This window comes from Janthinobacterium sp. RA13, from assembly GCF_000745325.1.
Taxonomy (GTDB): Bacteria; Pseudomonadota; Gammaproteobacteria; order Burkholderiales; family Burkholderiaceae_D; genus Janthinobacterium; species Janthinobacterium rivuli.
Genome location: NZ_JQNP01000001.1, coordinates 4232363 through 4289224, shown reverse-complemented (window position 1 = coordinate 4289224; position 56862 = coordinate 4232363). Strand labels below are relative to the sequence as shown.

Annotated in this window: 50 protein-coding genes and 1 pseudogene (2 of these 51 only partly in view); 25 read left to right on the top strand and 26 right to left on the bottom strand. The window is 64.3% G+C overall.

All coding sequences use genetic code 11. From position 1 onward, the window contains the following. Window positions 1-1048: the 3' portion of an NAD+ synthase gene (locus tag FG13_RS18925; protein ID WP_035823365.1), read on the top strand. It extends 668 nt beyond the left edge of the window; 1048 of the gene's 1716 nt are visible here — the last part of the coding sequence; its start codon lies beyond the left edge, outside the window; its stop codon occupies window positions 1046-1048. Further along, on the top strand, window positions 1045-2100 hold the full coding sequence (locus FG13_RS18920; protein ID WP_035823363.1) for a bifunctional nicotinamide-nucleotide adenylyltransferase/Nudix hydroxylase: 1056 nt from the start codon (window positions 1045-1047) through the stop codon (window positions 2098-2100). The genes FG13_RS18925 and FG13_RS18920 overlap by 4 nt, the downstream gene beginning before the upstream one ends. A gap of 19 nt (window positions 2101-2119) precedes the next feature. Here the strand turns inward: FG13_RS18920 and FG13_RS18915 are convergent, their stop codons facing one another. Both FG13_RS18915 and FG13_RS18910 read right to left on the bottom strand, forming a co-directional pair. After that, window positions 2120-2941: a hypothetical protein gene (locus FG13_RS18915; RefSeq protein WP_035823361.1), complete on the bottom strand. Its 822-nt coding sequence runs from the start codon at window positions 2939-2941 to the stop codon at window positions 2120-2122. 115 nt (window positions 2942-3056) lie between these two features. Continuing rightward, a complete protein-coding gene (locus tag FG13_RS18910) occupies window positions 3057-3959 on the bottom strand; it encodes a LysR family transcriptional regulator (protein ID WP_035823359.1) in 903 nt (300 codons plus the stop codon). A 127-nt stretch (window positions 3960-4086) separates the two neighbouring features. Between FG13_RS18910 and FG13_RS18905 the strand changes: the two genes are divergently transcribed. Together FG13_RS18905 and FG13_RS18900 are read left to right on the top strand one after the other, a co-directional pair. Beyond that, on the top strand, window positions 4087-5508 hold the full coding sequence (locus tag FG13_RS18905; RefSeq protein WP_035823356.1) for an MFS transporter: 1422 nt from the start codon (window positions 4087-4089) through the stop codon (window positions 5506-5508). Then, window positions 5505-5912 carry a DUF4440 domain-containing protein gene (locus FG13_RS18900; protein ID WP_035823352.1) on the top strand — a complete coding sequence of 136 codons (408 nt, stop codon included), beginning with the start codon at window positions 5505-5507 and terminating at the stop codon, window positions 5910-5912. Before FG13_RS18905 ends, FG13_RS18900 begins: the two co-directional genes overlap by 4 nt. Window positions 5913-5968: 56 nt before the next feature. Here the strand turns inward: FG13_RS18900 and FG13_RS18895 are convergent, their stop codons facing one another. Both FG13_RS18895 and FG13_RS18890 read right to left on the bottom strand, forming a co-directional pair. Continuing rightward, on the bottom strand, window positions 5969-6433 hold the full coding sequence (locus tag FG13_RS18895) for a DUF2269 family protein (protein WP_035823349.1): 465 nt from the start codon (window positions 6431-6433) through the stop codon (window positions 5969-5971). Then, window positions 6433-7731, bottom strand: coding sequence for an SDR family oxidoreductase (locus tag FG13_RS18890; protein WP_035823347.1), 1299 nt, complete (start codon window positions 7729-7731; stop codon window positions 6433-6435). The genes FG13_RS18895 and FG13_RS18890 overlap by 1 nt, the downstream gene beginning before the upstream one ends. A 78-nt stretch (window positions 7732-7809) precedes the next feature. Between FG13_RS18890 and FG13_RS18885 the strand changes: the two genes are divergently transcribed. The 4 genes from FG13_RS18885 to FG13_RS18870 all read left to right on the top strand — a co-directional run bounded on the left by FG13_RS18885 (window position 7810) and on the right by FG13_RS18870 (window position 10624). After that, window positions 7810-8277, top strand: coding sequence for a hypothetical protein (locus FG13_RS18885; RefSeq protein ID WP_035823345.1), 468 nt, complete (start codon window positions 7810-7812; stop codon window positions 8275-8277). Window positions 8278-8384: 107 nt separating this feature from the next. Further along, window positions 8385-8741: a hypothetical protein gene (locus FG13_RS18880; RefSeq protein ID WP_035823344.1), complete on the top strand. Its 357-nt coding sequence runs from the start codon at window positions 8385-8387 to the stop codon at window positions 8739-8741. A 29-nt stretch (window positions 8742-8770) separates the two neighbouring features. Continuing rightward, window positions 8771-9679, top strand: a complete 909-nt coding sequence (locus tag FG13_RS18875; RefSeq protein ID WP_035823343.1) for a manganese catalase family protein — start codon at window positions 8771-8773, stop codon at window positions 9677-9679. 120 nt (window positions 9680-9799) lie between these two features. Continuing rightward, window positions 9800-10624, top strand: a complete 825-nt coding sequence (locus FG13_RS18870) for a ZIP family metal transporter (protein WP_235211772.1) — start codon at window positions 9800-9802, stop codon at window positions 10622-10624. An 18-nt stretch (window positions 10625-10642) separates the two neighbouring features. On the opposite strand, the gene FG13_RS18865 is transcribed toward FG13_RS18870, so the two are convergent. Genes FG13_RS18865 through FG13_RS18845 form a run of 5 tightly spaced genes read right to left on the bottom strand, consistent with a single transcriptional unit; the run spans window position 10643 to window position 17377 of the window. After that, entirely contained in the window at window positions 10643-11218 is a 576-nt protein-coding gene (locus FG13_RS18865) for a DUF1349 domain-containing protein (RefSeq protein WP_035823341.1), read from the bottom strand. A 25-nt stretch (window positions 11219-11243) separates the two neighbouring features. Further along, the gene (locus tag FG13_RS18860) at window positions 11244-12632 is read right to left on the bottom strand and encodes an efflux transporter outer membrane subunit (protein ID WP_035823339.1); all 1389 of its coding nucleotides are present in this window, start codon (window positions 12630-12632) and stop codon (window positions 11244-11246) included. Continuing rightward, window positions 12629-15721: a MexW/MexI family multidrug efflux RND transporter permease subunit gene (locus FG13_RS18855; RefSeq protein WP_035823337.1), complete on the bottom strand. Its 3093-nt coding sequence runs from the start codon at window positions 15719-15721 to the stop codon at window positions 12629-12631. Before FG13_RS18855 ends, FG13_RS18860 begins: the two co-directional genes overlap by 4 nt. A 15-nt stretch (window positions 15722-15736) precedes the next feature. After that, a complete protein-coding gene (locus FG13_RS18850; RefSeq protein ID WP_035823335.1) occupies window positions 15737-16846 on the bottom strand; it encodes an efflux RND transporter periplasmic adaptor subunit in 1110 nt (369 codons plus the stop codon). Window positions 16847-16894: 48 nt separating this feature from the next. Further along, window positions 16895-17377, bottom strand: coding sequence for a DUF2165 family protein (locus FG13_RS18845; RefSeq protein ID WP_035823333.1), 483 nt, complete (start codon window positions 17375-17377; stop codon window positions 16895-16897). A gap of 124 nt (window positions 17378-17501) precedes the next feature. Between FG13_RS18845 and FG13_RS18840 the strand changes: the two genes are divergently transcribed. Then, entirely contained in the window at window positions 17502-18161 is a 660-nt protein-coding gene (locus FG13_RS18840) for a helix-turn-helix transcriptional regulator (protein ID WP_035828463.1), read from the top strand. Here the strand turns inward: FG13_RS18840 and FG13_RS18835 are convergent. Beyond that, window positions 18158-19411, bottom strand: coding sequence for an MFS transporter (locus FG13_RS18835; protein ID WP_035823331.1), 1254 nt, complete (start codon window positions 19409-19411; stop codon window positions 18158-18160). The two genes, FG13_RS18840 and FG13_RS18835, sit on opposite strands and share 4 nt — an antisense overlap. Before the next feature lie 112 nt (window positions 19412-19523). Here FG13_RS18835 and FG13_RS18830 point away from each other — a divergent pair, with 112 nt between their 5' ends. Further along, the gene (locus FG13_RS18830) at window positions 19524-20423 is read left to right on the top strand and encodes a LysR substrate-binding domain-containing protein (protein WP_035823329.1); all 900 of its coding nucleotides are present in this window, start codon (window positions 19524-19526) and stop codon (window positions 20421-20423) included. Between the two features lie 12 nt (window positions 20424-20435). Here the strand turns inward: FG13_RS18830 and FG13_RS18825 are convergent, their stop codons facing one another. Then, complete coding sequence (locus FG13_RS18825; protein WP_035823327.1) at window positions 20436-21473, bottom strand: methyltransferase domain-containing protein; 1038 nt, start codon at window positions 21471-21473, stop codon at window positions 20436-20438. Between the two features lie 127 nt (window positions 21474-21600). Between FG13_RS18825 and FG13_RS18820 the strand changes: the two genes are divergently transcribed. Together FG13_RS18820 and FG13_RS18815 are read left to right on the top strand one after the other, a co-directional pair. Then, complete coding sequence (locus FG13_RS18820) at window positions 21601-22497, top strand: helix-turn-helix transcriptional regulator (RefSeq protein ID WP_035823325.1); 897 nt, start codon at window positions 21601-21603, stop codon at window positions 22495-22497. A gap of 57 nt (window positions 22498-22554) precedes the next feature. Beyond that, window positions 22555-22959: a VOC family protein gene (locus FG13_RS18815; protein ID WP_035823324.1), complete on the top strand. Its 405-nt coding sequence runs from the start codon at window positions 22555-22557 to the stop codon at window positions 22957-22959. 118 nt (window positions 22960-23077) lie between these two features. Here FG13_RS18815 and FG13_RS18810 read toward each other — a convergent pair whose 3' ends face one another. After that, window positions 23078-25948, bottom strand: a complete 2871-nt coding sequence (locus FG13_RS18810; RefSeq protein ID WP_035823323.1) for an insulinase family protein — start codon at window positions 25946-25948, stop codon at window positions 23078-23080. Between the two features lie 307 nt (window positions 25949-26255). Here FG13_RS18810 and FG13_RS18805 point away from each other — a divergent pair, with 307 nt between their 5' ends. The 5 genes from FG13_RS18805 to FG13_RS18785 all read left to right on the top strand — a co-directional run bounded on the left by FG13_RS18805 (window position 26256) and on the right by FG13_RS18785 (window position 31425). Next, a complete protein-coding gene (locus tag FG13_RS18805) occupies window positions 26256-27668 on the top strand; it encodes a HAMP domain-containing sensor histidine kinase (protein WP_081922638.1) in 1413 nt (470 codons plus the stop codon). After that, entirely contained in the window at window positions 27665-28207 is a 543-nt protein-coding gene (locus tag FG13_RS18800; RefSeq protein WP_235211771.1) for a hypothetical protein, read from the top strand. Before FG13_RS18805 ends, FG13_RS18800 begins: the two co-directional genes overlap by 4 nt. After that, window positions 28204-29571 carry a sigma 54-interacting transcriptional regulator gene (locus tag FG13_RS18795; RefSeq protein WP_035823322.1) on the top strand — a complete coding sequence of 456 codons (1368 nt, stop codon included), beginning with the start codon at window positions 28204-28206 and terminating at the stop codon, window positions 29569-29571. Before FG13_RS18800 ends, FG13_RS18795 begins: the two co-directional genes overlap by 4 nt. 267 nt (window positions 29572-29838) lie before the next feature. Then, window positions 29839-30201, top strand: a complete 363-nt coding sequence (locus FG13_RS18790) for a BON domain-containing protein (RefSeq protein WP_034752546.1) — start codon at window positions 29839-29841, stop codon at window positions 30199-30201. A gap of 219 nt (window positions 30202-30420) precedes the next feature. After that, window positions 30421-31425: a bile acid:sodium symporter family protein gene (locus FG13_RS18785; protein ID WP_051959233.1), complete on the top strand. Its 1005-nt coding sequence runs from the start codon at window positions 30421-30423 to the stop codon at window positions 31423-31425. Between the two features lie 3 nt (window positions 31426-31428). Here the strand turns inward: FG13_RS18785 and FG13_RS18780 are convergent, their stop codons facing one another. Continuing rightward, window positions 31429-32118: a sterol desaturase family protein gene (locus FG13_RS18780; protein WP_200880294.1), complete on the bottom strand. Its 690-nt coding sequence runs from the start codon at window positions 32116-32118 to the stop codon at window positions 31429-31431. 193 nt (window positions 32119-32311) lie between these two features. On the opposite strand from FG13_RS18780, the gene modA reads away from it, so the two are divergent. From modA to FG13_RS18760, 4 genes are read left to right on the top strand one after another with little or no spacing between them, the layout of a single operon-like run. Continuing rightward, window positions 32312-33070, top strand: coding sequence for a molybdate ABC transporter substrate-binding protein (modA, locus tag FG13_RS18775; RefSeq protein WP_035823320.1), 759 nt, complete (start codon window positions 32312-32314; stop codon window positions 33068-33070). Between the two features lie 15 nt (window positions 33071-33085). Next, on the top strand, window positions 33086-33757 hold the full coding sequence (gene modB / locus FG13_RS18770) for a molybdate ABC transporter permease subunit (RefSeq protein WP_035823318.1): 672 nt from the start codon (window positions 33086-33088) through the stop codon (window positions 33755-33757). Between the two features lie 5 nt (window positions 33758-33762). After that, window positions 33763-34464 (top strand): ABC transporter ATP-binding protein, encoded by a 702-nt coding sequence (locus tag FG13_RS18765; protein WP_035823317.1) that lies wholly within the window; start codon window positions 33763-33765, stop codon window positions 34462-34464. Between the two features lie 40 nt (window positions 34465-34504). Continuing rightward, a complete protein-coding gene (locus FG13_RS18760; RefSeq protein WP_051959231.1) occupies window positions 34505-35272 on the top strand; it encodes a TOBE domain-containing protein in 768 nt (255 codons plus the stop codon). A 98-nt stretch (window positions 35273-35370) separates the two neighbouring features. Here the strand turns inward: FG13_RS18760 and FG13_RS18755 are convergent, their stop codons facing one another. Then, complete coding sequence (locus FG13_RS18755; RefSeq protein ID WP_035823315.1) at window positions 35371-38451, bottom strand: response regulator; 3081 nt, start codon at window positions 38449-38451, stop codon at window positions 35371-35373. Between the two features lie 239 nt (window positions 38452-38690). On the opposite strand from FG13_RS18755, the gene fnr reads away from it, so the two are divergent. Beyond that, a complete protein-coding gene (gene fnr / locus FG13_RS18750; RefSeq protein WP_035823313.1) occupies window positions 38691-39449 on the top strand; it encodes a fumarate/nitrate reduction transcriptional regulator Fnr in 759 nt (252 codons plus the stop codon). A 3-nt stretch (window positions 39450-39452) separates the two neighbouring features. On the opposite strand, the gene FG13_RS18745 is transcribed toward fnr, so the two are convergent. Genes FG13_RS18745 through ccoN form a run of 6 tightly spaced genes read right to left on the bottom strand, consistent with a single transcriptional unit; the run spans window position 39453 to window position 44592 of the window. Continuing rightward, entirely contained in the window at window positions 39453-39977 is a 525-nt protein-coding gene (locus tag FG13_RS18745) for a FixH family protein (protein ID WP_035823311.1), read from the bottom strand. Between the two features lie 54 nt (window positions 39978-40031). Further along, on the bottom strand, window positions 40032-41414 hold the full coding sequence (gene ccoG / locus FG13_RS18740; RefSeq protein ID WP_035823309.1) for a cytochrome c oxidase accessory protein CcoG: 1383 nt from the start codon (window positions 41412-41414) through the stop codon (window positions 40032-40034). Window positions 41415-41416: 2 nt separating this feature from the next. Then, window positions 41417-42337: a cytochrome-c oxidase, cbb3-type subunit III gene (ccoP, locus tag FG13_RS18735; protein WP_035823307.1), complete on the bottom strand. Its 921-nt coding sequence runs from the start codon at window positions 42335-42337 to the stop codon at window positions 41417-41419. Beyond that, the gene (locus FG13_RS18730) at window positions 42330-42533 is read right to left on the bottom strand and encodes a cbb3-type cytochrome oxidase subunit 3 (RefSeq protein WP_035823305.1); all 204 of its coding nucleotides are present in this window, start codon (window positions 42531-42533) and stop codon (window positions 42330-42332) included. Before FG13_RS18730 ends, ccoP begins: the two co-directional genes overlap by 8 nt. 1 nt (window position 42534) lies before the next feature. Further along, a complete protein-coding gene (ccoO, locus tag FG13_RS18725) occupies window positions 42535-43149 on the bottom strand; it encodes a cytochrome-c oxidase, cbb3-type subunit II (protein WP_035823296.1) in 615 nt (204 codons plus the stop codon). A 15-nt stretch (window positions 43150-43164) separates the two neighbouring features. After that, window positions 43165-44592, bottom strand: coding sequence for a cytochrome-c oxidase, cbb3-type subunit I (ccoN, locus tag FG13_RS18720; protein ID WP_035823294.1), 1428 nt, complete (start codon window positions 44590-44592; stop codon window positions 43165-43167). 245 nt (window positions 44593-44837) lie between these two features. Between ccoN and FG13_RS29095 the strand changes: the two are divergent. The 3 genes and pseudogenes from FG13_RS29095 to FG13_RS18710 form a co-directional block, all read left to right on the top strand. Continuing rightward, a pseudogene (locus FG13_RS29095) lies at window positions 44838-45794 on the top strand (T6SS effector phospholipase Tle3 domain-containing protein); the annotation flags it as partial. 178 nt (window positions 45795-45972) lie between these two features. Next, window positions 45973-46647 carry an effector protein Tle3 domain-containing protein gene (locus FG13_RS29090; protein WP_161784191.1) on the top strand — a complete coding sequence of 225 codons (675 nt, stop codon included), beginning with the start codon at window positions 45973-45975 and terminating at the stop codon, window positions 46645-46647. Then, window positions 46647-48119: a hypothetical protein gene (locus tag FG13_RS18710; RefSeq protein ID WP_035823292.1), complete on the top strand. Its 1473-nt coding sequence runs from the start codon at window positions 46647-46649 to the stop codon at window positions 48117-48119. Before FG13_RS29090 ends, FG13_RS18710 begins: the two co-directional genes overlap by 1 nt. On the opposite strand, the gene ccoS is transcribed toward FG13_RS18710, so the two are convergent. The 6 genes from ccoS to FG13_RS18680 form a co-directional block, all read right to left on the bottom strand. After that, the gene (ccoS, locus tag FG13_RS18705; RefSeq protein ID WP_035823290.1) at window positions 48107-48283 is read right to left on the bottom strand and encodes a cbb3-type cytochrome oxidase assembly protein CcoS; all 177 of its coding nucleotides are present in this window, start codon (window positions 48281-48283) and stop codon (window positions 48107-48109) included. The genes FG13_RS18710 and ccoS overlap by 13 nt on opposite strands. Window positions 48284-48285: 2 nt before the next feature. Continuing rightward, complete coding sequence (locus FG13_RS18700; protein WP_035823288.1) at window positions 48286-50715, bottom strand: heavy metal translocating P-type ATPase; 2430 nt, start codon at window positions 50713-50715, stop codon at window positions 48286-48288. Between the two features lie 22 nt (window positions 50716-50737). Beyond that, entirely contained in the window at window positions 50738-51505 is a 768-nt protein-coding gene (locus tag FG13_RS18695; protein WP_035823286.1) for a sulfite exporter TauE/SafE family protein, read from the bottom strand. 9 nt (window positions 51506-51514) lie between these two features. Then, window positions 51515-52963: an oxygen-independent coproporphyrinogen III oxidase gene (gene hemN / locus FG13_RS18690; protein WP_035823283.1), complete on the bottom strand. Its 1449-nt coding sequence runs from the start codon at window positions 52961-52963 to the stop codon at window positions 51515-51517. Window positions 52964-52987: 24 nt separating this feature from the next. Next, window positions 52988-54655: a methyl-accepting chemotaxis protein gene (locus FG13_RS18685; protein WP_035823281.1), complete on the bottom strand. Its 1668-nt coding sequence runs from the start codon at window positions 54653-54655 to the stop codon at window positions 52988-52990. A gap of 195 nt (window positions 54656-54850) precedes the next feature. Then, window positions 54851-56862, bottom strand: the 3' portion of a protein-coding gene (locus FG13_RS18680; RefSeq protein ID WP_035823279.1) for an EAL domain-containing protein. It continues 97 nt past the right edge of the window; the window shows 2012 of its 2109 coding nt (coding positions 98-2109); its start codon lies beyond the right edge, outside the window; it ends in the stop codon at window positions 54851-54853.

Sequence of the window (56862 nt, the reverse complement as noted above, 5' to 3'; positions counted from 1 at the left end):
GTTCGACGGCGCCTCGTTCGCCATGTCACCGAGCCAGGGTGTGCAATTCGAGGCGGCCCGCTTTGTCGAGGATTTCCCATTGCTGCGTTTTGCCGGCGGCCGTTTTACGCGGCCCGATGGTCAGCCTTTCCCCGTGCCCGACCCGGACGGCATCCCCGCCGTGGAGTTTGCGCGGCGCCAGATCGTGCTGGGGTTACGCGACTACGCGCGCCGCTGCCGCTTTACGCAAGTCGTCGTCGGCTGCTCGGGCGGCATCGATTCCGCGCTGACCCTGGCCCTGGCCGTCGAAGCGTTGGGCGCCGACAACGTCGTGGGCATCACCATGCCATCCGTGTTTTCCAGCGCCGGCTCCGTCACCGATTCCGTCGCCCTGTGCGCCAACCTGGGCATCGCCCTCTACACGCATCCGATCCGCGACATCGTGGCGCAATATGAAATCGGGTACGCGCAAGCCTTCGACGGCAAGCTGCAGGGGCTGCCGCTGGAAAACCTGCAGGCGCGTGTGCGCGGCACGATATTGATGGAGTACTCGAACGCGTTTGGCGCCCTGCTGCTCACCACCGGCAACAAGAGCGAAATCTCGGTGGGCTACTGCACCTTGTATGGCGACACGAACGGGGGCCTGGGACTGCTCGGCGACCTGTATAAAACGGAGGTCTTCGCCCTGTCGCGCCACCTCAACGCCAGCGCCGGGCGCGAACTGATCCCCGTCGCCGTGCTCGATAAACCGCCGTCGGCGGAACTGGCGCCGGGCCAGCGCGACACGGACAGCTTGCCGCCGTATCCCGTGCTCGATGAGATTCTCAAATGGCATATCGAGGGACGCCGCCTGCCGGCGCAAGAAAGCGCGCAAGCACTGACCCTGGTCGACCAGCTGCGCGAGACGGACGAGGGACGGATTCTCGTCACGCGCATCCTCGGCATGGTCGCTCGCAATGAATACAAACGGCGCCAGGCGGCGCCCATCATCCGCGTGCGTTCGCGCGCCTTTGGCAGCGGGCGTCAATTGCCGATCGCCGCCCACTACCCCACCGGAGACGACGCATGACCTTATCCTATTCCGCCGACGCGGCCATCCTGATCGGCCGCTTCCAGCCTTTTCACAATGGCCATGCGGGCTTGCTGCAAAAGGCGCTGGCGACGGCCGCGCAAGTGGTGGTGGTGCTCGGCTCGGCCTTCCATGCGCGCAGCCCGAAGAACCCGTTTACGTGGCAGGAACGGGCCGCCATGATCGCCGCGACCTTACCCGAGGCGCAGCGCGCGCGCGTGCATTATGTGGCCGTGCGCGATTACTACGACGATGGCCTGTGGGCCGATGCCGTGCGGCGTGCCGTGGCGGGCGCCGTGCCCAAGGCCCAGCGCGTCACCCTGGTGGCCTGCTTCAAGGACGCCACCAGTTACTACCTGCACCATTTCCCGCACTGGCAGTTACTCAATCTGGAGATCGATCCCGGTGCCCCCATCGGCGCGACGGCGATTCGCAACGTGCTGTTCGAGGCGGAAGATGTGGACGTGTCGCTGAGCGTCGTGGCGCAGCTGCTGCCGGCCGCCATCGGCCAGTATGTCAAAGCGTGGACCTTGCTGCCATGGTACGCGCCGCTGGTGCAGGAATACCGCGCCATCGAAGCCTATAAAGCGCGCTGGCGCGCGGCGCCGTATCCGCCCATCTTCACCACCGTCGACGCGCTGGTGCAGACGGGCGGCCACGTGCTGCTCGTGCGCCGCGGCGGCTATCCGGGCAAGGATTTGTGGGCGCTGCCCGGCGGCTTCCTGGAGCCGCGCGAACGCCTGCTGCAAGGCGCCTTGCGCGAGCTGGCGGAGGAAACCCAGCTGGGCGTGCTGGCGCCCACCCTCGTCGAGGCGCTGGTCGGCGTGGCCGTGTTCGACCACCCGGACCGCAGCCAGCGCGGGCGCACCATCACGCATGCACATTACTTTGACTTGAAGACGCGCCAGTTGCCGGAAGTGACGGCGGCCGACGATGCGGCGCTGGCGCAGTGGGTGCCCGTGGCGTCGCTGCCGGCCATGGAAGAGCAATTCTTCGAAGACCATTTCCACATCCTGAACCACTTCCTCAAGCTCACGCACGAGGGGCGCTGAGGGGACGCAGTTCCCGGCTTCAGGACGTGATGCGTTCCCAGCCGTGCCGGACGGCCGCCTTGAAGTTGTCCCACGCCGATTGCGGATACGTGTGCTCCCACGTGGAACGCAGATCCGCTTCCACGTCGTCCCACGGGCGGCCCCGGTAGCTGTCGCTGCTGGCCATCGAATGGCCATAGCGGTAGGCGGGATCGTAGTCCTCGAAGCGCGCGCCGGTGGCGATATAGGTGGCGCTCCAGTGGCTGCGGTAGTACTGCTCGTCGTCGTAACTGGTGCCGGGCAGGTTGTCGGCGCCGGGATAGCGGCGCGCGTTGGCGCCCGCGTTGGACGGCAGTGGTGGCGACGCCATGTCGCTGGCAAATTGCTGCGACCCTGGCGACTCGTTCATGCTGCCCTGCTGCGATGGCGCATCCGACTGCATGCTGGCGCCCTGGCGCCGTGCGCTGTCGTCCTGCGGCGCGCCCTGCCAGCCGCAGGCGCGCCAGTGCTCGGCGTGCGCATCGATGTCGAGCGGCGCGTAGCGCTCGACGATGTCGGTGGCGCGCTGGATATCGGCGTCGCTCGCGCCTTCCAGGGTCAGCACGACATGTCCGCGCCGCACGGCTTCCGCATAGATGTGGCGGTCGGCGTGGTTGCCGAACAGGTCCGTAAAGAAATGTTTGATATTGTCGAGCAGGCTGTCGCTGTCGTCGCGGCGGATGTTTTCCGTGGCGGAAGTATCGTCACTGCCCGCATCGTGCAGGCGGATGCTGGCGCCGGAAAAGCCCGCCGTGATCAGGTCGTGCCGGGCGCGCTCGGCCATGTCGCGCAGGGCGAAAACTGCTGCCAATGTATGTGCCATGATGGTCTCCAATCGGTGAACAACGTCCTGTCAGTGTAGGCCGTGCAAAACGAAAGGGGCGCCCGTTTGCCCCTTGGAAACCGTTGTAGTGATCAAATATTGACGAAGTGAAATTTCAATCCGGCGTGCCCACGAAGGCGCGCACAAAGTCGATAAAGGCGCGCACCTTTTCCGCGATATGCTGGGTGTTCGGATACACGGCATACACGCCCTGCTGCGGAAAGACGACGTCGGGCAGCAGGCGGCGCAGGCGTCCCGCGCGCACTTCCGCCTCCACCTGCCATTGCGGCAGCAGGGCCACGCCGCAGCCGCCCAGGGCAAAGCCCAGCAGGGCCGAGGCGGAGTCGGAATGGATGGCGGCGTCGTCCTGCGCCGTGAAGGCGGCGGCACCGTCCGGTGTCTGCACGTCCCAGCGCAGCGGCGCGGCCAGGCGGCTGTGCGCCAGCCAGCGCGCGCGCTGCAGTTCGTCCAAGGTGGCGATGCCCTTGGCAGGCAGGCTGGCCAGGTAGGCGGGCGAGGCGACGGGCCAGATCGCATACGGCTCGATCAGCGCGGCGCGGTAGCTCGAATCGTTGAGGGAACCCATGCGGATGGCCAGGTCGTAGCGGCCCGAGATCAGGTCTTCATGCGAGGACGACGAGGAATGCTGGATCTGCAGTTGCGGGTGGGCGGCGGCAAAGGCGATCAGCGCGGGGATCACCGTGCGGCTGCCGTATTCGACGGTGGTGGTCAGGCGCAGGGTGCCGCGCAAGCCCTGGTGGCCCTGGCGCGCCGTTTCGATGGCGCCTTGCGCTTCGCTCAGCACGCGCTGGCAATCCTCATAAAAGCGTCGCCCCACGTCGGTCAGCGCCAGGCTGCGCGTGCTGCGCGTCAGCAGCGACACGCCCAGCTCCGCCTCCAGCTGTTTCAAATTAAAACTGACGACGGCCTTGCTCTGGCCTAGCACGGCGGCGGCCGCCGTCAGCGAACCGGCATCGACGATGGCGATAAAAATACCCAAACGGTCAAGACTGATCATAAATAAGGATGAGGAGGCATGCGGGTTGTAGAGGTTTGTCAAAATCTATTTGACAGTGTAATCGGGGCTGGCCCGTTACGCAAATGGCGATGGACGCTTAAGCTGGCCGTTTGCCATTCGGAGCACCATGGACTATCGCAAAAAAGTCGCGGCCATCTATCTGCTGGGGTTTTTCGTTGACCTGATCAACATGTTCATCACCAGCGTCGCCTATCCCGACATCGGCCATGCCCTGCACGCCTCGGTGGCGCAGCTGGCCTGGATCAGCACCGCCTACATCCTCGGCCTGACCATCGTCATCCCCGCCAGCGCCTGGCTGGCTGCCTATTATGGCAGCAAAACCGTGTTCATGGCATCGTTGCTAACTTTTTTATGCGCCAGCATCGGCGCCGGCCTGGCGCCATCGATTGAAGCGCTGATCGCCTGGCGCTGCGTGCAGGGCCTCGGTGGCGGCTTGCTGATCCCGCTGGGGCAAAGCATGACCTACCAGCTGTACCAGCCTGCCGAGCGTCCGGGCCTGTCCTCCGTCATCATGCTGGTGGGCTTGCTGGCGCCCGCCCTGTCGCCCGCGCTGGGCGGCGTCATCGTCGACAGCCTGTCGTGGCGCTGGATTTTCTATTTGAACGTGCCGTTTGCCGCGCTGGCGCTGCTGCTGGCCGCCAGCTGGCTGCGTCCTGACCCACCGCGCGCGCAAGTGCCCCGGCTCGACGTGAGCGGCCTGCTGGCGGGCAGCACAGCCATCCTTTTGCTGTTGCTGGGCCTGACGATGCTGGGCACGCCGGACGAGCTGCTGGCCGGCGCCGGCGTGCTGGCGCTCGGTGTTGTCTGCGCCTGGGCTTACGTGCGCGGCGCTTTGAGAAAATCGACGCCGCTGCTGAACCTGCGCCTGGCCAGTGAGCCGCTGCTGCGCATCGCCATGCTGATGTATCTGCTGGTGCCGGGCGTCTTCATGGGCGTGAGCCTGCTGGCCATGCTGTACCTGCAGGGCGTGCTGGGCATGTCGGCATCGACGGCCGGTGCGCTGATGCTGCCGTGGGCGCTGGCCTCGTTTGCGGCCATTTCGCTGACCGGCAAAAGCTACCGCCGCGTGGGTCCGCAACCGCTGTTCATCGCGGGCGCCCTGCTGCAGGCGGCCGGCATGCTGATGCTGCTGCGCGTGGAGGCGGCCGATCAGCTGTTCTGGCTGGCCGGTGCGTATGCCGTGATGGGCTTTGGCGGCGGCTTGTGCAGCAGCACGGCGCAAAGCACGGCCTTTTTGCGTACGCCGGATGGGCAGCTGAGCCAGGCCAGCGCCGTGTGGAATATCAACCGCCAGCTGGGCTTTTGCCTGGGTGTCGCGCTGCTCAGCGTACTGCTCAATGGCTTGCTGGCGGCGCAGGGCATCGCATCGCTGGACGACCCCGCCCAGCACCTGCGTGCGGCGCAGGTTTTCCACTGGTGCTTTGCGCTGGCCGCAGCGTCGTGCGTACTGCCCCTGGCACTGTGCCTGCGTATCGACAACCGCGCCGTTCTCGACCTTTTACATCACCATGGAGTAGCAAAAAAATGACTGCAACGAATCCCTATTTTGACGACGTTTTATCCACGCATGTGCTGATCCGCGGCTGGCTTTCTGGCGAGGCGATGGCAGCGGAAAACTGCGCCGATTTACTCGCGCGTTTTTCGCCCGGTTTTACGATGGTGGCGCCGGGCGGGATGCGCCTCGACCACGCCGGATTGACCGGGTTTTTCCAGGGCGCCGGCGGCAGCCGACCGGGCCTCGCCATGCGCATCACGGACTTGCAGCTGATCCAGGAAAGCGCCACCGGCGCCACCGTCTCCTACCGCGAATTCCAGTCGCTGCCGGGCGCGGAAAACACCGAGCGCTGGTCCACCGTCGTGTATGAGAAAACGCCCGATGGCGCCTTGCTGTGGCGCCACCTGCATGAAACGTGGGCGGCGCGGGCGGATTGATCCTGCAGCGTGGCGGCAAGAAGCAGGGCCGCAAACACTGAAAGGCGCCGGCGCGCTCAGGCCGGCTTGGCCGTCATCAGGTAAAACACGACGATGAGGGCGAAGAAGGCGGGCACGCCCAGCGCCGTCCAGATGCGCAGGTAGCGCCAGTACAGCGCGGGCAAGGCGACGCCGTCGCGCGCGCTGGCCTGCGCCATGTCGCGCATGCGCATCTGCAGCCACACGACGGGCAGCCAGCAGGCGCCGGCCACCAGGTACAGCACCACGGACCAGACGATCCAGCGGCTGTTCAAGGGATATCCGGCCAGGTGGGCCAGGTAAAAGCCGCTCAGGGGCTGGAACACCACCGTGGTGGCCGTAAACAGCCAGTCGGCGCGCACCACGTGGCGGCTGACGACGGCGATGGCGCGCACGTCGCGGCTCAGGCTCGTGAACAGCATGTAGAAGGCCGAGCCGATGCCGGTGCCGAACAGCAGGGTCGACGAGACGATGTGCAGCCATTTGACGAGCAGGTATTCCATTATTTTTCCTCCAGTTGATACAGCAGCCACAGGGCCGCCAGCATGGGCAGGTTTTTCGTCAGGGGCCCGTAGGGGTGCCACAGGAATTCCGGCAAGAACACGGCGATCCAGACGGTGTAGAACACGATGAGCATGGCTTGCAGCGGCCATAGCCAGCGCCGCCACGGCGGGCGCAGCGCCAGGGTGGCCATGCCCAGCAGCAGGTCGAACAGGCAGGCGCCGGCCAGCAGCGGCGGCGCCCAATCCGGCGGCACGCCGCTGCGCTCAAGCAGGCCGATACTGTCTTCGAGCGGATAGACGCCGGCCGAGACGATGGCCGTGGCGATCCACACGATGGCCATCGACAGGCGCAGCACGGGCAGCAGCCAGTCCAGCTGGGCGCGCACGGCCGCGCCGCGCGCGTCGCTGATGAACTGCGCCACGGGCCGCGGCGCGCGCCCCAGCAAACGTCGCGTGAGCCCCGCATCGGCGGCATTGCCGCGATCAAGCATGCCCAGGGTGGCGCGGTCGGGCATGGCAAAGCCCTGCAGCCTGGCCAGCAGCAGCATGGGCGGCAGCAGTAGCCGCGGTAGCGGCGCGACGCGCAGCCGTCCCAGCCCCATGGCCGCGCGCAGGGCCGCCAGGTAGGCCGCAAACGGCAGCGCCTGCGGCCCCACGACGGGCACGCGGCGCGTTTTCTGGCCGCCCAGCGCGCCCGCGCCGCGCACCAGCGCCACGATGACATCGGTCAGGTCGTCGATATGCACCGGCTGCACCAGCTGCGGCGCGCGGCCGAAGCGGGGATACACGGGCAGGCTGGCCAGCATGCGGAACAGGCGCGCACTTTCGCCGTCGTCGCCATACACGAGCGAAGGCTGCACGATGACGGCGCGCAGCGGCAGGCTGGCGAGAAAATCGTCGGCCGCCTTCTTGCTCAGGTGGTAAGGCGAGACGGCGCCTGCGTCCGCGCCCAGGGCCGACAGCTGTATCACCAGCTGCACCTCGCTCTCGGCGCAGGCGGCGAACAGGGCGCGCGGCGCCTGCGTGTGCAGGGCCGCGAACGTCTGCGCGCCATGCTCGGCGATGATGCCGACGCAGTTGATGACGACGTCGATGCCGTCCAGGCGCGGCAGCCATGCGGCCTTGGCCGTGTCGCGCGCAAAATCGGCTTCGATCAGGCGCACGCGCTGCTCCTTGCCGCCGCGCGCATGCGGCGGCGCGCGGCGCGTCGTGCACGCGAGCTGGAAACCTTCGGCCAGCAGCGCGGTCGAAACATGTGTTCCGATGAAACCGCTCGCTCCCGTCAGCAGTATGCGCATGCATGCCTCCTCTTGACGGGATTGGATAGGTCTTTTGCGTTTCAGTTCACTGTGCGATCACACCACTGGAGAAAAACCATGCCCGCCCTGCCCCCTTCCATGCGTCATGGCGCCCTGTCGGGTAGCCTCGCCTCCATCCTGTCCGCCGCCGCCCTGGCCCTGTGTGGCCGGCGCGAAACGGGCAGCGTGTTCGCCGCCGTCAACGCCGTCAGCCACTGGCTGTGGGGCGACCAGGCGGCGCGCCGCGATGATGCCTCGCTCAGGCACACCCTGGTCGGCTATGTCATCCACCATTGCAGCGCCATGTTCTGGGGCGTGCTGTTCGAGCGCTATGCGGCCCACATCCTCGACCGGCGCCGCGTGGCGTCCACCGTGGCGGCGGCGGCCGGCGCCACGGCCGTGGCCTGTTTCACGGATTACCAGCTGACCCCGCACCGCCTGCAGCCCGGCTACGAGATGCGCCTGTCGCGCCCCTCGCTGCTGCTGGTGTACGGCGCCTTCGGCGTCGGCCTGGCCGCCGGCGCGCTGTGGCTGCGGCGGCGCTGAGGCGCTGCGCGAGTCACTTTCCTACACGCCGGCCCGCCGCGCGCCTATCTTGCCGGCCGTTGCGTGCCAGTAGCATGGACCTTCATCCACCAACCGAGGAGAAGCGCATGCAGGACGAACATGGCAACACCCCGCAGCATCCTGCCGACCAGGGGCGCAACACGCGCATGGACAAGACCGATGCCGACAAGGCGCAGGGCGATCCCTACGCCAACCAGGGCGGCGGCAAGCTGGCCAGCGGCAATGCCAACAGCGGCCACTGGGCCAACGACGTCATCACGCCGCAGGGCGGGCCCGACCCGGTGGAGCAGGAAAACCTGCCCACCCTGACGCAATCTGACGACAACGCCCACGTCAAGGGCGCGGCGCAGCGGCCGCAAAGCGAAGCGGGCAAGCTGGCCGATGACCGGCCGGGCCGCAACGAGTCGAAAGACATCCACAGATCACTGAATCAGCACGAGTAGACCGGCGTGCTGCGAACGAGGAGAGCACCATGTTTGCACACAACAAGCGACTGCAATACACGGTCAGGGTGGAGCAGCCCAATCCCGGGCTGGCCAACCTGATGCTGGAACAATTCGGCGGCCCGCAGGGCGAGCTGGCCGCCGCCTGCCGTTACTTCACGCAAGCCTTGTCGGAGGACGATCCGGGCCGCAAGGACATGCTGTTCGATATCGCCACGGAAGAACTGAGCCACCTGGAAGTGATCGGCAATATCGTCGTCATGCTCAACAAGGGCGCCAAGGGCCGGCTGGCCGAGGGCGTCGACCAGGCGGCGGAGCTGTACCGCAACATCACGGGCGCGGGCAACGACAGCCACGTGACGCAAGTGCTGTACGGCGGCGGCGCCCCGCTGGTCAATTCGGCCGGCGTGCCGTGGACGGCCGCCTACATCGACACCATCGGCGAACCGACGGCCGACCTGCGCTCGAACATCGCCGCCGAGGCGCGCGCCAAGATCGTCTACGAGCGCCTGATCAACCTGACGGACGACCCGGGCGTGAAGGAAGCGCTGGGTTTCCTGATGACGCGCGAAGTGGCGCACCAGAAGTCGTTTGAAAAAGCCCTATATTCTATCGAGCCGAATTTCCCGCCGGGCAAACTGGCGGGCGACCCGCAGTACGCGGACGTGTATTTCAATATGTCGCAGGGGCCGGGCGAGGAGCGGGGGCCGTGGAACCAGGGCGGCAAGTGGCAGTATATTTCCGACCCGCGCCAGCAGATGGCCGTCGATGGCGGCACGGGCGAGGCGGAAGTGACATTGCCGCAGGACGAACTGGCCACCGTGCAGCAGATGGCCGCGCGCACGGCCTCGAATCTGGACGCTGACCCGCTGACGGGCGCGGAACTGGGCATGCGGCCCAATGGCCGCGATGGCGGCACCCCGTCCATGCCCTTGTAGCGCAACAGGCCGGGCTTCACCAGCGTGAACACGCCGCGTGCGCTGCAAACCTTGGCCAGATACTGGTCCTGGTCTTGGTCTTGGCCTCATGCACTGGGCTTTGCCCTGTGCGGCGGCGCATTGCTGCTCCTGTTGCTGTGCTTGCTGTACGCGCTATCGGCCCAGCTGGCGCTGCGCCATGCGAGCCTGGCGCCGGCCCTGATCGGCGGCGGCATGGCCGCTGCCGTCACGGCGCTGGGGACCGTGCCGGTGCTGCTGTCGCACAAATTTTCGCAGCGCAGCTACGACTGCTTCCTCGGTTTTGGCGCCGGCGTGATGCTGGCGGCCACCGCGTTTTCTCTGGTGCTGCCGGCGCTGGCGGCGGCCAGGCAGCGCGTGGCAACGCCCATGCACGCGAGCCTGCTGGTGGCCTTTGCCATGGGCCTGGGCATGCTGCTGATCGTCGCGCTCAACCTGGTGGTGCGCGAACGCGTGCGGCACGGCGCGTCCGTCGCCGCCAGCAGCCTGAAAAGGGTGTGGATTTTTGTGCTGGCCGTCACCTTGCACAACTTGCCCGAGGGGCTGGCGATCGGCGTCGGCTATGCGGGCGTGGCGCTGGAACGCGCCAATGCGCTGGCGGCCGGCATCGCCATCCAGGACGTGCCGGAAGGGCTGGTGGTGGCGCTGGCGCTGCGCAGCGTGGGTTACGGCCGGCGTCTGTCGGTGGCCATGGGCGCCGCCTCCGGCCTGGTCGAACCGGTGGCGGCGCTCGCCGGTCTGGCCCTGATCGGCCTCTCGTCCGCCCTGCTGCCGTGGGGCCTGGCGGCAGCCGCCGGCGCCATGCTGTTCGTCATCGTGCACGACGCCATTCCCGAGGCGCAGCGCAGCGGTAATGGCGGTTTTGCCAGTATCGCGCTGGTGTCCGGTTTTCTGCTGATGATGGTGCTCGATACGGCGCTCAGCTAAGCAAGGCGCAGTGGCGTTCTAAGTGAGATCGTGCAAGTCCTTTTGCAGCGCCGGGCCGGTGGAAAACCGCGAAAACACGATTTCAAGTTCAGCGCGTTCCGGGGTGCAGCACATGGGGCCGACGAGGTAGCGCGATGCCGTGGGAAACGGCGCCAGGCGCAGCAGCGGCCACAGCTTGCCATCGGTCGAATACTGCACGCGGATCACGCCGTTTGCCACCGTCACGCGCAGCCAGAAACCGTCCGGCATGGCGGGTGCGATGCTGACGGCCCAATCGGAGGTATCGACCGTCAGCACGGTGCTCAATAGCAGCTGGCCGTCGGAAAATTCGACGCCGCATTTGATCCAGTTTTCCGCATCGATACGCACCATCATGCCCGCCTGGTCGTACAGCGCCGCATACTGCGCCGATACGTGCACTTGCGCCGTAAAATCGCCGTCGACCTCAGTGCCGAAAAAGTGGCCGCTGTCGCGGATAAAACCGTATGACGTCTTGCGCCAGAAATCCGTGTTGGCGTCCGTCGTCACGCGCAATTGCACGCCGTCGTCGGACCAGTTTTCCGGTGCATTGAGCCAGCTGCCTTGCTTGAACATCGCATCTCCTCATGAGCAAAAAATGCTACATAGTTTGCCCCCATCCCAGTGCCTTGTACAGGGCAATCGCATCGATGTAGGACGCCGTTTCCGCCAGCAGCGCTTCGCGCCGGATATCGAACAAGGCGCGCTGGTTTTCCAGCACCGCCTGGTAGCTGCCGGAACCACCCTGATAGCGCGTGCTGGCGACGCCGAGGGCTGCGTTGCCATGGCGTGCCGACTGCAGCAATGACGCCAATCGCGTCTGGTTTTCCGCCAGTTGCGTGACGGCGTTTTCCACGTCTTCCTGCGCCATCAGTATCGTTTGTTCATAGCGCGCCAGCGCGCCCTGCGCTTCGGCTTGCGTGCCGCGCAAACGTGCCTTGACGCTGCCCAGGCGGAAGGCAGGATAGCTGACCGATGGCGCCACCTCGAAGGCGCGCGCGCCGCCGTCGAACACGCCGCTGCCGCGCAACGCGAAGAAGCCGAGGAAACCGCCGAGGCTCAGGCGCGGATACAGGTCCGCCGTGGCGGCCCCCACGTCTTCGCTGGAGGCGGCCAGCAGGCGATCGGCGCGCACCACGTCGGGACGCTGCTTGATCAGGCGGTTCACGTCGCCCAAGGGAAGCTGGCCCGCCAGCGGCGCCTGTTGGCGCGGCGTGGTGGCCAGCGCGATGGCGCCTGGCGCTTGTCCGCTCAAGACATCGAGCCGGTACTGCGCCTGACGCAGTCCCGCTTGCAACGGCGGCAGCATTGCCTCGCTGCGCGCCAGGTTGGCCAGCGCGTTGTGGCGCTCTTCCGGCAAGCCGCCGCCGACGCGGATGCGCGCATCGATCAGGGCGACGGTATCGCGCCAGCTGTGCACCTGCGCCTGCGTCAGCGCCAGGTTGTGCTGGTGGCCCAGCGCCTCGTAGTAATTGCGCGCCACCTCGGCGGCGATCGTCAGCTGCACCTGCCGCAAGTCCGCCTGCGCCGCGTCGGCGCGCGCCTGCGCCGAACGGCTGATATGCGCCAGGCGGCCAAACAGATCGATCTCCCATTGCGCATCGAAACCCACGCGCGTGCTGGCGCTGGCGGCGCGGCTATCAGGTGTGTCTTGCTGCACCTGGCGCTGCCATCCCGCCTGGCCCGTGACGGTGGGCAGTTCATCTAGCCGGCGTTCGTCGAAGACGGCGCGCGCGGCCAGCAGGTTCGCCTGCGCCTGGACGATATCGAGGTTGTGTTCAAGCGCGCTGGCGATCAGCTGCGACAGGCGCGCATCGTCGAAGAACGTCCACCAGGCGGCTTCGCTGACGGCGCTGCTAGCGGGTGCGAATTGCGCCTGCTGTGGGCTGGCCAAATGGATGGCGGGCGTGCCCGGCGTGACGTAGGCGGGGCTGACGGCGCAGCCGGCCAGCACGGGGAAAAGAGAGACAAGATAGCGGTAGTTTTTCATGGGGTTTCCTTCAGCGCCTGCGACAGATCGCGTGCGCGCGGCGTGGCATGGCCGGCCGTGTGGCGGCGGGCCAGAAAGGTGTACACGGTGGGCAGCACGAACAGCGTAAAGAAGGTGCCGATCAACATGCCCGAGACGATCACCACACCGAGGCCGAAGCGGCTGTTGGCGCCCGCGCCGGAAGCGAACAGCAGCGGCACCAGGCCCACCACCATGGCGGCCGTCGTCATCAAAATCGGGCGCAAGCGGATCTGCGCCGCCTTGCGGATGGCCGTGATGCGGTCGAGCCCTTCATGCACCTGCAATTCGTTGGCAAATTCCACCATCAAAATGCCATGCTTGCTGATCAAGCCGATCAGGGTCACGAGACCGATCTGCGTATAGATGTTGACGGTGGCGTAGCCGAGGGCCAGCGGAATCAGCGCGCCGCAGATCGACAGGGGCACGGTGATCAAAATGATCAACGGGTCCGTCAGGCTTTCATACTGCGCCGCCAGCACCAGGTAGATGACGACGACGGCCGCCAGGAACGCCAGCAGCAGCGCATTGCCTTCCGTGGCGAACTGGCGCGCATCGGACTGCCAGTCGTAGCTGAAGCCCGGTGGCAGGGTCTTGGCCACGCCATCGAGGAAGGCCACGGCGTCGCCCAGGGTCACGCCCGGCGCCGGCACGCCCTGGAAGGTGGCCGCATTTTGCTGGTTGAACTGGGTCAGCATGTTCGGTTCGATCTGTTCCGTCACCGACACGACGGCGGACAGGGGCAGCAGGCTGCCGTCGTCGGCGCGCACGTACTGCTGCGTCAGGGCTTGCGCCGTGAGTCGCTGTTCGCGCGGGCTTTGCGCGATGACGTCATAGGCGCGGCCATCCATGCCGAAGCGGTTCAGATAATTTTCACCCACCAGCACGGCCAGCGATTCGCCGATGTCCTGCATGCGGATGCCCAGGCTATTGGCTTTTGAACGATCCACGCGCACTTTGACCACCGGGTTGTTGTAATCGAGGTCGCTGTCGACGACGGCAAACAGGCCGCTATCGCGTGCGCGCTGCTTGACGTCTTCCATGGTGCGGAACAGGGTGGCGTAATCCTGCGCGCTGCGCAGCACCATCTGTACGGGCAAGCCGCCGCTCGATCCCGGCAAGGGCGCCAGCTGGAAGGCGAAGATGCTCGTGCCTTCCACGTCGCCTACGGCGTGTTGCAATTCGGCCTGGATGACGGCCGCATTGCGCGCGCGTTCGGCCCACGGCGTCAGGTTGATGCCGCCGATGCTCGATGCCGGTCCTTCGCCGCCGTTGATGATCCAGCGCGAGTCCGTTTCCGGGATATTTTTATAGATATCATCGAGCTTGTACGAAAAGCGCTCGACGTAATCGAGGTTGGCGTGCTGCGGCGCCTTGATCGCCGTCAGCACGCTGGCCTGGTCTTCCGCCGGCGCCAGCTCGCGCTGCGGCAGCAGGTACAAAAACGGCAAACTGACCATCACCAGCGCGGCGAAACCGGCACTCAGCCAGCGGTGGTGCAGGGAGCGGTCCAGCAGGCGCGCATAGCGGCTGGTCAAGCCTTCGAAGAAATGCTCGGCGGCGCGCGCCATGCGGCCTTCCGATTGTTTCGGCTGCAGCAGCAAGGAGCTCATCACGGGAGACAAGGTCAGCGCCACCACGCCCGAGACCACCACGGCGCCGGCCAGGGTCAGCGCGAATTCCTTGAACAGCGCGCCCGTGAGTCCCCCCATCATGCCGATCGGTGCATACACGGCGGCCAGGGTGATCGTCATGGCGATCACGGGGCCGGCCACTTCGCGCGCACCGACCAGAGCGGCCGCCACGGGCGTCTTGCCTTCCTCGATATGCCGGTGCACGTTTTCCACCACGACGATGGCGTCATCGACCACCAGGCCCACGGCCAGCACCATCGCCAGCAAGGTCAATAAATTGATGCTGAAGCCGAAGGCCAGCATCAGCGCCGCCGCACCCAGCATCGACAGGGGGATGGTCACGACGAGAATCAGCACGGAGCGCAAGGAACCCATGCACAGGTAGATGACAATGACGACGATCAGCAGCGCTTCGAGCAGGGTATGCGCCACCTCGTCGATGGACGACTGGATAAAGCGCGCCGTCTCGAACGCCAGTTCGACTTTCACGCCCGGCGGCAGGGTTTTCTGGATCTCGGGCAGCAGCTTTTTGATGCCGTCGACGATCACCAGCGGGTTGCCGCCCGGTGTGGGCGACAGGCCCAGGTACACGGCCGGCACGCCGTCCATGATGCCGCTCGTCTCCGTGGCGGCCGCTCCCAGCTCCACCGTGCCCACATCCTTCAAACGCACGAGCGACGCGCTGTCATCGCCGCCCTTGCGTATGACCATGTCGCGGAACTCCGCCACGCTGGTCAGATCCGTGTTGACGCTGATGTTAGACACGACGAACTGTCCTTTGACTTTGCCGGGCGCCGCCTGGTAGTTATTGCGCCGCACGGCATCGGCCACGTCGGCGGCAGTCAGGCCCCGCGCCGCCAGTTTTGCCGGGTCTATCCACAAACGCATGGCCAGCTGCTGGCCGCCATACACGTCGACTTTCGCCACGCCGTCGATGGTGGCGAACATCGGCTGCACCACGCGCGCCAGGTAATCCGTCAGCGCGGGCGCGGACACGCTCTCGCTGGCAAAGCCCACATAGGCGACGGCCGAGGAGTCGCCAGCCGAGCGCTCGATGACGGGGTCAAACGCGCCTTCGGGCAGCTTGTAGCGCACCTGGTTGACCTTGGCCATGACTTCCGTCAGCGCCTGCGTGGAATCGCGGTTCAATTCCATGCGCACGGTGACCGTGCTGCTGCCCTGCACCGACGACGAGGTGAGGTAGTCGATGCCTTCCACCGACGACACGGCTTGCGCAATCGGCTGCGTGACAAAGCCCTGCATCAGTTCCGCCGAGGCGCCCGGATACGTGGTTTTCACCGTGATGGTGGACGATTCGAGCATCGGATACTGGCGGATCGGCAGCTGCAGCATGGCGATCACGCCCAGCATCAGAATCAAGGTGCTGATCACCAGCGCCAGCACGGGGCGGCGTACGAATAAATCGGTAAATTTCATGGTGATGTCTTTCGTTTACGAGCCGGCCTTGGGCGCGGCGCGTTTTACTTCGTCCAGGGTGTTGGCGACGGCTTGCACAGCCATGCCGTCGGCCAGTTTCAGCTGGCCCGAAGCGACCACGCGCTGGCCTTCGCGCAAACCGTCGATAATGGCCACGCGGCCCCCTGCCCGCTCGCCCAGTTTCACGCCCACGCGCTTGACGGTGAGCGGCTGCTTGCCCTCCTGCTGCGCGACGAAGACCGTGTCGCCATACGCGCTGTAGGTCACGGCCGTTTCCGGCACCGTCAGTTGTTGTCCTGCTTCGCGCGCCACGCGCACGTTCGCGTACATTCCCGCCTTGAGCGCACCGCGCGGATTGGTCAGCGCCGCCTGCACCTGCACCATGCGCGAGCGGGCGACCAGCGGATCGATGGCGTTGATCTTCGCCGTGAAAACGTCGCCGGGATACGCGTCCACCAGCACTTGCACGGCCTGGCCGGGCGCCAGCTTCGCGCTGCTCTGTTCATCGAGGGCAAAGTTCACCAGCAGCGCCTTCGTGTCGATCAGGCTGGCCACCGTATCGGCCGCGTTCAGGTACTGGCCCGCGTGCACCTTGCGGATGCCCAGCTGGCCGGCGAACGGCGCGCGGATGGTCTTTTGCGCGATCAGCGCCTGCGTCTGGCGCACGTCGCCCAGGGCCGCGTCGCGCGCGGCCAGGGCGCTATCGAGCTGCTCCTGCGTGGCCGCTTTTTCTTTCACCATCTGCACCGTGCGGGCATGGCTGCTTTCCGCGTTTTTCAGTTGCGCGCGCTGGCGCAGCAGCATTGCCTGTTCTTGGGCGTCATTCAGTTGTACCAGCACGGCGCCAGCTGCTACCTGCTGGCCCGATGCGAAACGGATCTGCGTGATGCGCCCGCCCGTCTCGGCCGCCACCTGCACCTGGCGCGCCGCTTCCAGTTCACCCACGCCGGCAAAGTAGCGTTCCTGCGTGCCCCGCACGACGGGCACCAGCGCCACCTTGGTGGCGGCAGTGGCGGCAGTGGCGGCGGCATCGGCCGCATGGGAGTCCGCGCGCGGATACAGCGCGGCGCCGGCGACGGCAAGGGTGATGGCCAGCGCGGAAGCGCCGACGAGTTTCGTATGCATGATGAAGTCCTTTTTACAGCGGGGAAGAAGAGGCGCAGCGGAGGCTGATCAGGTCCGCTGCGCGTTGAAAAGTACAAACAGCGCGATGGTCCACAGCAGCAGCACCAGGTGCGTCGTCTGCAAGCCTTCCTGCGCGATCCAGTAGCCGAACCACAGGCCGCCCAGGTGCATCAGCAGCAAAAAGGCGGCCATGGCGCACAAGGCCAGGTTCAGCCAGGGCAAGCCGGCGGCCAGGCCGCCGCCGAGAAACAGTGTCACGCCGGTCCAGGCGGCGATGGCCGCCAGCAGCTGCAAGGCCAGCACCACGCCCAGCGACAGCCGGTGCAAGGTCAAGGACGTGAGCGCGCGGCGCAGCAGCGGCGTCTGGATGGTCGGGTCCTGGCGCAATGGATCCATGCGCATGGTGTTGCCGATGGCCCAGACGGCGCCGTGGAAGGCGTGCAGATTATTGAGGGAGGCCAGGGTCAGCCAGGTGGCCAGGCCGGTGGCGAGGATGGCGTGAAACAGCCAGATGGAGTGCTGCAGCTGCATAAGAAATCCAGTCCAAAGAGTGTCTTGCCGGCACGCGGACGTGGAAACTCCTCGACAGCGGGGAGCTACCGGCCTATTATGCAAGCAATTAGTTGGTTAACTGGCCCCATGATAGTTGAGCGAAATGAATTACACAAGTAAACGTTTGGATAATAGCGAAGCACCGCAAACGACGGAGCGCATCCTGTATTTCATCAAGACCAAGGGACCCGTCTCCACGGCGACCCTGGCCAAGACCTTGGACATGACGGGCGAGGCGGCGCGCCAGCAAGTGCAAAAGCTGGTGGCGGCAGGCTTGATTGAAGGGCGCCAGGAGGCGCAGGCGGGCGCCGGCCGGCCGCGTCAGAACTGGGTCTTGACGGAAGCGGGCAATGCGCGCTTTCCCGACACGCATGCGCAGCTGACGATCAAGCTGATCGGTTCCGTGCGCCAGCTGTTTGGCGAGGCGGGACTGGATAAACTCATCACGCAGCGCGAAGAGGAAAGCCGCAGTGCGTATGCGCTGGCGTGCTCGGCGCCGGATTTGCCCACGCGCTTGCAGCAACTGGCGGCCGTGCGCGATGAAGAGGGCTATATGGCGCGCGTGGAAGCGGACGGCGACGACTGGCTGCTGATCGAAGACCATTGCCCCATCTGCGCCGCCGCACGCACTTGCCAGGGCTTTTGCCGCTCCGAAATGCAGCTGTTCCAGGAAGTGGTGGGACCGCACGCCAGCATCGTGCGCGAGCAGCATGTGCTGGCCAACGCCATGCGCTGCGTGTACCGGATCAGGGTGCTGCCCTAGTCTTTCGGAAACAGGGGGCGGGTAGCAAGCGCCACCAGCCCCGCCAGCCACCACACGACGGACCAGTTGCTGGCCGCCAGCAAATGCGGGATGGCGATCGGTGTGAGGAACAGGCCCGCATATACGGCTGTGTTCGCCATGCCCAGGGCCGTGCCCGCGTTGGCGCCCCCCGCTTCCGTGGCCAGTTCCGTGTAGGCCACGCCATGCCAGGCGGACACGGCGATGCCGGCGAGCACCACGGCGGCCATCAACAGCCAGCCCGGCGCCTTCAGCCAGGAGATGCATCCGAGCAAAATGAACGCGGCCAGCGCTACCAGGGCCGAGCCGCGCAGGTAAGCGGGCCGGTTCGCGTGGCGGTCCGTATGGCGCCCGCTCCAGATGCGCATCACCATGGCGCCCGCCTGCAGGGCCACCATCACGGCCGTTATGGCGGCCAGGCCCAGGTGGCCATGGTCGTGCAGGAACACGGTGGCGTAGCTGAGCACGGCAAACTGCGGCACGCACAGCAAGCCGATGGCGGCCACCATGCGCCAGACTTTGCGGTTCTGCAGGGGCGGCTTCACTGCAGATAGGCCCGTGGACGCGTTGTGCGGGCCCGTGGCGGCCTCGGCAGAGAAATCGGGCTCATGCATCCAGCGCCACGTAAAAAACGCCGACAGGCCGCATACGAGGGCCAGGGCGCCAAACACGGGCATGAAGCCGTAGCGCGATGCAAGGCTGGGCAGGACGAGGGCGCCGAGGCCGCCGCCCATGGGCACGGCCGTCTGGCGGATGCTCATGGCGAAACCGCGTTCGCCGGCGCCGAACCAGCGCATCACGGCGCGGCCGCTGGCGCCATTCACGCTGCCGCCCAGCACGCCGACCAGCGCCAGCCCGGCCGCCAGCGCCCACAGGGGCGGCACGGCGCCGTCCGCCGGCGTGATCCACAGCAGCAAGGTCAACAGCGCGAGCATGGTGCCCAGCAAGCCGGTCAGCAGCACGGGCCGGTCGCCCCAGCGGTCGGTAGCCATGCCCCATGGCAATTCGGTCAGGGCCACACCCAGGCCCATGGCGCCCAGCGCCACCCCCAGTTGCGTATTGCTCAGGTGATAGCCGCTGCGCAGCCAGATGGCCGTGGTGGGCATGCCGTTGGCGGCGGCGGAAAAGCTGGCGTTGGCTGCCACGCCGACGGCCAGCACTTTCCAGCGGTGGGCATTGCCCAAGGCGGGCGTGGTGACGGGAAGGGAAACGGCAGGGCAGCTGGAGTTCATGGCAGGAAGGGAAAAGTGGTTGACCCTGACAGTGTTGCGCAGTACGATCGTTCTGAATATCAGATAATTTACTAGTAACCATCCCACAAAACCGGACGATTGTATTGATGCCATGAGCCTGCTGAATTTTGACATCGCCTTTTTGCGCAGCTATGTGGCTGGCATCGAACTGGGCAGCTTTGCCCGCGCGGCCGACAAGGTGGGCCGTTCCACCTCGGCCGTCAGCGCGCAGCTGAAAAAACTCGAGGAGCAGGCCGGCATGCCCCTGTTCCGCAAGGATGGCCGGGGGCTGGCGCTGACGCCGGCCGGCGAAGTCCTGCTCGGCTATGCGCGCCGTTTGCTGGAACTCAACGACGAGGCGGCCGTCGCCTTGCGCGGCGCGGAACTGGAAGGCTGGATCCGGCTCGGCTTGCAGGAGGATTTTGGCGAAGCCTTGCTGCCCGACGTGCTGGGACGCTTTGCCCGCGCGCATCCGAAAGTGCGCATCGAGGCGCACGTGGCGCGCAACACGGCCTTGATGCAAGGGCTGGCCATGGGGCAGCTGGACCTGGCCCTGCTGTGGGGCGGTGCGTGCATCGCCGACGTGGCCGAGTATCCGCCGCAGCAGCGCCAGCATATTGCCGAACCGGCCATGCGCTGGATCGCCTCGTCCAGCCTGGCCTGGCGGCCCGAATCGGGCGAACCGCTGCCGCTCATTACGTTCGACCGCGACTGCCTGTTCCAGCGCTGCGCCACGCAGGCGCTGGACCATGCCGGCATCGCCTGGCGCACGGCGTTTACCAGCCCCAGCTTGGCGGGACTGTGGGCGGCGGCCGCCGCCGGGCTGGGCGTGACGGTGCGCACCGGCCTGGGCTTGCCCTCAACCGTGTGCGCGCTCGATCACGTGGCGGCCGGTTTGCCCGCCCTGCCCCCGTTGTCGCTGGAACTGCTGCGCGCGTCCAGCGTGTCCAGGCCGCCCGTCGAGCGCCTGGCCGGCCTGATCATCGAATCGCTGCAGCAAGATGCGGCGTAAAACGCCTGCCATTCACGTGCGCGCAATCAGCACTTGCATGGGCGCCATGGGAAAATCGCTGGCGCCGTACTGCTCCACTTGCGGCCAGCCCGTGTCGCGCAGCAATTGCGCCAATTCCCCCTGGCGCGTTACCGTGCGGCCCAGCATGCGCATCGGCAAGTAATACGGCAGCACGCGCGCCGCGTCAACGGCTGCCGGAGCGATTTCCGCCTGCACGCAAACGAAGACGCCGCCGGGTTTCAAGGCCGCATGGATCTTGCGCAAGGCCGCCGCCATGTCGGGCACGAAGTGCAGCACGGACGAGCACCAGATCAGATCGTAACCGTTGCCGATATCGTCGCCGTCCAGGTCGCCGCCCACCGTCTCCAGACGGTCAGAGAGTTGCGCATGGGCGATGTTGGCGGCGGCCACCGCCACCGTTTCCGGCCAGTCGAAAACGCAGCCGTGCAAACCCGCATGGGCTTGCGCCAGCGCAATGGCAACCCAGCCCGGACCGCCGCCCAGGTCGAGCAGGCGCAGCGGCGTGTTGCCGCCGGCAAACGGGGCGATCCGTTGCATCACGGACAGGGCCGCGCGCATGGTGACGGCGCGTTGTTCCTGGCCGATCTGCTGCTGTGCGGCAACGGCCCAGTTGACCCCATTTGCCGTGCTGTAGGGCGCGGCCTTGCCCCCCTGGCGCACCAGCGTACCGAGCTGGGTGGCGAAGTGGCGCAGCGCATGCAGCCGGTACAGCCAGGCGTCGCCGCAAAAGGCCACCGAGTTGCGGCAGAAATACTGCAAGGTGGCGGCCGTGCAGCGGTAGCGCTGTGTGTCTGCCTCGGCATCGGCCGTATCGCGTTCCAGCACCTGCATGCTCCAGAGCAGTTCCAGCAACAGGGCCGTGTGCGGCGCGTGCAGCGACAGGGTGTCGGCCAGCTGCGCCGGCGTGTGCGGCGTGGCCAGCACCTCGAAAATACCCAGTTCCAGGGCGGCGGCCAGCCCGTCCGCCTGCACGGGCGCGACGGCCAGGTCCCAGTACGGTTGCAAGGCATGTTGCGTGGTAAACGGCATGGCATTTCCTTTCGGCGAGGTGGGCAAGAACGCCTATTTTATGCAACAATGAGAATAATTATCATTTGCATTTGTATGCGGCACGGCGCATTTTGTATGCGCGACGGCGCGGAAAACAGGGGGAGCGATGAGGGAACAGGACAGGGAAGCGGCAGGCTGGACGCGGCGCCAGCTGGATCCCGGAATGGGTGCGTGCCGCGCGGACCAGCGCCAGGTCGACCAGGGCTTGCTGCTCGTGCATTCCGATTACCGCCCGCGCCTTGCCCTCGTCGAGCCATCGCAGCATGACGACGCGGGCGGCATGGTCATTACCATCGGCCTGGAAGGCGCGTCCGGCTACACGACGCGCGATGGCGGGCAATTGCGTTTCCTGGGCGGCCATACGACGGTGACGGCGTTTCACCACGTCAGCGGCGAACGCCGTTTCGAGGCGCATCAACGGGCGGCGCAATTGCGCGTGCTGGTCGGCGAAGACGCGCTGGCGCGCTACTGGCCGGAAGGCCTGACTTCATTGTTACCGAACGGTGGTGCGCGCCAGCTGGCGCATGCGGCCACGACGCACAGCAGCGCCCTGCACGCGCGCGCGCTGCTGCGCGCGACGGATCCGTTGGCCGTGCATATCGGCGTGCTCAGTATCCTGGCGGAACAGTTGCGGGCGCTGCGGCCGGCGCCCGCACCCGCTGCCTTGCCGCGCTGGTCCGAGGCCGATATCGCCAAACTGGAACGCGTCCATGCACTGATGCAGGAACAGATGGCGCAGGAACTCACGCTCGATTACCTGTGCGCGCAAGCGGGACTGAGCTTGTTCAAACTCAAGCAGGGATGGCGCTACCGCTACAACGACAGTCCGCAGCGCACCCTGCTGGCGCTGCGCATGCAGCGGGCAAAGTTACTGCTGGAAAATGGGTGTCAGGTGGCGCAGGCAGGCTGGCAAACGGGTTATCGCCATCCGGCCAATTTCAGCACCGCGTTCAGCCGTTATTTCGGCTACGCGCCGAAGACCGTGGGACGCGCTGGCACGTAAAAAGCCGGTGTAGAATCGGCGGGCAGCACATACTCATACGACCCACAAGGAGACATGATGGCCCGCAAAATATTTGTCAATCTGCCCGTCCAGTCGCTGGAACGCTCCGTCGCGTTTTTCACGGCGCTGGGCTTCAGTTTCAATGCCCATTTCACCGATGAAACGGCGACGTGCATGATCGTTGCCGACGACATTTTCGTGATGCTGTTGACGCACGACAAATTCAAGCAATTTACCCCGAAGCAGCTGTGCGACACCACCGTGGCGACGGAAGTGCTCGTGTGCCTGTCGGCCGAGAGCCGCGGCGAAGTCGATGCGCTGGTGGCGAAGGCCGTCCAGGCGGGCGGCAGCATCTACAAGGAGCCGATGGATTTCGGCTTCATGTATGGACATAGTTTCCAGGATCCTGATGGGCACCAGTGGGAGTTAATGTACATGGAACCGAGCGCCGTACCTGGCTGATACGTGGCGGTGTCGGATTACGCTGCGCTAATCCGACCTACGCAATTTGGCACGTTCGTCGCGTAGGTCGGATTAGCGGCGGCACGCCGCGTAATCCGACACGATTCGCTTGGCCAGCTCAGGAAGCCAGCGCCAGCAAATCGACCACTTCCAGCCCCGCCAGGTCCTGCGTCGTGTTGCCCGCAAACGCGGCGCGGCTAGGCTGGCCGTTTTTCAGCCAGGTGCGCGTGACTTCCTTGATCTGCGCCAGGGTGCAAGTTAATACGCCGGTGCGGAATTGCTGGCGCACGGCTTCCGTCGTGCCGCGCTGCTGCATATTCCACGCCGTCAGCGCTTCCGCATACGGCGAGTGCGGCTTGTCGAGGCCCTTGATGACGCAGATGATGGCTTCTTCCACTTGTTCCTGCGAGAAATCGCCGTCGAGGATTTGATCCAGCGTCGTGCCGAAGTCGGCGAACGTGCCGGCCAGGCGCGGGTCGCGGTACGAACTCAGGGTGAACGTGCCGGCGCCGGCCGCGTAGCTGGCGCTGCCGCCATACGCGCCGCCTTTTTCGCGCAGGGCCGTATGCAGCACCTGGTTGGTCATCAGTTCAGCGGCGACGGCCAGGGCGGAAGCGTCCGGATTGTGCACGCCGGGCACGGCCCAGGAAACGAAGCAATGGTTGATCTGGCTCGTCGCATGCAGGGCCGTGTTGGCCAGCGGCAAAGCGGCAGCTGCGGCGGCAACGGCTGGCGCGTCCGCGTCCGTGCTGGCTGCCGGCAACTCGAGCAAGCGGGCCAGGGTGATGCCATCCTGCTCCAGGCCGGCGCACAGCACGGTTGGCTGCTGCGCGATGATGTGTGCGTGCAGGGTGTCGAGCTCGCGCGCGATTTCCTGCAAGCCTGCCGACGTTTTGCTCAGCTGCTGCAAGCGGCGATAGAACGGCAAGGCAGCCGGGCCGCCGACGATGTCGTCGAAGCGGCGCGTGGGCGACAGTGGCGCTGCCGAGGCCAGCATGGCGTAGCGGTTGCCCGATTCGGCCAGGCTGGAGAGTTTGTCTTGCACCAGGCTTTCGATCAGGAAGGCCAGGCGCTCTTCTTCATCGAAGCGGGGCTTGGCGATCCAGGCCGACAGCACGGCGGCAATCGCCGCGTGTTCTTCGCGCAAGCCGCTGGCCGAGAACGACAATTCCACGCGCATCGCCTGTTGTGGGCGGGGAATGGCTTCCAGGCCGATGTGGAACGAGGGCACCATGCTCTGGCGCCAGGCGCTGGCGTCGTCGAACGACATGTCGCCCACGCCCAGTTCCGGCGCCAGGTCCGTGTACAGGCGCAGCCATGGCCACGACGCCTCCGGCAGGTTCGACACGTCGTACAGCACGTTGGCATAGCTGATGCCGTTCGAGGCGATGCTGAACGCCACGGCGCCGTCGACGGCGGCTGGAATCGGCAAGGCCGGGCGTGGCAAGGCGCTGACATCGCCAGGGCGGATGCGCGGCAAGACTTCGGAATTCGATGGCAGTTGCTGATGCGCTTCCAGCGCGGCGGACTCGGCCACGATGTGCTCGCGTTCGGCATCCGTCAGCGTCGCTTGCAGGGCCGCCAGCTTGGCGTCTTCCTGGGCGGCGCGGGCCGTGAAGTAGGCGCTGTCGGGTACCACGTGCGTCGTCAAGCGGGTCGGGTTGGCGATCAGCTCACGCACCAGCTGCTTGAAGAATGCCGGATCGTCGATTTGCTGTTCCAGCGTTTCCAGGATGGCCGCATTGTCGAACGCATCCATCACGTCGCCGCCATACATGGCCAGCGGCAAGGCGTGCAGCAAGCGTCCCAGGCCGTAAGGCATGCGGCCGCTGCTGATTTCGCGCTGGCTGTATTTGATGTCGCGCAAGGCGGCGTGCAGCACGGCGGCGGGAATGCCCTCTTCCGCCGTTTCTTCCAGCGCCGTCCAGATGCGCTGGTGCGCATCGGCGATCTGTTCTTTGGTTAAACCTTCCATGCCGATGTGGAACACCATCTGGCGGATGCCCGCGTCGCGGCCATTCATGTCCGATGGGCGGCCATAGCCGGCCGATTCCATGGCGCGCATGACGGGCGCCGACGATTCGCCGAGCAAGCCGTGCGACAGCAGATGCGCGTGGTAGTAGGCGATGGGGTCGCTCGATTCGCCCATCAGCCAGGCAAATTGCAGGCCGAATTCATCGTCGCGCGCTTCCTGCGAAGGAATTTTCACGATGTTTTCCTGCGGCGTCGTCCATGCTGGCGCCAGCTGCGGCAGGCGGCGTTCGGAGAAACCGCTGAGTTTGGACAGCACGCGCTCGGCGACTTGTTGCTGCACGGCCGACGCTTCGATATTGCCGGCGGTCATGATCACGGCTTGCGACGGGTGATAGTGGCTGGCGTGGAATTCTTTCAGCATGTCATGCGTCAGTTCGGGGATATTCAGCGGATCGCCGCCCGATTCGACTTCATACGTCGTGCCTTTGAGCAAGGCGCTGGCGATGCCGCTGTCGAGCGCGCGCATGGGACTGTTGAAAGCGCCCTTCATTTCATTGAAGACGATGCCCTGGTACACGAGCTTGTCGCCTTCGAACGCGTGGCGCCAGCCTTCCTGGCGGAAATTCAGGTAATCGAGGTTGGGGAAGAAGGCCGCGTCCAGGTAGACGTCAAGCAGGTTGAAGAAATCCTTGCGGTCGGTGCTGGCGAACGGGTACACGGTGCGGTCCGGATAGGTCATCGCATTCATGAACGTGGCCGTCGAGCGGCGCAGCATCGAGAAGAACGGGTCGCGCACCGGGTAGCGCGACGAGCCGCACAAGGCCAGGTGTTCCAGAATGTGGGCGCGCCCGTCGCTCACTTCCGGCACAGTGGGAAAGGCCACCAGGAACACCATCTCAGCCTGCTCGGTATGCATGTGGATATGGCGCATGCCCGTTGCTGGCTCGACATATTGCTCGATGGTTGCCTGCAAGACTGGAATGAAGTTGCTGCTGACTTTTTCAAATGTGCTCATGCGGTATGGGATCTCTGCGGTAGGTGATTCGGAGTGTCGGTGGGGCTGCATCACATGTGGGGGCAAAGTGGCGCAATGCCAGGGCCTGTCGCCAAGCGGGGTGTCAAGGCCAGGCCACTTTGATGCCTGCGTGAAGTTTTTCCCTATTGTACTAGGAGTATTCGCGCGCCGCCGCCCGGGCCTTGCTGGCAGCCGGAAAAGCGACAGTCTTGCCAAATTGATCATTCGCGGGTGGGTGGCGTCTCCGAATGAACGCTTAGCGTACCATGCGCCTTTTGTCATCCAGACTGAACCGAAGGCGCCTATCTTGTCCCGACTTTCCTTTCGCCAACTGTTATTTGCCGCCTTCATTTTGACGACGGGCATTTTGACGGCCACCTCCGTGCAAGCCCTGCTGACCCTGGAACACCTGGCGCGGCTGGGGCGCGAGACGGCGGCGCAGGCGATTGCCCTGACGGAACAATCGCAGCGCCTGTCCGAGCGCACCCTGGCCATGGAGCGCAGCGCGCGCCAATTTCTTGTGCTCGACGATCCCGTCTTCCGCGAACGCTACGCGGCGGCCCGCGACGAAGCGACGGCGGCGCTGCAAGTGCTGAACCGCGCCACGCCCGAGTTCGCCACGCAATTGGCCGACGAATGGACGGCGCAGGCGCAAGCGGCGTGGGAAGTCTTACAGGCCGGCAAGCGCCGCAAGCGCGATGGCCACGCCGTCGTGTACCGCGCGTTTGCCCGCATGACGCAAATCAATGACAGCCTGGCGCGCGAAAGCAAGACGGAAATCGGCAGCCGCAACGACGCCCTGCTGGCCGAGCTGGAACGCCAGCGCCGCCTGCTGGGCGTGCTGGTCGGTGGCGCCGTGCTGCTGGCGGCCGTGCTGGCCACCTGCTTCGGCTTCCTGCTGTCGCGTCCGCTGCGCCGCATCGAGACGGCCATCGGGCGCCTGGGCGACAAGCGCTACGACCAGCCCATCGTCGTCGGCGGCCCGGCCGACACGCGCCGCCTGGGCCAGCAGCTCGACTGGCTGCGCCAGCGCCTGGCGGACCTTGATGCCGACAAGGAACGTTTTCTGCGCCACATTTCCCACGAGCTGAAAACCCCGCTGGCGGCCCTGCGCGAAGGCGTGGCTCTGCTGGAAGATGAAGTGGCAGGCAAGCTCAGCGATGGCCAGCGCGAAATCGCCGGCATCCTGCAGCAAAACACGGCGTCCCTGCAAACGCAAATCGAAGACTTGCTGCGCTACAATACCGCCGCTTTTGACGCCCAGCACTTGGCGCACAGCAAGGTCGATTTGCTCGTCTTGCTGCAAGATGTGGTGGCCGGCCAGCGCCTGCAATGGCTGGCGCGCCGGTTGACGGTCGAAGTGCAGGGCGCATCCCTGATCATGCAAGCCGACCGCGACAAGCTGGCGACGGCCCTGGCCAATTTGTTGTCGAATGCCGTGCGCTTCAGCCCGGAAGGCGGCACCGTGCGCTTTGCCCTGTCTTGTGCAGGCGGCCGCGTGCGCATCGATTGCATCGACGAGGGCGCCGGCGTGGCGCCCGAGGATGCCGCGCGTATTTTTGAACCGTTTTACCAGGGAGTGCGCCAGGCGGCCGGCGCGCGCAACGGCAATGGCATCGGCCTGTCCATCGTGCGCGAATATATCGCCGCCCACGATGGCAGCGTCACTCTTTTACCGCGCCCCGCCGGCGCGCATTTTCGGATAGAACTGCCCTTATGATGACGAGAAATTCCCTGGCCGGCATGGCCGTTTGCGTGCTGCTCTTGAGCGCTTGCGCCGCCAAGCCCCCCATCCAGACACCCGTGCTGGTGCAAACGCCGCCGCGTGTGGTGGTGGTGATGGACCCCCAGCTGACGGAACTGCTCGCGTATCAAGGCGCCTTGCGGCTGATGACGCCGTCGGAACTGGTGAAAGCGCAGCTGGACCTGGCGAAAGCCGACCATGCGCCGCACAACACGCTGCGCCGCGCCATGCTGCAGGCGGCCTTGCGCGGTCCCGGCGACCTGGCCCGCGCGCAAGCGTTGCTGGAACCGCTGGCCACGGCCACGGGCAAGGATGCGCAACTGCTGGCGCCGCTGGCGCAATTGCTGGGCAGCCAGTATGCGGAACTGCGCCGCCAGGAAGAGAGCATCGACAAGCTCAACACGCAGCTGCGCGACGCTCAGCGCCGCAACGACTTGCTCAATGAAAAACTCGAAGCACTGAAAAACATCGAGCGCAGCCTGTCCGTGCGCCCCGCCGCGGGAGCGCCGAAATGAGCGAGCACGCCCATATCTTGTTGGTCGACGATGACCCCGACCTGCTGCGCCTGCTGACCATCCGCCTGAAGGCGGGCAATTACCGCGTGACGGCCGTGGGCAGCGCGGAAGCGGCGCTGGCGCGCCTGGCCGTGGAATTGCCGGCCCTGGTCATTACCGACGTGCAATTGCCGGGCCGCGACGGCTTGGCCCTGTTCGATGAAATCCGCCGCCAGCATGCGGCCCTGCCCGTCATTTTGCTCACAGCCCACGGCACCATCCCGGACGCCGTCGACGCGACGGCGCGCGGCGCGTTTGCGTATCTGACGAAGCCGTTCGACGGCAAGCTCTTGATGGAAAAAGTGGCGTATGCGATTAACTTGTCCACCGTCATGCCGGCGCCAGCATCGGGCGATGAAAGCTGGCGTGCCGAGCTGATCAGCCGTAGTTCACAGATGGCCGAGTTGCTGGCCGAGGCCAAGCTGGTGGCGGGCTCCGACGCCAGCATTTTGATCCGTGGCCCCAGCGGCACGGGCAAGGAATTGCTGGCGCGCGCCCTGCACAACGCCAGCCGCCGCGCCAAGGCGCCGTTCATCGCCGTCAACTGCGGCGCCATTCCCGAGCAACTGCTGGAATCGGAACTGTTCGGCCACGTGAAAGGCTCGTTTACGGGCGCCGTCGGCAACCGCGAAGGCTTGTTCCAGGCGGCCGATGGCGGCACCCTGTTTTTGGATGAGATCGGCGACATGCCGCTGCCGCTGCAGGTAAAACTGCTGCGCGTGCTGCAGGAGCGGGCCGTGCGCCCCGTCGGCGCCGACCAGACGCGTCCGGTGGACGTGCGCTTGCTGTCGGCGACGCACCGCGACCTGGACGTGGCGATGACCGAGGGGCAATTTCGCGAAGACCTGTATTACCGGCTCAATGTGGTGACCTTGACCCTGCCGCCGCTGGCCGAGCGCCGCGAAGATATCTCTCTGCTGGCGAACCATTTCCTGCAGAAACTGGCAGCCAAGTATCAAAAACCGTTGAACGGCTTCGCGCCCGATGCCTTGACTGCGCTGGTGGCCGCTCCTTGGCCCGGCAACGTGCGCCAGCTGGTCAATGTCGTCGAACAAGTGTGCGCGCTGGCCACGGCGCCGTTGGTACCTTTGTCGCTGGTGCAGCGGGCCCTGCGCGTGCCATCCTTGGAAGCGCTCAGCTATAACGAAGCCAAGCAGCGCTTCGAGCGCGACTACCTGATTCAGCTGCTGCGCCTGACGGACGGCAACGTGGCCGATGCCGCCCGCCTGGCCGACCGCAACCGCACGGAGTTCTACCGTTTATTACAGAAATACGAGCTGACGCCGGCCCTGTTTCGGGGCGATGGCGACCCTGTCGCTGAATAGCGACAAAAATAAAGCTTTTTAAATCAGGGACTTAGTCAGAAACATTAATATTGTTGCCATAAGCTGTCGCTGTCTGGCGACAAAATTCCCCGTTTTTCCGGCCAGATCGCCGCGAAATGGGCTGGAAAAATCGAGGGTGAATCTAAGTCGTTGATTTTAAATGAAATTTAAAAGCTGGCACGGTGCTTGCTGTATGGGTAGATGTGACGCTTCAAAGTGTTGCTTTATCCAAGTAAGAAGCTTTTAACTTCATTGAGAGGAACTACCATGCAAACATCGAAACTGTTCAATACCCTGGTCGCCGCTATCGTACTGTCGGGCGCCTCGATCACCGCTTCGCATGCCGCTGACTCCGCACCAAAAGCACAAGCTCCTGCTGACACCGTCGTGGCCGCCAACGCTGCCGCAGCCGTCCCTGATGAAACCATCACTTCCTCGGCCAAGGCCGCCCTGAGCGCCGATGCGCAAGCCGCTGCCCTGCCAGTCAAGGTAGCAACCCAGCAAGGCGTGGTCGTCCTGTCGGGCGACGTGCCGAGCGCCGAAGCGGGTGACCGCGTCGTGCAGATCGTCGCTTCCGTGAGCGGCGTGAAAGAAATCAAGAACGAGCTGAAAGTCAAAGCCGCCGGCTAATCCCCCTCGCGCTGTACTTTACTCCGGGTTGCCCTGTCTGCGGACAGGGCATTTTTTTGTCCGCGCGGTTTACTCGTCAAGCCATGCCGCCAGGCAAGGAGCTGGGCAAGGAGCCGGACAATGCAGGTAGAATAGCCTGCACTGGCGCCGCTCCCGGCGCTGTTTGTCATCCCCGGCACAGCATGCTGTTGCAAGGCTGCGCCGTTACCAGGCTACCGCATGTCCTCTTTTTCTCCCGCTGCCCTGCTGCGCAATCTGAAACCCGATAATTTCACCCTCGTCCTGCTCGTCACCGTGGCGCTGGCCACTTTCCTGCCTTGCACGGGCCAGACGGCCGTGGTCTTCGGCAACATCACCACCGTCGCCATCGGCGCCCTGTTCTTCCTGCATGGCGCCAAGCTGTCGCGCGAAGCCGTGGTGGCCGGCGCCATGCACTGGCGCCTGCACTTGCTGGTGCTGGCCAGCACCTTTGTCCTGTTTCCGCTGCTGGGCCTGGCCCTGCGCCCGCTGGCGCTGACGTTTCTCACGCCCGACCTGTACATGGGCATCTTGTTTCTGTGCGCATTACCTTCCACGGTGCAATCGTCGATCGCCATGACGGCCATGGCGCGCGGCAATGTGCCGGCCGCCATCTGCAGCGCCTCGGCCTCGAACTTTATCGGCATCTTCCTCGCGCCCATCCTCGTCGGCTTGCTGGTGGCCAAGGGCGCGGAAAGCAAGTCGTCGGTGGACGCCGTGCTGTCCATCGTCATGCAGCTGCTGCTGCCCTTCCTGGCTGGCCAGTTCCTGCGCCGCTGGATCGGCCGCTGGGTCGACCGCCACAAAGCCACCCTGAAATACGTCGACCAGGGTTCGATCTTGCTGGTGGTCTACACGGCCTTCAGCGAAGCCGTCAGCGAAGGCCTGTGGCATACGATTTCGGTGGAAACGCTGGTCGCCCTGGGCCTGATCAGCACCCTGCTGCTGGCGCTGGTGCTGGGTATTTCCACCTTTGTCAGCCGCCGCCTGGGGTTCAACAAGGAAGATGAAATCGCCATCGTCTTTTGCGCCTCGAAGAAAAGCCTGGCCAGCGGCGTGCCCATGGCCAAGGTGCTGTTTTCCACGCGTTCGCTGGGCATGGTGATCTTGCCGCTGATGCTGTTCCACCAGATTCAGCTGATGATCTGCGCCGTGATTGCGCAAAAGTATGCTCGGCGCGACGAGGCGGCGGTGGCGCGCGTCTAGGGTCTAGGGGACGGGCCGGGCCTTGCTGCGCACTGGCCACGTCAGCGCGTCAAGCAAGGTTCCCGGCGCCTTGCCCGTGTCCAGACCCGTGGGTGGATACTCTTCCGCGCGTGGAATATGGTGGGTGCCGAACAGCCGGTCGAAGACGGGGAACAGCCCGGCGAAATTGCGGTTGAAATGTTCCGCTTGCACAGAGTGATGAACGCGATGGTACTGCGGTGAATTGAATAACATCCAGTAACGGCCAAAGCCGACCCGGACATTCATATGCGGGAAAACATGATACAAGCCCAGGATTCCGTACATTCCCAAAATCACCAGGTTGGTCTTGAACAAGATCCCCGCAAGCAGATAGATACTCAGTGCCTTGATGCCCGCTTCGGCCCAATAGTGCCTGGTCGTCGTGCTGGCATTCATGGCCGCATCGCTGTGATGGAAGGAATGCATGGCCCACAGGGCGGGTACGTGGTGTTGCACGCGATGAAAGGCGTATTCCAGAAAATCCATGCAGAAGGCATACACGATGAATGCCGGCGCCAGCATCGAGCCTGACGCGTCGAGATCGATGAGCCCGCCGCTGGCGGCATAGATGACCATATATGCCAGATTGAAGCGCGACGCGCCCGCAGGCTGCTGTTCCAGGGGATGGCGCTTCTCGATGGCCAATGCCAGGAGAATGATCGCCAGCAGCATCGAGGGGCCAAGCAGTATCGCCGCATATCCCATCGTTTAACCCTGGAAAATAGTGGATCTTCTTGTTAAAAATAGTCCGGCTATCCCCAACTGTCAATGCCATTGGCATTGCCTTGACCTGGGCAATGGCAGAACGCTATATATAAGTGTATATTACGGTCCTTGTCACCGTTCACTTTACAAGGATACGACCATGCGCCTCACCTCCCTCGCCCGAGTCATTGGCACCGCTCTTCTCGCCACCGCCGCCACCTCCGCCCTTGCCGGCGAAGTGGTCGTGTCGGCCGCGGCCAGCCTGACGAATGCGTTCAAGGATGCGGCGCAAAGCTACGAGGCGCAGTATCCGGGCAGCAAGGTGTCCCTGAACTTCGCCGCCTCGGGCGTGCTGCTGCAGCAGATCGTCAAGGGCGCGCCCGTGGACGTGTTTGCCTCGGCCGATCAGGAAACCATGGATGCGGCGCAAAAGCAGGGCCTCGTCTTGCCGGCCGACCGCATGGACTTCGTCGGCAACAGCCTGGTGCTGATCGTGCCGCACGATAGCAAGCTGGGCATCAAGAGCCTGACGGATCTGACGCACAAGGATGTGACCCGCGTGGCCATCGCCAACCCGGCCAGCGTGCCCGTCGGCCGTTACTCCGAAGGCGCCTTGAAGAAGGCGAAGCTGTGGGAAGCCGTGCAAGCGAAGGCCATCGGTACGCAGAACGTGCGCCAGTCGCTCGACTACGTGGCGCGCGGCGAAGTCGATGCGGGCTTTGTCTACGCCACCGACGCGGCCATCATGAAAGGCAAGGTCAACGTGGTGCTGGAGGTGCCATTGGAAGCGCCCGTGCTGTACCCGATCGCCACCATCAAGGGCAGCGGCAATGCGGCCGAAGCGAAGCGCTTCGTCAGCTATTTGCAGACGGCGCCGGCGCAAGCCATCCTCGCCAAGTACGGATTTAAAAAGCCATAAAGCAAACGACTGCACATGGATATCGCCTGGACCGCGCTGGCCCTGTCGCTCAAGGTAGCGGCCTGGGCCACGGCGCTCAACTTGTTGCTCGGCATCGGTACGGGCTATTTGCTGGCGCGCACGCGTTTCCCTGGGCGCGAGTTGCTCGACGCCCTGCTGACCCTGCCGATGGTGATGCCGCCCACCGTGCTCGGTTATTATTTGCTGGTGCTGCTGGGCCGGCGCGGCACCCTGGGCATCTGGCTGCAGGATAACTTCGGCATCAACCTCATCTTTACGTGGCAGGGCGCCGTGATCGCCTCCACCGTGGTCGCCTTTCCCCTCGTCTTCAAGCCCGCGCGCGCCGCCTTCGAGGCCGTCGACGGCCAGCTGGAGCAGGCGGCCCGCGTGCTGGGCATCTCGGAAATGGCGATCTTTTTCCGCGTCACGTTACCGCTGGCCTGGCGCGGCATCCTCGCCGGCGTGCTGCTGGGTTTTGTGCGCGCGCTGGGTGAGTTCGGCGCCACCCTGATGGTGGCCGGCAGCATCCCCGGCAAGACGCAAACCCTGTCGGTGGCCGTGTTTGAAGCCGTGCAGGCGGGCAAGGATGACTTGGCCAATACGCTGGTCTTGATCACCTCCCTGGTCTGTATCGTGGTGCTGCTGACTGCTGGTCGCCTGGCGCCCGGGCGCGTCGCTCATAAATGACCACTATGCAACTCGACCTCGACCTCCGCGCCACCTTGCGCTCCGGCAAACGCCGCTTCGACCTGCAGGTGCGATGCACCTCCGGCAGCCAGCGCATCGCCATGTATGGCCCGTCCGGCGCCGGCAAGAGCATGACCCTGAAAGCCATTGCCGGACTCTTCACGCCTGATGCAGGCCATATCCGCCTGAACGGGCGCACCCTGTTCGATTCGGCCGCCGGCATCAATCTGCCGCCGCAGCAGCGCAATCTCGCCTACCTGTTCCAGGATTACGCGCTGTTCCCGCACCTGACGGTGCGCCAGAACGTGGGCTTCGGCCTGGCGCGCGGCTGGTTCAACCCGCGCGCGCGCGAAAAATTGCAGAAAGTCGAGCATTGGCTCGATGCCTTCCACTTGCAGGAACTGGCGCATCAGTTCCCCGACGAGTTGTCCGGAGGCCAGCGCCAGCGGGTGGCGCTGGCGAGGGCGCTCGTGGCCGAGCCGAGCGCGTTGCTGCTCGACGAGCCGTTTGCCGCCCTCGATCCGGCCCTGCGTGTCAAAATGCGGCTGGAACTGAGCCAGTGGCAGCAGCGTCTGGACGTGCCCATGATCCTGATCACGCACGATCCGGAAGATGCGCGCATCCTGGGCGAACATGTGCTGTACTTGCGCGACGGACAGATCGATAACAGGGAAGACCACATGGCATTGGGTGAACGCATTGGATAAATCAGCGGCAGCGGAAATCGGCCTAGAAGGCTCGGTATGGATGACGGTGGGTGGAGAAAACCTGGGCGGCGCCGGCAGGGTGGAATTGCTGGGCGCCATCGCCGAATGCGGCTCCATCACGCAGGCGGCCAAGTTGGTAAAGATGAGCTACAAGGCGGCCTGGGATGCCATCGACGCGATGAACAACCTGGCCGGCGAACCGCTGGTCGAGCGCCTGACGGGCGGCAAGGGCGGCGGCGGCACGCGGCTGACGCCACGGGGCCGCCAGCTGGTCGACAATTTCCGCATCATCGAGCGTGAGCATGCCCGCTACCTGCGCCAGTTGGGCAGCCAGGCCGAAGGCATCGCCGACGATCTTTTACTCATACGGAGAATGGCCATGAAAACGACGGCGCGCAATCAATTCCTGGGCAAGGTGGCCGAACTGAAACAGGGCGCCGTCAACGACGAAGTCACCCTGGAATTGCCCGGTGGCCAGCACATCGTGGCCATCGTCACGCAGGGCAGCAGCGCCAGCCTGGGCCTGGTGCCGGGCGCGGAAGCGTTTGCGCTGATCAAGGCTTCGTCCATCATCCTCGTGGCCGACAGTGAAGGCGCGCGCTTTTCCGCGCGCAACCAGCTGGCCGGCACGGTCACGCGCGTGCAGACGGGCGCCGTCAACACGGAAGTGGTGCTGGACTTGCCGCGCGGCGGCACGATTGCCGCCATCATCACGAATCAGAGCAGTACCGACCTGGGTATCGCGCTTGGCAGCAGCGTGACGGCGATGTTCAAGGCGTCGAGCGTGATTCTGGGCGTACCCGCATAAGTGCGTAGGTCGGATTAGCGCTTGCGCGTAATCCGACATGATCCGCCAACAATGTTGTCGGATTACGCGGCGTGCCGCCGCTAATCCGACCTACCTTTTTAATCTTTCAGCCGCGACAACCAATCCCCCGCCGCCGCCAGCGCCAGTTCCAGCTCCTGCGCCGTGTGCGCCAGCAGCGCCGGCACCTCATCAAGGCGGCCCGCATCGATGGCTTCCTCGGTGGCGAACGCGGCGCGGATCAGGCGTTTCGTGCCCAGGGTGCCGACGGAGCCGCGCACGCTGTGCAGGATGCGCGCCACGTCGCTGTGGCGGCCAGCCTGCAACGCCGTTTCGGCGTCGCGCACGGGCGTCATGCCCTTGTTCAGCGCGTCTTCGACCATGCGCCGCAGCACGCCGCGCCCCTTCGCGTCGCGCCCCATCACGCGCATCAGCGGCGCCATGGAAAACACTTCCTCATCGGCGACGCGTGCCGGCTCGGCCGTTTGCACTTGCGGGCGCTTGGGCAGGTGGCGCAGGATGACTTCCATCATCTCTTCCACCACGACGGGCTTGGCGATGAAATCGCTGATGCCGGCCGTCATGCAGCGCTCGCGCTCGGACGCCAGCACGCCGGCCGTCATGGCGATCACGGGCAGGCCCAAGCGCAGTTCCGTGCGGATGATGTGGGTGGCGCTGAAACCGTCCATGACGGGCATCTGCATGTCCATCAGCACGATGTCGTAGCGCAGCGCTTCCGTGCGCAGCCGTTCCACGGCTTGCAAGCCGTCGCCCACCACGTCCAGGGTGGCGCCCATGTGTTCGAGGATGCCGCGCGCCACGGCCTGGTTCAAATGATTGTCTTCCACCAGCAGGAAATGCACGCCAGCCAATTCCGTGCCCAGCGGCTGGTGCAAGATGCGCTGTTCGCCGCCGTCGTCCTTGGCGATCAGCGCCTGGTGCAGGGCATCGAACAGGCTCGATCCCGTGATCGGCTTCATCAGCACGACGTCGGCCTCGGCCGCGCTGGAGATTTCCTCCAGGTGGTTGCGGGCGAAGGCGTTGACCATCACCACGATGGGCTGGCGCTGGCCGCTGGCCGCCTGGCGTATGGCCTTGGCCGTGGCCAGACCGTCCATGACGGGCATGTGCCAGTCGGCCAGCACCACGTCGTACGGTTGCTGCTGCGCCAGCCGTTCGCGGTACAGTTCGATGGCGGCAAAGCCGGAGTCCACTTCGTCGGCCAGCCAGCCCCACGCCTCGATCAGCTTGACGATCAGTTCGCGCGTGGTGCGGTTGTCGTCGGCCACCAGCAGGCGCAGCTGTCCCAGAGCCGGCGTGCGCCGCGTTTCCGCCGGTTGCGCCAGCATCTCGAAGGGCACGCTGAACCAGAAGCGGCTGCCCTTGCCTTCGCTGCTGGCGACGGCGATATCGCCGCCCATCATGTGGATCAGCTGCTTGCTGATGGCCAGGCCCAGGCCCGTGCCGCCGAAGCGCCGCGTGATGCTCTGGTCACCCTGCGAAAACGCGGCGAACAGCTGCTGTTGCTGCAGTTCCGTCATGCCGATGCCCGTGTCGCGCACTTCGAAGCGCAGCCAGGCGCGGCCGCTCTCGCTCTTGCTCTCGGCCAGGCTGACGGCCACCACCACTTCGCCGCTCTCGGTAAACTTGATGGCGTTGCCGGCCAGATTGACGAGAATTTGCTGCAGGCGCTGGGCGTCGCCCACGAGGCGCCGCGGCACGTCGGGTTCGACGGCGATGGCCAGTTCCAGCTCCTTTTCGCCCGCATTCATCGTCATCGTCGTGGCCAGGGTATTCATGACTTCGTCGAGGTCGAATTCGACGGGCGACAATTCCATGCGGCGCGCCTCGATCTTCGAATAGTCGAGCACGTCGTTGAGGATGCCCAGCAGCGACTGGCCCGCCACTCTGACCATGGTCAGATACTTGCGCTGTTCCGTGTCGAGTCTGGTATTGCCCAGCAAATACACCATGCCCAGCACGGCATTGAGGGGCGTGCGGATTTCATGGCTCATGTTGGCCACGAAATCGCTCTTCGCGCGGTTGGCCGCCTCGGCCCGGTCGCGTTCCTGCTCCAGCTCCGCCGCGCGCGCTTCGAGTTCCTGCTGCAGGCGGTCGCGTTCGCTCATCAGACCGTTGAACGCTTCCGTCAGTTCGCCGATCTCGTCGCGCTGCTGCACCGGCACGGGGGTAAAACGGCTGCCGCTGTTGCGCAGGGCCAGCAGGGTGTCGCGCAGGCGCACCAGCGGCGACAGCAGGCGCACGGTGACCCAGCCCAGAACAAAGGCGGCCAGCAGCGAGGCGAGGATGCTCCACAGCACCAGCCGGTACAGCACGCCATCGAACGGTTCGAAGGCATCGTCGACGGGCAGCGAGCTGGCCAGCAGCCAGTTCACCGATTTCAGGCGCTTGAAACTGTTGACGGCCGTGATGCCGCGGCTGTTGGTGCTGACCATGCTGCCTTCGCCATCTTCCTTCAGCAGCTGGGTCGTCGTCAGATTGGCGTTCGGCTGGCGCGGCTGCAGCAAGCGGCTGGTATCGGGGTGCAGCACGTAGCGCGGCACGGCGCCGCGCGTGAGGATGAAGTAATAGCCGCTCTTGCCGACCTTTTCCGAGCGCAAACGCCCCAGCAGGTTGTCCTTGTACAGGCGCAGCACGCCGATCACCACGCCGGCCACCTGGCCATCGGCGGTGAGCACGGGCGCCACCATCTGCACGATGGGCATGCCGCTCGATTTACCGAGCATCGGCTCGGTGATCATGGGCTGGCGCGTGCGCAGGACGGTCTGGAAATACTCGCGCTCGGCAACATTGATGCCGGCGCGCCCCGGCACTTCCGGCATGTCGGCCACGACGGCGCCTTGCGCGTCGAGCACCAGCACGTCGTCGAACAGCACCAGCATCGAGCGGCGCGAATAGTATTCGCGCAATTGGGCGGGCCGGGCGATCAGTTCCGGCGGCTGCTGCCGGGCCGTCAGGGTGACGATCTGCAGCAGCATGCCCAGCTTGTCGTCGAGCTCGGCAGCGGTGCGGCTGATCAGGGATGACTGCTGGCTCAGCAGTACTTTAGTGAAATCGTCGCGCATGTGCTGCACCTGGATCATGGTGACCAGCGCGATCATGGCGATCGAGGTCAGGCTGGTGGCCAGCGCGACTTTTGCTTTGATGCCGAGAGGCTTCATGATTTCCTTTTCAGTACCGGGCGGCACAGGCGGCAGATAATGCTGTCAGGAATTTTCCTATCAATACCCCAGCTTGGCAAGCGGCGCCGCGCAAATTGCCCTCCCCGCATGGGCTTTTGACGATGTTGCCATATAATTAAAGTCGGAACGTCGTTTATTCAGCGAAATTGCCGTGAAATTGGCACACGGCAACCCTGTATGCAGTAAACTTGTTGTTGCATTTTCTAAAAGGTACCGACATGACTGAAGCGCTACTCACTCCAACCTTGCCTACAGTGAACGTGGAAGCGTTGCGTGCGCGATGCTCGACCTGCAGCATGCATCAATTGTGCCTGCCGATGGGCCTCGATATGGGCGACATGGACAGGCTGGACCAGATCATCGGCCGCCGCCGCAAAATCGTGCGCGGCGCCTCGCTGTTCCGCATCGGCGACTCGTTCCAGAACCTGTACGCGATCCGCCTGGGGCACTTCAAGACGTACCAGATCAATCCGGGCGGCGAAGAGCAGGTGACGGGTTTCCAGATGGCCGGCGAACTGCTGGGCATGGACGCCATCAGCGCCGACCGCCACCACTGTAATGCGGTGGCGCTGGAAGACAGCGAAGTGTGTGAAATCCCGTTTTCCAGCCTGGAACAATTGCTGGGCAATATGCCGACCCTGCTGCGCCATTTCCACCGCATGATGAGCCAGGAAATCACGCGCGAGCAAAGCGTCATGCTGTTGCTGGGCAATATGCAGGCGACGCAGCGTTTTGCCGCCTTTATCGTCAACCTGGCGTCGCGCTACGAAGCGCGCGGCTATTCGAGCAGCAAATTCCAGCTGCGCATGTCGCGCGAGGAAATCGGCAACTACCTGGGCCTGACCATCGAAAGCGTCAGCCGTTTATTGTCGAAATTCAAGAAGGAAGGCTGGCTGCGCGTCTCGAACCGAGAAATTGAAATCTTGCAGCCGGCAAAACTGAAGGCCATCACGGCCGGTACCGACGTCTGCAAATAAGGCTTACAGTTCCTCGTCGGCGTGCAGCGCGATGCTGCGTTGCAGCGGCCAGGTCCAGATGCCGGACAGGCGCCACTCGCGCTTGTCGTTTTCCACCAGCACTTGCCAGCGGCTGCGCTCGAGCATCGGCAGCGCCACCGAGAAATTGCCGGCCGCATCGGGCCGCACCAGCAGCTTGATGTCCTTTTCCGGCAGCGTCGCATGCGCCAGGTGCAGCTGCAGCGGACCCTGGTAAGCTTTGCCGAAGCTGTGCACGGAACCACTGAGGCGCGCTGACGCCACGTCGTAGGACAAACTGGTAGCCATCGCCAGGTCGCTGGCGATCGTGTCGCGCTTCAAATCCTGGTTGATCGCCTTGCCCTGCTTGTAATAGTCGCCCACCACCAGCGCATCGGGTTGCGTAAACGCGATATAGCCCATGAAGCTGCCGACGACCACGGACAGGCCGGGACCGATCATCAGCAGCCATGGCCAGCGATGCTTGTACCAGGGATCGGCGGGGGCTTGCAGTTTCAGACTGTCGGACATGGTGATTCTCCTGTGTAAACGGCCAGTCCCCATGCGGGGACCGGCCTTCCTGCTTTAACGCGGCACGATGAATACCGCGCTTTCACGCACATGCAGCGAGGGGTTGTCCAGCGATTGCAATTCGATCGCAATCTTGTTCGACCCCTTCTCGCCGACGCCGTGCGGCACGCGCAGGCGGATCGGCCAGCCCAGCGTTTCCGTCGGCTGCAAGGTCACTTCTTCGCGCGTCAGCAAGGTCAGGCCCGGCAAGCCGGAAGCGCTGATCTTGAAATGCTGGCTTTGCTCGGACGTGTTCATGATCTGCAGGCGGTAGACGTTTTCGATCATGCCGTCTTCCACTTCGCGTCCCATCGAACCGCGGTCGCGGATCACATCCATTTTCAGGGGTGTGCGCAGGGCCAGCGAGGTACATACGGCGATGATGATCAGGGCCAGGATGGAAGTGTAGATCAGGACGCGCGGGCGCATGGCGCGCTGGCGTATCTGCTTCGAATTGAAGTTGTTTTCCATCGCATGGTCGGTGCTGTAGCGTATCAGGCCACGCGGCCGCTCGACCTTGTCCATCACGCTGTTGCAGGCATCGACGCAGGCGGCGCAGCCGATGCATTCATACTGCAGGCCGTTGCGGATATCGATACCGGTCGGACACACCTGCACGCACAGGGTGCAATCGATGCAGTCGCCCAGCTTGTCGTTGTTGCCGGCCTTCTTGCTCATGGCGCCGCGTGGTTCGCCGCGCTTGGCATCGTAGGTGATGATCAGGGTGTCCTGGTCGAACATGGCGCTCTGGAAGCGCGCGTAGGGGCACATGTATTTGCACACCTGCTCGCGCAGCCAGCCCGCGTTGCCGTAGGTTGCCAGGCTGTAGAACAAGACCCAGAACCATTCCCAGGGACCGAAGTTCAGGGTGGTCACCGACTGCGCCAGTTCCTTGATCGGCGTGAAGTAGCCGACAAAGGTAAAGCCCGTCCACAGGGCGATGGCGCCCCATGCCAGGTGCTTGGCCGTCTTCTTGAACGCCTTGCGCACGGAGGGGCCCTGCTTGTCGAGGGCCATGCGCGCGCTGCGCGTACCCTCGATGCGGCGTTCGACCCACAGGAAAATTTCCGTGTATACCGTTTGCGGGCAAGAGAACCCGCACCACACCCTCCCGGCAATGGCCGTGACGAGGAACAACAAATACGCACAGATGATCAGCAGGGCCGCCAGATAGATGAAATCCTGGGGCCACAGCACGACGCCGAAAATGTAGAACTTGCGCGTGGTCAAATCGAACAGCAGGGCTTGCCTGCCATTCCAGGTCAACCACGGCAAGCCGTAGAACGCGAGCTGGGTAAGCCATACGCATACCCATCGCCAGGTAGCGTAGCGTCCTTTGGCCTCGCGAGGGTAGATTTGCTCGCGGGCCGCATACATCTTGATGACTTGAGGTTCCATTTTTACTTGGCGGGTGCCTGCGGATTCGACAGACTCCAGACATACGCCGACAGCACGTGTACCTTGGATTCGCCGAGGAAATCGCTGAAGGCAGGCATGGTGTTGCTGCGTCCCTTGCGTACGGTTTCCATGATGGTATCGGCGCTGCCGCCGTACAGCCAGGTCTTGTCCGTCAGGTTCGGCGCGCCGAGCATCTGGTTACCCTTGGCATCGGCGCCATGGCAGGCCATGCAGGCGCCAAACTTGGCCTTGCCCAGCACCGACTTGACGGGATCCGAGGTCGAACCGGACAGGCTCAGCACATAATGGGCCACGTTTTCGACATCCTTTTCGGAGCCCAGGGCGGCGCCCATCGGTGGCATCTGCCCATTGCGGCCGTGCAGGATGGTGGTCTTGATGATGTCGGGTTCGCCGCCATACAGCCAGTCCTTGTCCGTCAGGTTGGGGAAGCCCTTGTTGCCGCGCGCATCCGAGCCGTGGCATTGCGCGCAGTAGGTCAGGAACAGACGCTGGCCGATGGCTTGCGCCTGCGGATCGGCGGCCACCGTCTTCAAGTCCTGGCTCAGGTACTTGTTGAACAGGGGACCGTAGTCGGCTTCCGCCTTCTTCAGCTCTTCCTCGTACTGGCCCGTCGATTTCCAGCCCAGGCTGCCGGCATAGTTGCCCAGGCCTGGATACAGGAACAGGTAGGCCAGCGCGAAGACGATGGTGATGTAGAACAACCACATCCACCAGCGCGGCATCGGCGTATTAAGTTCCTTCAAGTCCTCGTCCCAGACGTGGCCCGTGGTGCCGTCGGCAGGGGCGCCCTCGACCACTTTGATTTTCGACTGCGAGTACAGCAGCACGCCGCAGCCGATGATGCCCAGCAGGGACAGCACGACGATGTAGATATTCCAGAAGCCATTGGTAAAGTCAGCCATGGTGATGCTCCTTCGCCAGATTCATCTCGGCCTCGGCCGGATAGTCGAGCGCGTCATCGGCGAACGGCAGGCGTGCCGCCGCGTCGAAGTCGCTGTTGCTGCGGCTGAACGTCCACCACAGGATGCCCACGAACGTCGTAAAGGAAACCACCGTCATGACGCTGCTGGCGCTGTCAAACAGGTTTTCGATTGCCATGCTAATTCCTTGTTTTGATTAATGTACCGAGGCCTTGCAGATAGGCGACCAGGGCGTCTTCTTCCGTCTTGTCCTGCAGCTGCGCGGGGCCGGCGGCGATCTCTTCATCGCTGTACGGCTGGCCCAGGCGTTTCAGGGCGCGCATCTTCGGCATGATTTCGTCAGGCACCAGCTTGGTCTTCGCCAGCCAGGGGTAGGACGGCATGTTCGACTCGGGCACCACGTCGCGCGGGTTGTTCAAGTGCGTGCGGTGCCATTCGTCGCTGTAGCGCGCGCCTACGCGGGCCAGGTCGGGCCCCGTGCGCTTGGAACCCCACTGGAACGGATGGTCGTAGACGAATTCGCCAGCGACCGAATAGTGGCCATAGCGTTCCGTTTCCGCGCGCAGCGGACGCACCATCTGCGAGTGGCAGTTGTAGCAGCCTTCGCGCACGTAAATGTCGCGGCCCGCCAGGCGCAGCGGCGAATACGGCTTCAGGCCGGCGACCGGCTCCGTCGTGCTCTTCTGGAAGAACAGGGGAACGATCTCGACGGCGCCGCCGATGCTGATCACCACCGTGACCAGGGCGATCAGCAGCCAGGGGTTTCTCTCAATCCATGCATGTGAAAATTTCATTTGCTTATGCTCCTATCAGGCGTGCGCCGCGTTCAGTTCCGGAATGCGGGCGACGGGGAGTTTGCTGCCGCGCAAGGTCATCCAGGTGTTGTAGCCCATGATGCACATACCCGACAGGTACAGCAGGCCACCGGCCACGCGCACCACGTAGTACGGATACGTCGCTTTCACGCTCTCGACAAAGGTGTAGGTCAGGGTGCCGTCCGGATTGACCGCGCGCCACATCAGGCCCTGCATCACGCCGGCGATCCACATTGCGGCGATGTACAGCACGATGCCGATGGTGGCCACCCAGAAGTGCACATCGACCAGGCGCGTGCTGTGCATCTGCGTGCGGCCCGCCAGGCGCGGCAGCAGATAGTAGATCGAACCCATGGTGATGAAGCCCACCCAGCCCAAAGCACCCGCATGCACGTGGGCAACGGTCCAGTCGGTGTAGTGCGACAGCGAGTTGATGGTCTTGATCGACATCATCGGACCTTCGAAGGTGGCGATGCCGTAGAACGACAGCGAGACGATCATGAATTTCAGGATCGGATCGGTGCGCAGCTTGTGCCAGGCGCCCGACAGGGTCATGATGCCGTTGATCATGCCGCCCCAGCTTGGTGCCAGCAGGACCAGCGAGAAGACCATGCCGATCGATTGCGTCCAGTCAGGCAATGCCGTGTAGTGCAGGTGATGCGGGCCCGCCCACATGTAGGTGAAGATCAGCGCCCAGAAGTGGACGATCGACAAACGGTACGAGTACACGGGGCGCTCGGCCTGTTTCGGGATGAAGTAGTAAACCATGCCCAGGTAGCCAGCGGTCAGGATGAAACCCACCGCGTTATGGCCGTACCACCACTGGATCATGGCGTCCTGCACGCCCGCATACGCGGAATACGATTTCGTGAACGAGGCTGGCATGACGGCGCCATTGACCACGTGCAAAATCGTCACGGCCAGGATGTAGGCGCCGAAGAACCAGTTGGCCACGTAGATGTGTTTTACCTTGCGCTTGATCAGGGTGCCGAAGAACACGATGGCGTAGGCGATCCAGACGATGGCGATGAGGATGGCGATAGGCCATTCCAGTTCCGCGTATTCCTTGCCGCGTGTCATGCCCATGGGCAGGGTGACGACGGCGCACAGGATCACCGCTTGCCAGCCCCAGAACGTGAAGGCGGCCAGCTTGTCGGAAAACAGGCGCACTTGGCAGGTGCGTTGGACAACGTAGTACGAGGTAGCGAACAGGCCGCAGATGCCGAAGGCGAAAATCACCGCATTCGTGTGCAGCGGACGCAAGCGTCCGTATGTCAGCCATGGTATATCGAGGTTCAGGGCAGGCCAGGCCAGCTGAGCGGCGATGATAACGCCAACCAGCATGCCGATGATGCCCCATACCACAGTAGCGACCGCGAATTGCTTCACGATCTTGTAGTTATAGTTCAGCGATTGATCCACAAAGACTCTCCCTGGAATTACTATTTATGATGGTGGCCAGAGAGTAAGTGTTTGACCGAGAAAAAACTTTGATGTGGATCAAAATTCCCCGGATGAAATAAGCGTAGCGAACTGGCATCGAAATAAAGTGATATTTCGGTCAAAAAAGCCATGCAAGATCCCTGCAACAGGGGCTTGATGTGGCGTAAAACGTGCATGGCGGCAAGGGCTTACAGTGGCGAGTCCAGACACGCCCAAGGCCCGCCATGGAAGACCCTGAACGCTGCGACCCGTTGGATGCCCAGGTGGACCTGCTCGTGGGCAAGGCCGATGGCACGACCCTGTTCGATCACGGCAAGCTCGCTTGCCTGGTGCAGGCGCCGTTGCCGGGCATCGTCATCTTCGTGCATGGCGTCAATTCCGACGGCGAGTGGTACCGCGCGGCCGAAGCCGGCCTGTGCGCCGGCCTGAACACGCGCATGAAGCGCTGCGACGAGCACATGGCGCATGCCACGGCGCAGGGCGGGCAGTTGACGCCGGTGAGCTATCGGAGCGAGCTGAGCGATGACGGCTACGTCGATCCCGACTATACGGCCAGCACCTTTATCGCGCAGCCAGCGCACTTTTCCCCCGTGATCCAGTTCCGCTGGGGCTACAAGGCCAGCGACAAGGAGTTGCAGGCGTATGGCGATTCGGTCTACCTGAACGAACACGCTTACTGGGGCGGCGGCCCGTTCGCGAATGGCTGCTCATCGCTGCCGGATCTGTGGGGCGAGGGCTTGTCGGACGCCCTCTTCCTGTGGATACACATCGAACACCTCAATCCCGTCAACGACCGTATCGTGTATGCCTGTCCGCCGCGCCCCTACTTCGTGCTGGCGGCTTTGCGCCTGGCGCACCTGGTAGCGGCCATCCGCCAGCAGCAGGCCGACGTGCCGATTACCCTCGTCTGCCACAGCCAGGGCAATATGGTAGGCATGGCGGCCGCGTTTCTGGGCAACAAGATGGCTGACGTGAAAGATGCGGCAGGCAAAAGCGGCCGTTGCGTGGCCGATACTTATGTCTTGTGCAATCCACCGTACAGCCTGTTGCGCAGAAACGACACCGAAGGCTGGTTGCAGGGGCAAGTCAGGGATGTCGATGGCAATGTAGGCCGGCAAAGCGGCAAGGCGCGCCGCCAGACCCTGGCGGCATTTTTCGACATCGTGCGTGGCCAGGCCAAGGAGCCGCCCCTGTCCTCCTTCGCCGATTTCCAAATATGATCCCAACAAGGGTGTGCGCGCCAGCAGCAGCGAGGCGGGCAGGACGGCGACCAGGCGCACCGCCGCCGCCACCTCGGCCATCATGCGGATGCTGAAGATCCCCATCCACGCCATCCCGCCCAACGACTGGCGCATCCCCGTGACGGCGCCCGCCTTGCCGGAAGTGTTTACACCGCAGGCCGTGCGCTTCGGTGTACCCAGCCCCAAGTTTGACCAGGATATCGATCCGCCCGGCACGCACCGCCAGGTGGGCAAGGTGCGCCCGGCAGGCGAGCCGTATGCCGATACAAGCGTGGGCGGCACGCCGCAGGGCGACCGCGATACCGAGGCGACATTGCGCTACGAAGACCATGCACGCCTGCGCATGAAGGCCCGCCGCGAAAAGCTGGACGGCAATGACGGCAAGGCCATGATGGAAGACGACCTGTCCACCGCCACGCCGGAATATTTGCAATGGCGCAAGCAGGAAATCCAGGGGCAACTGGCGGCCACCTGCGACACGCATGCGACCGACCATTCCACCATCCTGACCAATCCGCAGCACGCGGAAAAGGCGCTGGCGTATGACGTGGCGATTGGGGTGGGGCATATCGGCGAGGAGGCGATGCGAGAGTTGAGAGTGATTGCGGATTGGCGATTGTTGAAGGAGTTGGAAAAAAGGGGTAATTCAAACAGAATTTTTTTTGAATATTTCAAGCTTGGTTTGTTTAGAAAAAAGCCGTTATTGGCGTGGGTTCAAAGTTATGGCAGCACAGGGCGCATGCCTTCGGAAATTGTGGATGAGCGTATGTACAAGCGCCCGGAGACCTCCTGATGCGTAACTTGATTGCTACTTTTCCGCGCAGGCTGGGCTGGAGCATGTGCGTATTCAGTCTTGTGGCTGGTATTGCACTCTGGTCGATATTGCAGACCGGGCCAATCGATGTTCCTCTTGAAGAAGGATTGCTGATGAAACGACTATTGTTAATGCCGGCATTGCTGGCGCTTGCCGTCCTTTTCCTGACCTCGGCCTGCGCCAACAAGGCGCCTGTCGCAGTACCGGTTGCCGCCGTCATCCCTGCTGCGCCCGCGCAGCCTTACATTGCGCAGGTCGTGGGCGTGCAGTGGCTCAATCCCCTGCAGCGACGCGACTATCCGACCGAGTGGCAATTGCTGTGGACACTTGGGCTGGCCAAGCCAAACAAGGACGATAGCAAAGTGAAAGAGAACCCTGTGCGCTTTGGCAAGGTGCAATCGATTGGCATGATCGCTTCCGGCAACAAGGGGCGGGAAACATTCAATGGGTATCATGAAAAGTATGTGGAAGAATTGATTTATCTTTTCCGGGATATTTACTTTTCCAACAAAGAGTATTTTTACAACGCCCATTCGCTGACTGACAAATCCACGCGGCGTGAACTGGCGGGTATTCACGTCGAATATGCCTTGCCGGCTGGACGCCTTGATCCGGACGAGGCGAGAAAATATGTCGTTGAAACGATTACTGATGCCTTCAGCATCGGCAACCCCTCCTTCCCCGATTCCTGGACCACGGCCACGCCGCCCGACGTGCGCGTCACCATGGGCGGCGCGAATGCGGGCTTTACGTCCCTGGCGGCGGGCCTGGCCTACCTGCAGGCCAATCCCGACAAGACGGTGTGGGTGATGAACTGGGATGCGCCCAGTTATCCGCCCAAGGATGAGCAGATCAATGAAAACATGGTCTTGCTGGTGCTGGCCGGCCCCGGCTACAAGACGGAGCGTGCGCCGCTGGCCTGGCTGGGCTTTCCCGCCACGCGCCAGGTCGCCGATTTCACCGCCGGCAAGGGACAGTCTCCGCGCGCCGCGCAGGCCTGGAGCCACGCCATCGACGCTGCCGCCCGCAACGTGCAATTGAATGACGATGCCATCGGCTACGTCATCCACGATGCCGGCGCCGCCTATCCTGTTTCGTCAGAACGGCTCGGCCCGCTGGCGCAAAGCCTGACGCAGCAACTGCCCGACTTCGATTTCAACCAGCAGACGTTCAACATGCCGGCCTTGCTGGGCGAGACGGGCGCCGGCACGGCGCTGACGAACGTGGCGCTGGCCATCGCCCATGCCAACCACGTGGGCCGGCCCGTACTGGTGGCGGGCAGCAGCGACAGCGAAAGTGTGACTGCCGTGGTGGTGGCGCCGCCGGCCGTGGTGCGGCCCGTCGACCACGAACAGCCGTGGTTCCGCGCACGCGGCGGCAACACGGTGTTCCTGCCGTGGTGGGGCCGGCGCTTCGATGCACGGCCGGGGTCGCAGGGTTATTCGCGCTGAGGCGGCGTGGCGTCGGGCGCTGGCGTATCGTCGTCCTGCAAGACGCGCAGGCCCGGTCCGACGAGGTCGTCGAACTGGCCGCTGTCCGAGGCCGTGAAATACACCCACAGGGCGATGAAGACGACGACGACGCTCAAGGGGATGAGGAGATACAGTGCTTCCATGTTCAGGCTTTCCGCAGGCGCAGGGCGTTGGCGATGACGACGGCCGAGCTGGCAGCCATGCCGACGCCGGACAGCCAAGGGTTCAAAAAACCCAGCGCGGCGGCCGGGATGGCCGTCAGATTGTACAGGGTTGCCCAGCCCAGGTTTTCGCGGATGATGCGCATGCTGCGCGCGGCCGTCTTCGCCGTGTCGAGCACGGACACCAATTGGTTTGAGAGCAGCACCGTGTCCGCATGCGCCTGCGCCAGGGCGGCGCCGGAACCCATGGCGAAAGACACGTCGGCGCCGCTCAGCACGGCCGCGTCGTTGATGCCGTCGCCGACCATCGCCACGACGGCGCCCGTCGCCTGCAACTGCTGCACGAAATCGAGCTTTTCATCGGGCAGGCATTCGCCGCACGCCGTGTTGATGCCCAGTTCCGTCGCCACGCTTTGCGTCAGCGCTTCCTGGTCGCCACTGAGCAGCACGACTTGCTTGCCGCGCCGGTGGAAATACGCGACCACGTCGCGCGCTTCCGGGCGCAGCGCGTCGCTGAGTAAAAAGCGCGTCAGCCAGCGCCCCTGCGTGCCCAGGTACAGCGGCGTCATGCCCTGCATGCCAACGGCCGTGTCACCCAGCGGCGGACCGGCGATGGCGGCGACAAAGGCTGCGTTGCCCAGGCGGTAGCGCACGCCGTCGACGACGCCTTCGAGTCCCTGGCCCTGCACTTCCTGCAACTGTTCCGCATGCACACGCGCGTTCTGTTCTCCGGCAGCTGCCAGGATCGCCTGCGCCAGCGGATGGGCGCTACCCGCTTCCAGCGCGGCGGCCACTTGCAGGCAATCGTCTTCGCTCAGGCTGCCGAGCCCCTCGATTTGCCGCAGCACGGGCCGGCCCAGGGTCAGTGTCCCCGTCTTGTCGAAGACGATGTGGGTGGCGCGGTGCAGGGTTTCCAGCACATGTGGCTGGACGATCAGCACGCCGCGCCGCAGCAGGCTGTCGGTGGCGGCCGCCAGCGCCGTCGGCGTGGCCAGCGACAGCGCGCACGGACAGGACACGACCAGCACGGCAATCGCCACGGGCCAGGCCTGCGCCGGGTCGTGCCAGCTCCAGAAGGCGAACACGGCGACGGCGAACAGCAGCAGGCCCAGCACGAACCAGGCGGCGACCTTGTCGGCCCACTGCGCGATCTGCGGCTTGCCGCTGCCGGCCCGCTCGATCAGTTTCAATAAATCGGACAGGGTGCTTTCGCGCGCCGGTTTGAGCACGCGCAAGATGAGCGCCGCGCTGGCGTTGATGGCCCCGCCCGGCACCTGTTCGCCTGTCTTGCGTCGCTGCGCCGCGCTCTCGCCCGTCAGCAGCGACAGGTCCAGCGCACTGCTCCCCTCGACGATGACGCTGTCGGCGGCGATCGCCTCGCCCGGTTTCACCAGGATGATGTCGCCGACGGCCAGGCTGCCGGCCGGCACCAGGGTGGTGGCGCGGTTGTCGGGAAAGCCCGCCATCAAGGACGCGGAGGCGGGCAAGGCGTGCTGCAGGCGTTCGAGGGCCGAGGCGGCCTTGCGGCGCGCCTGCAGCTCGAAATAGCGGCTGCACAGCAGCAGAAAAATGAACATCGTGGCCGAGTCGTAATACACCTCGCCGCGCCCCGTAAAAGTCGCCACCACGCTGCCGAAGAAGGCCGCCAGGATGCCCAGCGCGACGGGCACATCCATGCCCAGGGTGCGCGCGCGCAAGCTGGCCCAGGCGCCCTGGAAAAACGGCATGGCGGAGTAGCAGATGGCCGGCAAGGTCAGCAGCAAACTGGCCCAGCGCATCAGGCTGGCCATATTGTCGTCCAGGGTGCCATCCTCGGCCAGGTAGGACGGCGCCACGTACATCATCACCTGCATCATCGACAGGCCGGCGACGAACAGTTGGCGGCCCAAGGTTTTGCTGGCTTTTTGCAGGCGCTCGCCATGGCGCACGGCGTCATACGGATAGGCCGTGTAGCCCACTTGCCGCACGGCTTGCAGGATGTCGCCCGGTTCGCACTGGGCGCGGCTCCAGCGCACATACAGGCGCTCCGTGGCGACGTTCAGGCTGGCTGCCTGCACGCCGGGCAGGCGGGTTAATTGACGCTCGATCAGCCAGACGCAGGCGGCGCAGCGGATGCCTTCGACGGACAGGGTCGCTTCGCAGCTGCTGGCGTCGCGCGCGAATTGCGCGTCGTCATTGCTGTACAGGCGCAGTTCGGGCGGCACCATGGTCGCATCGGCTGCATTGACGGCATATTCGTCGCGGTCGCGGTAGTACGCGCTCTGGCCGATGTCGACGATGGTTTGCGCCACGGCTTCGCAGCCGGGGCAGCACATGGCGCGCGGCACGTCGTCGATGGTGACGAGCCAGCTGGAGCCGCTTGGCACGGGCAAGCCGCAATGGAAGCAGGCGGAAGGTTGTAGAACAGCATTCATAGGTTTGTTTTCATGCGTCTTTTCATGGATGGCCCGTGACGCACAGGGCGTCGAGCCAGCCCAGCGAGACGCCATTCGCGGCGCGCAGCAGGCCCAGCAAGCCAAAGCCCAGCACCAGCAAGCCGCTGGCGATGCGTACGGGACGGCGCTGCATCTGCGCGCGCAGCCGCGTACCCAGTAAACCCATGCCCAGCAGGGTGGGCAAAGTGCCCAGGCCGAAGGCGGCCATCGTGGCCGCGCCGTTCAGGGCCGAGCCTTGCATCATGGCCGTCAGCAGCGCGCTGTAGACCATGCCGCACGGCACCCAGCCCCACAGCCCGCCGACTGCCAGCGCTTTTAACGGCGTATCCATCGGCATCAGCGGTTTCAGCAGGGGGCGCACGCGGCGCCAGACGACGTTGCCGGCCGCTTCCAGATGGGCCAGGCCGCGCCAGGCATCCATCAGGTACAGGCCCAAAGCAACCAGCATCAGGTTGGCCAGCCAGTAGCCGGCCACTTGCAGGGACGCCAGGTGCAGCATGCCCGCGCCCGCCAGGCTGCCGGCCATGGCGCCGGCCAGCATGTAGCTGACTATGCGCCCGCCGTTGTAGGCGAGCACGCGCAAGACGCCCTGCAACTGCGTCGATTGCAGCGCCGGGCGCGCCACAGCGATGGCGATCACGGGCCGTGTTGGGGCCGGTGCGCCGCCGCCCAGCGACAAGGCGCCGACGATGCCGCCGCACATGCCGATGCAGTGCACGCTGCCGGCCAGGCCGACCAGGAACATGGGCACGAGGCTGAGGGCGTTCATCTGGCGGTGTTACACCGTTTTCGAGTAGCGCAGCGGCTGCACCGCGTCGGGCGCCGTGTTGGCGCGCGCCAGGGTCAGGTAGCGGTCGAAGACCATGCAGATATTGCGGATCAACAAGCGCCCTTTCGGCGTGACCGTCAGCCAGTCTTCCTCGATGACGAGCAAGCCGTCGCGCGCCAGTTCGCGCAGCTTCTCCAGTTCGGCGGCGAAATAGCTGCGGAAGGTGACGGGGTGCGCTTGCTCGATGCTGGCGATCGACAGTTCGAAATTGCACATCAGCATCTGGATGATGATACGGCGCAACAAATCGTCCGTGTCGAGCTTGATGCCGCGGGCGATCGGCAGCACGCCTTCGTCGAGTTTTTCATAGTACGCGTCGAGCGTCTTCTCGTTCTGGCTGTAGACGGCGCCGACGGAACTGATGGCCGACACGCCGCAGGCGATCAGGTCCGCTTCCGCGCGCGTCGAATATCCCTGGAAGTTGCGGTGCAAACGGCCCTGGCGCTGGGCCACGGCCAGGTCGTCCGTCGGCTTGGCGAAATGGTCCATGCCGATGTAGACATAGCCGGCGGCCGTCAGGCGCGCGATGCACAGGCCCAGCATGGCCAGCTTGGTGGCGCTGTCGGGCATGTCGGCGTCGAGGATGCGGCGCTGCGGCTTGAACAGGTGCGGCATGTGCGCGTAATGGTACAGGGCGATGCGGTCCGGGCTGGCGTTGATCACCTTGCGCAGGGTTTCCGTCATCGTTTCCAGGTTTTGCTTCGGCAAGCCATAGATCAGATCGATGCTGATCGAGCGGAAACCGGCGTCGCGCGCCGCCTGCATGATGGCCACCGTTTCCGCTTCCGGCTGGATGCGGTTGACGGCTTTTTGCACGTCGGCGTCGAAATCCTGCACGCCCAGGCTGATGCGATTAAAACCTTGCGCGCGCAGCGAGAACACGCGTTCGCGCGAGACGGTGCGCGGGTCGATCTCGATCGAATATTCGCCGTCTTCATCGGAAGCGAACTCGAAATGCTGGCGCAAATGCGCCATCAGTTCGTCCATCTGCTTTTCGCTCAGGTAAGTCGGCGTGCCGCCGCCGAAGTGCAATTGCTCGATCTGGTTCATGCCGGCAAACAGCTTGCCCTGCATGGCGATTTCCTGCTTTAAATAGCTGAGATAGGTGGCGGCCTTGCTGCGGTCTTTCGTGATGATCTTGTTGCAGGCGCAGTAGTAGCAGAGGGTATCGCAGAACGGCACGTGCACGTACAGCGACAGCGGACGGCGGCCGCCGCGCATGCGCAGGGCGGCCAGCGCTTCGAGGAAGTTGCCATAGCCAAAGTCGGCATTGAAACGGTCGGCGGTCGGGTAGGACGTGTAGCGCGGGCCGGACTGGCTCATCTTGCCGATGATGACCGGGTCGAATTCGACGACGGCGTCCAGGTCGGCGGAAGCACTGCTGAGTAGTGTAGGCATGATGTGTATGAAGTCTTGAAAGGTTTAGGCGGCCAGGCGTTTCATGGCGGGTTTGCCGGCGTTCGCGGCGCCTGCGGCACCCGATTTGCCGCCAGGCATGGCGACGCGGCGCGGTGGCGGCATCTTGCCGAAATTGAACAGGCTCACGGCTTGCGACAGGCTGGCCGCTTCTTCCGCCAGGCGCGTGGCGGCCGCGGCGGCTTCTTCCACCAGGGCCGCGTTCTGCTGCGTCACCTGGTCCATGTGGGCGATGGCCTGGTTGACCTGATCGACGCCGATGCTCTGTTCGCGCGAAGCGATGGAAATTTCCTGCATGATGGCCGTCACCTGCTTGACGGAGCTGACCACCTGCTCCATGGTGGCGCCGGCGCGGTTCACCTGCAGCATGCCGGCGCCCACCTTGCCGACGGAAATTTCAATCAGTTGCTTGATGTCCTTGGCTGCCACCGACGAGCGCTGCGCCAGGTTGCGCACCTCGCCCGCCACGACGGCAAAACCCCTGCCCTGCTCGCCGGCGCGCGCCGCTTCCACGGCCGCGTTCAGGGCCAGGATGTTGGTCTGGAAGGCGATGCCTTCGATCAGGCCGATGATGTCGACGATTTTCTTCGACGAAGTGTTGATGTCGTCCATGGTGGTGATCACTTCGGAGACGATCTCGCCGCCCTGCACGGCTACTTTCGAGGCGGCCACGGCCAGTTCATTCGCCTGCACGGAATTGTCCGCGTTCTGTTTCACGGTCGACGAGAATTCCTCGATGCTCGATGCCGTCTCTTCCAGGCTGGCCGCCTGCGATTCCGTGCGGCCGGACAAATCCATATTGCCGACGGCGATCTGCCTGGTGGCCACGGCCATGGTTTCCACGTTGATGCGTACGTCGCGGATGGTGGCGATCAGGTTGCTGTTCATCTGTTGCAGCGCGCGCAGCAATTGCCCCATTTCATCCGTGCTGTCCGTTTCAAAACTGCCCGACAGGTCGCCGGCGGCAATCGCCCGCGCGCCGTTCAGGGCCTTGCCCAGCGGTTTCAGCACGGACATGCGCAAGGTGTACCAGAGGAAAACGTTGATCAGGAAGCCGAACAGGGTGGCGCCGAAGATGGCGTAATTGGTGATCTTGCCGCCGCTGGCGAACAGGCTGATGACGCACACCAGCAGTTGCAGACAGTTGACGATGGACGTGGCGGCCCAGATGCGCAGGTTGAGCGACATGTGCGTCAGCTTGTGCAGCAGGTGCGCCAGGCCCGGGCGCACGATCTGCCCGTTCTTGATGACGATGTTGCCGCCTTCCTTGTTGCGGATGGCCGCATAGGCTTCCTCGGCCGCCTTGACCTGCTCTTTGTCCGCCTTGACGCGCACGGACATATAGCCGATGGTCTTGCCCGCTTCGCGGATCGGCGTGACGTTGGCGCGCACCCAGTAAAAGTCGCCGTTCTTGCAGCGGTTCTTGACCAGGCCCGTCCACGGCGTGCCGGCCTGGATCGAGGCCCACAGGTCGGCGAACGCTTCGGCCGGCATGTCCGGGTGGCGCACGATGTTCTGGGGCGAACCGAGCAGCTCGGCTTCGCTGAAGCCGCTGACCTGGCTGAAGTACGGGTTCACATAGACGATATTGCCGTTCATATCCGTTTTCGACACGATGGCCTGATCGTCCAGGACGAGGACTTCACGGTTAGTCACTGGCAAATTTTGTCGCATGGTCGCGGCTTCCTGATCAGTTAAATAGGCAATTGGTGAGTAAGACTTGCACGATTGCAAGAATGGAGATCAGTGTAAGGAGTCGCCTGCGCAAATTTATTGATGTAGATCAAAATCCTCCAGATTGGTCGTGCTTGCACGCATTTAGCGATAGCAATGCGGCATTGTTTTAAAGCTACTGGTTGCCGGCGGTGGCTAATCCACGCCCGCCGTCAGCGGACGCAGGCTGCCGACGGCGTAGCCTTGCGCGTAGTCGATGCCCAGTTCGCGGATGACGGCCAGGGTGGCATCGTCTTCCACGTATTCGGCCACCGTTTTCAAGCCCATCACGTGGCCCACTTCATTGATGGCCTTGACCATGGCGCGGTTGATGGCGTTGCTGGCGATGTCGCGCACGAAGACGCCGTCGATCTTAAGATAATCGACGGGCAGGGCCTTCAGGTAGCCGAACGAGGAAAAGCCGCTGCCGAAGTCGTCGAGCGAGAAGCGGCAGCCCATGGCCTTGAGCTGGCGCATGAACACTTGCGCCTTGGGCAGGTTGGCGATGACGGCCGTTTCCGTGATTTCAAAGCAGATTTGCTCGGGCGCGATGGCGAATTGCACGAACTGCTCGGTGATGTAGTCGTGCAAGCCGGCGTCGGCCAGCGACATGCCCGACAGGTTGACGGAATACAGGGCCGGTGCGCGGCGCCGGCTTTCCGCCATCGCTTCGACCGGCGGCAGGCTGTCGCGCACGCTTTCGATATGCGCGCAGACGGCGCGGATGACCCAGCGGTCGATGGACAGCATCATGTCGTAGCGTTCGGCGGCGGGGATGAAGGCGCCCGGCAAGATCAGGTCGCCCTGGCTGTTGCGGATGCGGATCAGCACTTCGTCGTGGTGTTCCTGGCTGTCGTGCAGGTGCACGATGGGCATGGCGTACAGGCGGAAATAATCGTGCGCGAACGCTTCGTTCAGGCGTGAAATCCACAGCATTTCGCCATGCCGCTGGGCCAGCATGACGTCTGACTCCTGGTAGACGTGGATGCGGTTGCGGCCCTGCTCCTTGGCCAGGTAGCAGGCCTGGTCGGCCGCGCTCAGCAGCTCGCTCATGGACTTGCTGTCCCGGCTGATTTCGACCATGCCGATGCTCACGCCCAGCTCGAAGCTGCGGCTATCCCAGGCGAAACGAAAATCGCGGATGGACTGGCGCAGCTGTTCGCCGATCACCCGCGCGTGGTCGAGCGGACAGTGCGGCAGCAGCACGCCCAGTTCGTCGCCGCCGAGGCGCGCGAGGATGTCGCTGTCGCGCATTTGCGCCTGCAGCATTTTCGCCAGCAACTGCAGCAGCACGTCGCCGGCGCCATGGCCGCAGGTATCGTTGATGACCTTGAACTGGTCCAGGTCCAGGTACAGCAGCGCATGCACATGGCCTTCTTCCTTGGCCGTGTGCAGGGCGCCAGCCACCAGGTGCTCGAATTCGCGCCGGTTGATCAGGCCCGTCAGGGTGTCGTGCGTGGCGTGCCACGACAGTTGCTGGCTCAGCTTGCGCTCATGGCTGACGTCGCGGAACACGACGACGGCGCCGAGGATGTCGCCATTGCGCGACCAGATGGGTGCGGCTGACTCTTCCACGGCGATGCGCCGCCCGTCGCGCGTGACCAGCTGCGCATGCGTGGAAATGCCGATGGCCTGGCGCTGGCGCAAGCACTTGATGGCCACGTGATCGAGCGGCGCACCCGTGTGTTCATCGACAAGGTTCAGGGTTTCCCAGATGTCCAGGCCCTGGGCCAGCTCGTTGCTCCAGCCCGTCAATTGCTCGGCCACGCGGTTCAGGTAGCGGGTCTTGCCGAACGGATCGGTGGTGATCACGCCGTCGCCGATGGAGCTGAGCGTCACTTCGGCCAGCTCCTTGCTCTCGGCGATCATCAGTTCGCGCAGCATGTGCTCGGTGACATCCCAGATGATGCCCAGGGTGCGGTCGGGCTGCCCGGCCGCATCCATGAAGATGTGCGCCTTGGCCGCCAGCCAGTGTTCGCTGCCATCGGGCCAGACGACGCGGTATTGCAGGTCGTAGCCGCCGCGCCGGCGCACGCCGTCCTGCAGCACTTTGATCACCTTGTCGCGGTCGTCGGCGTGCACGCAGTCGAGAAAGCTGCGAAATGGCTGCGTCAGCGGGCGCTCTTCCAGGCCCAGCAAGGTGGCGCCCCTGGCCGACCAGCTGACCG

Bases quoted from the DNA above. Each gene is read 5' to 3' on its own strand.
- FG13_RS18920 (WP_035823363.1), top strand. From the start codon at position 1,045: ATGACCTTATCCTATTCCGCCGACGCGGCCATCCTGATCGGCCGCTTC.
- FG13_RS18915 (WP_035823361.1), bottom strand. From the start codon at position 2,941: ATGGCACATACATTGGCAGCAGTTTTCGCCCTGCGCGACATGGCCGAG.
- FG13_RS18910 (WP_035823359.1), bottom strand. From the start codon at position 3,959: ATGATCAGTCTTGACCGTTTGGGTATTTTTATCGCCATCGTCGATGCC.
- FG13_RS18905 (WP_035823356.1), top strand. From the start codon at position 4,087: ATGGACTATCGCAAAAAAGTCGCGGCCATCTATCTGCTGGGGTTTTTC.
- FG13_RS18900 (WP_035823352.1), top strand. From the start codon at position 5,505: ATGACTGCAACGAATCCCTATTTTGACGACGTTTTATCCACGCATGTG.
- FG13_RS18895 (WP_035823349.1), bottom strand. From the start codon at position 6,433: ATGGAATACCTGCTCGTCAAATGGCTGCACATCGTCTCGTCGACCCTG.
- FG13_RS18890 (WP_035823347.1), bottom strand. From the start codon at position 7,731: ATGCGCATACTGCTGACGGGAGCGAGCGGTTTCATCGGAACACATGTT.
- FG13_RS18885 (WP_035823345.1), top strand. From the start codon at position 7,810: ATGCCCGCCCTGCCCCCTTCCATGCGTCATGGCGCCCTGTCGGGTAGC.
- FG13_RS18880 (WP_035823344.1), top strand. From the start codon at position 8,385: ATGCAGGACGAACATGGCAACACCCCGCAGCATCCTGCCGACCAGGGG.
- FG13_RS18875 (WP_035823343.1), top strand. From the start codon at position 8,771: ATGTTTGCACACAACAAGCGACTGCAATACACGGTCAGGGTGGAGCAG.
- FG13_RS18865 (WP_035823341.1), bottom strand. From the start codon at position 11,218: ATGTTCAAGCAAGGCAGCTGGCTCAATGCACCGGAAAACTGGTCCGAC.
- FG13_RS18860 (WP_035823339.1), bottom strand. From the start codon at position 12,632: ATGAAAAACTACCGCTATCTTGTCTCTCTTTTCCCCGTGCTGGCCGGC.
- FG13_RS18855 (WP_035823337.1), bottom strand. From the start codon at position 15,721: ATGAAATTTACCGATTTATTCGTACGCCGCCCCGTGCTGGCGCTGGTG.
- FG13_RS18850 (WP_035823335.1), bottom strand. From the start codon at position 16,846: ATGCATACGAAACTCGTCGGCGCTTCCGCGCTGGCCATCACCCTTGCC.
- FG13_RS18845 (WP_035823333.1), bottom strand. From the start codon at position 17,377: ATGCAGCTGCAGCACTCCATCTGGCTGTTTCACGCCATCCTCGCCACC.
- FG13_RS18840 (WP_035828463.1), top strand. From the start codon at position 17,502: ATGAATTACACAAGTAAACGTTTGGATAATAGCGAAGCACCGCAAACG.
- FG13_RS18835 (WP_035823331.1), bottom strand. From the start codon at position 19,411: ATGAACTCCAGCTGCCCTGCCGTTTCCCTTCCCGTCACCACGCCCGCC.
- FG13_RS18830 (WP_035823329.1), top strand. From the start codon at position 19,524: ATGAGCCTGCTGAATTTTGACATCGCCTTTTTGCGCAGCTATGTGGCT.
- FG13_RS18825 (WP_035823327.1), bottom strand. From the start codon at position 21,473: ATGCCGTTTACCACGCAACATGCCTTGCAACCGTACTGGGACCTGGCC.
- FG13_RS18820 (WP_035823325.1), top strand. From the start codon at position 21,601: ATGAGGGAACAGGACAGGGAAGCGGCAGGCTGGACGCGGCGCCAGCTG.
- FG13_RS18815 (WP_035823324.1), top strand. From the start codon at position 22,555: ATGGCCCGCAAAATATTTGTCAATCTGCCCGTCCAGTCGCTGGAACGC.
- FG13_RS18810 (WP_035823323.1), bottom strand. From the start codon at position 25,948: ATGAGCACATTTGAAAAAGTCAGCAGCAACTTCATTCCAGTCTTGCAG.
- FG13_RS18800 (WP_235211771.1), top strand. From the start codon at position 27,665: ATGATGACGAGAAATTCCCTGGCCGGCATGGCCGTTTGCGTGCTGCTC.
- FG13_RS18795 (WP_035823322.1), top strand. From the start codon at position 28,204: ATGAGCGAGCACGCCCATATCTTGTTGGTCGACGATGACCCCGACCTG.
- FG13_RS18790 (WP_034752546.1), top strand. From the start codon at position 29,839: ATGCAAACATCGAAACTGTTCAATACCCTGGTCGCCGCTATCGTACTG.
- FG13_RS18785 (WP_051959233.1), top strand. From the start codon at position 30,421: ATGTCCTCTTTTTCTCCCGCTGCCCTGCTGCGCAATCTGAAACCCGAT.
- FG13_RS18780 (WP_200880294.1), bottom strand. From the start codon at position 32,118: ATGCTGCTGGCGATCATTCTCCTGGCATTGGCCATCGAGAAGCGCCAT.
- modA (WP_035823320.1), top strand. From the start codon at position 32,312: ATGCGCCTCACCTCCCTCGCCCGAGTCATTGGCACCGCTCTTCTCGCC.
- modB (WP_035823318.1), top strand. From the start codon at position 33,086: ATGGATATCGCCTGGACCGCGCTGGCCCTGTCGCTCAAGGTAGCGGCC.
- FG13_RS18765 (WP_035823317.1), top strand. From the start codon at position 33,763: ATGCAACTCGACCTCGACCTCCGCGCCACCTTGCGCTCCGGCAAACGC.
- FG13_RS18760 (WP_051959231.1), top strand. From the start codon at position 34,505: ATGACGGTGGGTGGAGAAAACCTGGGCGGCGCCGGCAGGGTGGAATTG.
- FG13_RS18755 (WP_035823315.1), bottom strand. From the start codon at position 38,451: ATGAAGCCTCTCGGCATCAAAGCAAAAGTCGCGCTGGCCACCAGCCTG.
- fnr (WP_035823313.1), top strand. From the start codon at position 38,691: ATGACTGAAGCGCTACTCACTCCAACCTTGCCTACAGTGAACGTGGAA.
- FG13_RS18745 (WP_035823311.1), bottom strand. From the start codon at position 39,977: ATGTCCGACAGTCTGAAACTGCAAGCCCCCGCCGATCCCTGGTACAAG.
- ccoG (WP_035823309.1), bottom strand. From the start codon at position 41,414: ATGGAACCTCAAGTCATCAAGATGTATGCGGCCCGCGAGCAAATCTAC.
- ccoP (WP_035823307.1), bottom strand. From the start codon at position 42,337: ATGGCTGACTTTACCAATGGCTTCTGGAATATCTACATCGTCGTGCTG.
- FG13_RS18730 (WP_035823305.1), bottom strand. From the start codon at position 42,533: ATGGCAATCGAAAACCTGTTTGACAGCGCCAGCAGCGTCATGACGGTG.
- ccoO (WP_035823296.1), bottom strand. From the start codon at position 43,149: ATGAAATTTTCACATGCATGGATTGAGAGAAACCCCTGGCTGCTGATC.
- FG13_RS18710 (WP_035823292.1), top strand. From the start codon at position 46,647: ATGCGTAACTTGATTGCTACTTTTCCGCGCAGGCTGGGCTGGAGCATG.
- ccoS (WP_035823290.1), bottom strand. From the start codon at position 48,283: ATGGAAGCACTGTATCTCCTCATCCCCTTGAGCGTCGTCGTCGTCTTC.
- FG13_RS18700 (WP_035823288.1), bottom strand. From the start codon at position 50,715: ATGAATGCTGTTCTACAACCTTCCGCCTGCTTCCATTGCGGCTTGCCC.
- FG13_RS18695 (WP_035823286.1), bottom strand. From the start codon at position 51,505: ATGAACGCCCTCAGCCTCGTGCCCATGTTCCTGGTCGGCCTGGCCGGC.
- hemN (WP_035823283.1), bottom strand. From the start codon at position 52,963: ATGCCTACACTACTCAGCAGTGCTTCCGCCGACCTGGACGCCGTCGTC.
- FG13_RS18685 (WP_035823281.1), bottom strand. From the start codon at position 54,655: ATGCGACAAAATTTGCCAGTGACTAACCGTGAAGTCCTCGTCCTGGAC.